The 57017-nt window shown below is 44.9% G+C and carries 61 protein-coding genes (1 of these 61 running past the window's edge); 24 read left to right on the forward strand and 37 right to left on the reverse strand.

Annotated elements, in window-relative coordinates:
* Positions 1-151: 151 nt before the first annotated feature.
* Positions 152-358 carry a gamma-type small acid-soluble spore protein gene (locus V8G47_RS16050; RefSeq protein ID WP_034762583.1) on the reverse strand — a complete coding sequence of 69 codons (207 nt, stop codon included), beginning with the start codon at positions 356-358 and terminating at the stop codon, positions 152-154.
* Positions 359-434: 76 nt separating this feature from the next.
* Positions 435-1178: an enoyl-[acyl-carrier-protein] reductase FabL gene (fabL, locus tag V8G47_RS16055; protein WP_336201009.1), complete on the reverse strand. Its 744-nt coding sequence runs from the start codon at positions 1176-1178 to the stop codon at positions 435-437.
* A gap of 105 nt (positions 1179-1283) precedes the next feature.
* On the opposite strand from fabL, the gene V8G47_RS16060 reads away from it, so the two are divergent.
* Positions 1284-1508 (forward strand): hypothetical protein, encoded by a 225-nt coding sequence (locus V8G47_RS16060; RefSeq protein ID WP_336201010.1) that lies wholly within the window; start codon positions 1284-1286, stop codon positions 1506-1508.
* A 32-nt stretch (positions 1509-1540) separates the two neighbouring features.
* On the opposite strand, the gene mutY is transcribed toward V8G47_RS16060, so the two are convergent.
* Positions 1541-2647, reverse strand: coding sequence for an A/G-specific adenine glycosylase (mutY, locus tag V8G47_RS16065; RefSeq protein ID WP_336201011.1), 1107 nt, complete (start codon positions 2645-2647; stop codon positions 1541-1543).
* A gap of 49 nt (positions 2648-2696) precedes the next feature.
* Positions 2697-3005, reverse strand: coding sequence for a hypothetical protein (locus V8G47_RS16070; protein ID WP_336201012.1), 309 nt, complete (start codon positions 3003-3005; stop codon positions 2697-2699).
* 87 nt (positions 3006-3092) lie between these two features.
* Between V8G47_RS16070 and V8G47_RS16075 the strand changes: the two genes are divergently transcribed.
* Positions 3093-4079 carry a metal-dependent hydrolase gene (locus V8G47_RS16075; protein ID WP_336201013.1) on the forward strand — a complete coding sequence of 329 codons (987 nt, stop codon included), beginning with the start codon at positions 3093-3095 and terminating at the stop codon, positions 4077-4079.
* A gap of 43 nt (positions 4080-4122) precedes the next feature.
* Here V8G47_RS16075 and V8G47_RS16080 read toward each other — a convergent pair whose 3' ends face one another.
* Positions 4123-4398, reverse strand: a complete 276-nt coding sequence (locus V8G47_RS16080; RefSeq protein ID WP_060673395.1) for a YfhJ family protein — start codon at positions 4396-4398, stop codon at positions 4123-4125.
* A 151-nt stretch (positions 4399-4549) separates the two neighbouring features.
* Here V8G47_RS16080 and V8G47_RS16085 point away from each other — a divergent pair, with 151 nt between their 5' ends.
* Positions 4550-4714 (forward strand): small, acid-soluble spore protein K, encoded by a 165-nt coding sequence (locus tag V8G47_RS16085; protein WP_034762570.1) that lies wholly within the window; start codon positions 4550-4552, stop codon positions 4712-4714.
* Between the two features lie 31 nt (positions 4715-4745).
* Entirely contained in the window at positions 4746-4904 is a 159-nt protein-coding gene (locus tag V8G47_RS16090) for a YpzG family protein (protein WP_079531087.1), read from the forward strand.
* 37 nt (positions 4905-4941) lie between these two features.
* On the opposite strand, the gene V8G47_RS16095 is transcribed toward V8G47_RS16090, so the two are convergent.
* Positions 4942-5268: a YfhH family protein gene (locus tag V8G47_RS16095; RefSeq protein WP_336201014.1), complete on the reverse strand. Its 327-nt coding sequence runs from the start codon at positions 5266-5268 to the stop codon at positions 4942-4944.
* A 476-nt stretch (positions 5269-5744) separates the two neighbouring features.
* On the opposite strand from V8G47_RS16095, the gene V8G47_RS16100 reads away from it, so the two are divergent.
* Positions 5745-6416, forward strand: coding sequence for an SDR family NAD(P)-dependent oxidoreductase (locus tag V8G47_RS16100; RefSeq protein ID WP_336201015.1), 672 nt, complete (start codon positions 5745-5747; stop codon positions 6414-6416).
* Between the two features lie 41 nt (positions 6417-6457).
* Here V8G47_RS16100 and V8G47_RS16105 read toward each other — a convergent pair whose 3' ends face one another.
* Positions 6458-6871, reverse strand: a complete 414-nt coding sequence (locus V8G47_RS16105) for a hypothetical protein (protein ID WP_336201016.1) — start codon at positions 6869-6871, stop codon at positions 6458-6460.
* Positions 6872-6911: 40 nt separating this feature from the next.
* Complete coding sequence (gene recX / locus V8G47_RS16110) at positions 6912-7718, reverse strand: recombination regulator RecX (protein WP_336201017.1); 807 nt, start codon at positions 7716-7718, stop codon at positions 6912-6914.
* A gap of 91 nt (positions 7719-7809) precedes the next feature.
* Here recX and V8G47_RS16115 point away from each other — a divergent pair, with 91 nt between their 5' ends.
* The 4 genes from V8G47_RS16115 to V8G47_RS16130 all read left to right on the forward strand — a co-directional run bounded on the left by V8G47_RS16115 (position 7810) and on the right by V8G47_RS16130 (position 11024).
* The gene (locus V8G47_RS16115) at positions 7810-8715 is read left to right on the forward strand and encodes a TIGR01777 family oxidoreductase (RefSeq protein ID WP_336201018.1); all 906 of its coding nucleotides are present in this window, start codon (positions 7810-7812) and stop codon (positions 8713-8715) included.
* Positions 8716-8786: 71 nt separating this feature from the next.
* The gene (locus V8G47_RS16120; protein WP_079531092.1) at positions 8787-8912 is read left to right on the forward strand and encodes a YfhE family protein; all 126 of its coding nucleotides are present in this window, start codon (positions 8787-8789) and stop codon (positions 8910-8912) included.
* Positions 8913-9015: 103 nt separating this feature from the next.
* The gene (locus V8G47_RS16125; RefSeq protein WP_336201019.1) at positions 9016-9201 is read left to right on the forward strand and encodes a YfhD family protein; all 186 of its coding nucleotides are present in this window, start codon (positions 9016-9018) and stop codon (positions 9199-9201) included.
* A gap of 200 nt (positions 9202-9401) precedes the next feature.
* Positions 9402-11024 (forward strand): ABC1 kinase family protein, encoded by a 1623-nt coding sequence (locus V8G47_RS16130; protein WP_336201020.1) that lies wholly within the window; start codon positions 9402-9404, stop codon positions 11022-11024.
* 109 nt (positions 11025-11133) lie between these two features.
* Here the strand turns inward: V8G47_RS16130 and V8G47_RS16135 are convergent, their stop codons facing one another.
* The 3 genes from V8G47_RS16135 to V8G47_RS16145 all read right to left on the reverse strand — a co-directional run bounded on the left by V8G47_RS16135 (position 11134) and on the right by V8G47_RS16145 (position 16333).
* The gene (locus tag V8G47_RS16135; protein ID WP_336201021.1) at positions 11134-12702 is read right to left on the reverse strand and encodes an IS1182 family transposase; all 1569 of its coding nucleotides are present in this window, start codon (positions 12700-12702) and stop codon (positions 11134-11136) included.
* A 193-nt stretch (positions 12703-12895) separates the two neighbouring features.
* The gene (gene cphA / locus V8G47_RS16140) at positions 12896-15523 is read right to left on the reverse strand and encodes a cyanophycin synthetase (protein ID WP_336201022.1); all 2628 of its coding nucleotides are present in this window, start codon (positions 15521-15523) and stop codon (positions 12896-12898) included.
* 15 nt (positions 15524-15538) lie between these two features.
* The gene (locus V8G47_RS16145) at positions 15539-16333 is read right to left on the reverse strand and encodes a cyanophycinase (protein ID WP_336201023.1); all 795 of its coding nucleotides are present in this window, start codon (positions 16331-16333) and stop codon (positions 15539-15541) included.
* Positions 16334-16564: 231 nt separating this feature from the next.
* Between V8G47_RS16145 and V8G47_RS16150 the strand changes: the two genes are divergently transcribed.
* Entirely contained in the window at positions 16565-16744 is a 180-nt protein-coding gene (locus tag V8G47_RS16150) for a hypothetical protein (protein ID WP_336201024.1), read from the forward strand.
* 16 nt (positions 16745-16760) lie between these two features.
* On the opposite strand, the gene V8G47_RS16155 is transcribed toward V8G47_RS16150, so the two are convergent.
* Complete coding sequence (locus V8G47_RS16155; protein WP_336201025.1) at positions 16761-17072, reverse strand: MGMT family protein; 312 nt, start codon at positions 17070-17072, stop codon at positions 16761-16763.
* Between the two features lie 159 nt (positions 17073-17231).
* On the opposite strand from V8G47_RS16155, the gene V8G47_RS16160 reads away from it, so the two are divergent.
* Both V8G47_RS16160 and V8G47_RS16165 read left to right on the forward strand, forming a co-directional pair.
* A complete protein-coding gene (locus tag V8G47_RS16160) occupies positions 17232-17975 on the forward strand; it encodes a Cof-type HAD-IIB family hydrolase (protein WP_442970868.1) in 744 nt (247 codons plus the stop codon).
* Positions 17976-18088: 113 nt separating this feature from the next.
* Positions 18089-18601 carry a CBO0543 family protein gene (locus tag V8G47_RS16165; RefSeq protein ID WP_336201027.1) on the forward strand — a complete coding sequence of 171 codons (513 nt, stop codon included), beginning with the start codon at positions 18089-18091 and terminating at the stop codon, positions 18599-18601.
* 146 nt (positions 18602-18747) lie between these two features.
* Here V8G47_RS16165 and V8G47_RS16170 read toward each other — a convergent pair whose 3' ends face one another.
* From V8G47_RS16170 to V8G47_RS16185, 4 genes are all read right to left on the reverse strand, one after another.
* On the reverse strand, positions 18748-20883 hold the full coding sequence (locus V8G47_RS16170) for an ATP-dependent Clp protease ATP-binding subunit (RefSeq protein ID WP_336201028.1): 2136 nt from the start codon (positions 20881-20883) through the stop codon (positions 18748-18750).
* Positions 20884-21180: 297 nt separating this feature from the next.
* Positions 21181-21609: a hypothetical protein gene (locus V8G47_RS16175; protein ID WP_336201029.1), complete on the reverse strand. Its 429-nt coding sequence runs from the start codon at positions 21607-21609 to the stop codon at positions 21181-21183.
* Positions 21610-21707: 98 nt separating this feature from the next.
* Positions 21708-21866, reverse strand: a complete 159-nt coding sequence (locus V8G47_RS16180; protein ID WP_336201030.1) for a hypothetical protein — start codon at positions 21864-21866, stop codon at positions 21708-21710.
* Between the two features lie 179 nt (positions 21867-22045).
* On the reverse strand, positions 22046-24097 hold the full coding sequence (locus V8G47_RS16185; protein WP_336201031.1) for a catalase: 2052 nt from the start codon (positions 24095-24097) through the stop codon (positions 22046-22048).
* A 213-nt stretch (positions 24098-24310) separates the two neighbouring features.
* On the opposite strand from V8G47_RS16185, the gene V8G47_RS16190 reads away from it, so the two are divergent.
* The 4 genes from V8G47_RS16190 to V8G47_RS16205 all read left to right on the forward strand — a co-directional run bounded on the left by V8G47_RS16190 (position 24311) and on the right by V8G47_RS16205 (position 28533).
* Entirely contained in the window at positions 24311-24946 is a 636-nt protein-coding gene (locus tag V8G47_RS16190) for a DUF4004 family protein (protein WP_336201032.1), read from the forward strand.
* 26 nt (positions 24947-24972) lie between these two features.
* Positions 24973-25764, forward strand: a complete 792-nt coding sequence (locus tag V8G47_RS16195) for a polymer-forming cytoskeletal protein (protein WP_336201033.1) — start codon at positions 24973-24975, stop codon at positions 25762-25764.
* A 167-nt stretch (positions 25765-25931) separates the two neighbouring features.
* Positions 25932-27227: an alkaline phosphatase family protein gene (locus tag V8G47_RS16200; protein WP_336201034.1), complete on the forward strand. Its 1296-nt coding sequence runs from the start codon at positions 25932-25934 to the stop codon at positions 27225-27227.
* A gap of 31 nt (positions 27228-27258) precedes the next feature.
* Positions 27259-28533: an MFS transporter gene (locus V8G47_RS16205; protein WP_336201035.1), complete on the forward strand. Its 1275-nt coding sequence runs from the start codon at positions 27259-27261 to the stop codon at positions 28531-28533.
* Positions 28534-28585: 52 nt separating this feature from the next.
* Here the strand turns inward: V8G47_RS16205 and V8G47_RS16210 are convergent, their stop codons facing one another.
* The 5 genes from V8G47_RS16210 to V8G47_RS16230 all read right to left on the reverse strand — a co-directional run bounded on the left by V8G47_RS16210 (position 28586) and on the right by V8G47_RS16230 (position 31776).
* Positions 28586-29221 (reverse strand): FMN-dependent NADH-azoreductase, encoded by a 636-nt coding sequence (locus V8G47_RS16210; RefSeq protein ID WP_336201036.1) that lies wholly within the window; start codon positions 29219-29221, stop codon positions 28586-28588.
* Positions 29222-29337: 116 nt separating this feature from the next.
* Positions 29338-29481, reverse strand: a complete 144-nt coding sequence (locus tag V8G47_RS16215) for a hypothetical protein (RefSeq protein WP_179886594.1) — start codon at positions 29479-29481, stop codon at positions 29338-29340.
* A gap of 97 nt (positions 29482-29578) precedes the next feature.
* Positions 29579-30115: a DUF3189 family protein gene (locus tag V8G47_RS16220; protein WP_336201037.1), complete on the reverse strand. Its 537-nt coding sequence runs from the start codon at positions 30113-30115 to the stop codon at positions 29579-29581.
* 123 nt (positions 30116-30238) lie between these two features.
* Positions 30239-30760 carry a ferritin gene (locus V8G47_RS16225; protein WP_336201038.1) on the reverse strand — a complete coding sequence of 174 codons (522 nt, stop codon included), beginning with the start codon at positions 30758-30760 and terminating at the stop codon, positions 30239-30241.
* A 77-nt stretch (positions 30761-30837) separates the two neighbouring features.
* The gene (locus V8G47_RS16230) at positions 30838-31776 is read right to left on the reverse strand and encodes a DMT family transporter (protein WP_336201039.1); all 939 of its coding nucleotides are present in this window, start codon (positions 31774-31776) and stop codon (positions 30838-30840) included.
* 183 nt (positions 31777-31959) lie between these two features.
* Here V8G47_RS16230 and V8G47_RS16235 point away from each other — a divergent pair, with 183 nt between their 5' ends.
* Entirely contained in the window at positions 31960-32298 is a 339-nt protein-coding gene (locus tag V8G47_RS16235; RefSeq protein WP_336201040.1) for an ASCH domain-containing protein, read from the forward strand.
* A 19-nt stretch (positions 32299-32317) separates the two neighbouring features.
* Complete coding sequence (locus tag V8G47_RS16240) at positions 32318-32755, forward strand: hypothetical protein (RefSeq protein ID WP_336201069.1); 438 nt, start codon at positions 32318-32320, stop codon at positions 32753-32755.
* 83 nt (positions 32756-32838) lie between these two features.
* On the opposite strand, the gene V8G47_RS16245 is transcribed toward V8G47_RS16240, so the two are convergent.
* Together V8G47_RS16245 and V8G47_RS16250 are read right to left on the reverse strand one after the other, a co-directional pair.
* Complete coding sequence (locus tag V8G47_RS16245; protein ID WP_336201041.1) at positions 32839-33246, reverse strand: potassium channel family protein; 408 nt, start codon at positions 33244-33246, stop codon at positions 32839-32841.
* 123 nt (positions 33247-33369) lie between these two features.
* A complete protein-coding gene (locus V8G47_RS16250) occupies positions 33370-33789 on the reverse strand; it encodes a hypothetical protein (RefSeq protein WP_336201042.1) in 420 nt (139 codons plus the stop codon).
* 142 nt (positions 33790-33931) lie between these two features.
* Here V8G47_RS16250 and V8G47_RS16255 point away from each other — a divergent pair, with 142 nt between their 5' ends.
* Positions 33932-34666 carry a TerC family protein gene (locus V8G47_RS16255; RefSeq protein WP_336201043.1) on the forward strand — a complete coding sequence of 245 codons (735 nt, stop codon included), beginning with the start codon at positions 33932-33934 and terminating at the stop codon, positions 34664-34666.
* Positions 34667-34784: 118 nt separating this feature from the next.
* On the opposite strand, the gene V8G47_RS16260 is transcribed toward V8G47_RS16255, so the two are convergent.
* Positions 34785-35831, reverse strand: a complete 1047-nt coding sequence (locus V8G47_RS16260; protein WP_336201044.1) for an NAD(P)/FAD-dependent oxidoreductase — start codon at positions 35829-35831, stop codon at positions 34785-34787.
* Between the two features lie 177 nt (positions 35832-36008).
* On the opposite strand from V8G47_RS16260, the gene V8G47_RS16265 reads away from it, so the two are divergent.
* The 4 genes from V8G47_RS16265 to V8G47_RS16280 all read left to right on the forward strand — a co-directional run bounded on the left by V8G47_RS16265 (position 36009) and on the right by V8G47_RS16280 (position 39833).
* Positions 36009-36854: an ABC transporter ATP-binding protein gene (locus V8G47_RS16265; RefSeq protein WP_336201070.1), complete on the forward strand. Its 846-nt coding sequence runs from the start codon at positions 36009-36011 to the stop codon at positions 36852-36854.
* Positions 36805-37731, forward strand: a complete 927-nt coding sequence (locus V8G47_RS16270) for an iron-hydroxamate ABC transporter substrate-binding protein (RefSeq protein ID WP_336201045.1) — start codon at positions 36805-36807, stop codon at positions 37729-37731. The genes V8G47_RS16265 and V8G47_RS16270 overlap by 50 nt, the downstream gene beginning before the upstream one ends.
* A gap of 69 nt (positions 37732-37800) precedes the next feature.
* Positions 37801-38808, forward strand: coding sequence for a FecCD family ABC transporter permease (locus V8G47_RS16275; protein WP_336201071.1), 1008 nt, complete (start codon positions 37801-37803; stop codon positions 38806-38808).
* A complete protein-coding gene (locus V8G47_RS16280) occupies positions 38805-39833 on the forward strand; it encodes a FecCD family ABC transporter permease (RefSeq protein ID WP_336201046.1) in 1029 nt (342 codons plus the stop codon). The genes V8G47_RS16275 and V8G47_RS16280 overlap by 4 nt, the downstream gene beginning before the upstream one ends.
* Positions 39834-40012: 179 nt before the next feature.
* Here the strand turns inward: V8G47_RS16280 and V8G47_RS16285 are convergent, their stop codons facing one another.
* The 13 genes from V8G47_RS16285 to V8G47_RS16345 form a co-directional block, all read right to left on the reverse strand.
* Positions 40013-40993: a bile acid:sodium symporter family protein gene (locus V8G47_RS16285; RefSeq protein WP_336201047.1), complete on the reverse strand. Its 981-nt coding sequence runs from the start codon at positions 40991-40993 to the stop codon at positions 40013-40015.
* Complete coding sequence (locus V8G47_RS16290; RefSeq protein WP_336201048.1) at positions 40990-42387, reverse strand: FAD-binding oxidoreductase; 1398 nt, start codon at positions 42385-42387, stop codon at positions 40990-40992. The genes V8G47_RS16285 and V8G47_RS16290 overlap by 4 nt, the downstream gene beginning before the upstream one ends.
* Positions 42388-42601: 214 nt before the next feature.
* Entirely contained in the window at positions 42602-43696 is a 1095-nt protein-coding gene (locus V8G47_RS16295; RefSeq protein WP_336201049.1) for a threonine aldolase family protein, read from the reverse strand.
* A gap of 14 nt (positions 43697-43710) precedes the next feature.
* A complete protein-coding gene (locus V8G47_RS16300) occupies positions 43711-44673 on the reverse strand; it encodes an alpha/beta hydrolase (RefSeq protein WP_336201050.1) in 963 nt (320 codons plus the stop codon).
* 149 nt (positions 44674-44822) lie between these two features.
* The gene (locus V8G47_RS16305; RefSeq protein WP_336201051.1) at positions 44823-46211 is read right to left on the reverse strand and encodes a bifunctional metallophosphatase/5'-nucleotidase; all 1389 of its coding nucleotides are present in this window, start codon (positions 46209-46211) and stop codon (positions 44823-44825) included.
* A gap of 128 nt (positions 46212-46339) precedes the next feature.
* The gene (locus V8G47_RS16310; protein WP_336201052.1) at positions 46340-46924 is read right to left on the reverse strand and encodes a class F sortase; all 585 of its coding nucleotides are present in this window, start codon (positions 46922-46924) and stop codon (positions 46340-46342) included.
* 29 nt (positions 46925-46953) lie between these two features.
* Positions 46954-47745, reverse strand: a complete 792-nt coding sequence (locus V8G47_RS16315; protein WP_336201053.1) for a DUF4397 domain-containing protein — start codon at positions 47743-47745, stop codon at positions 46954-46956.
* Between the two features lie 143 nt (positions 47746-47888).
* Complete coding sequence (locus V8G47_RS16320) at positions 47889-48359, reverse strand: DinB family protein (RefSeq protein ID WP_336201054.1); 471 nt, start codon at positions 48357-48359, stop codon at positions 47889-47891.
* A 311-nt stretch (positions 48360-48670) separates the two neighbouring features.
* On the reverse strand, positions 48671-50092 hold the full coding sequence (locus V8G47_RS16325) for a flotillin family protein (RefSeq protein WP_442970869.1): 1422 nt from the start codon (positions 50090-50092) through the stop codon (positions 48671-48673).
* A 268-nt stretch (positions 50093-50360) separates the two neighbouring features.
* A complete protein-coding gene (locus V8G47_RS16330; RefSeq protein ID WP_336201056.1) occupies positions 50361-51365 on the reverse strand; it encodes a hypothetical protein in 1005 nt (334 codons plus the stop codon).
* Entirely contained in the window at positions 51358-52242 is an 885-nt protein-coding gene (locus tag V8G47_RS16335) for an ABC transporter permease subunit (RefSeq protein ID WP_336201057.1), read from the reverse strand. The genes V8G47_RS16330 and V8G47_RS16335 overlap by 8 nt, the downstream gene beginning before the upstream one ends.
* 209 nt (positions 52243-52451) lie before the next feature.
* The gene (locus V8G47_RS16340) at positions 52452-54422 is read right to left on the reverse strand and encodes a beta-propeller fold lactonase family protein (protein WP_336201058.1); all 1971 of its coding nucleotides are present in this window, start codon (positions 54420-54422) and stop codon (positions 52452-52454) included.
* A 12-nt stretch (positions 54423-54434) separates the two neighbouring features.
* Positions 54435-56510, reverse strand: coding sequence for a hypothetical protein (locus V8G47_RS16345; protein ID WP_336201059.1), 2076 nt, complete (start codon positions 56508-56510; stop codon positions 54435-54437).
* Positions 56511-56721: 211 nt separating this feature from the next.
* Between V8G47_RS16345 and V8G47_RS16350 the strand changes: the two genes are divergently transcribed.
* A protein-coding gene (locus V8G47_RS16350; RefSeq protein WP_336201060.1) for a VC0807 family protein crosses the window boundary here: on the forward strand, positions 56722-57017 show its beginning. It continues 367 nt past the right edge of the window; the window shows 296 of its 663 coding nt (coding positions 1-296); the start codon lies at positions 56722-56724; its stop codon lies off the right edge, out of view.

Genomic DNA, 57017 nt, shown 5'->3' on the forward strand with positions numbered 1-57017 from the left:
GGACATGGCGAGGGCCATGTCCAGCCTAGAAACAGGAGAAAAATCTTTTAAAATATCAGAAAACCCCACCTTCGGTTAAAGTGAAGGTGGGGTTTGTCTACAGTCTGAGCACCCATCGAAATGGGTGCTTTCTCTGTCAAGAACAATGAAATTATTGTTGTTGACCGTATTTTCCAGAAGCTTTCGCTTTGTTAGCTTCTGCTTGTTGGTTTTGTTGCTTCACGTGTTGAGCTGCTGTCGTTTCTGAAGCGAACTCAGTACCGTATTGTTGTTGCTGAGCTTGACCAGCTTGAGCGTTTTGTTGTTTCACGTGTTGAACGCTTGTACCAGATTGAGTTTTGTTTGGTTGTTTTGCCATTGTAATCACCTCCACGCTTATTAAGATAACCAAGCGTGGATTTCACTATTCGATTAATTTCAGGAAAAAAATTCCATCAAACTAGCAGCGAACGACCTCCGTCAACGATGATCGTTTGTCCCCTGATCATTGAGGAATCGTCCGAAACGAGGAACATGACTGACTTCACAAGATCATCGATTTCGACCATGCGTCCTGCAGGCGTTTTGCTGCGGGCATCCTCAAGGAGCTCTTCACGATTAGGGAAGTGTTTGAGTGCATCTGTATCGATTGCACCACCGGAAACGGCATTCACGATGATGCCCCTAGGAGCAAGTTCAACCGCAAGATAACGCGTCAATGCTTCCACGGCAGCTTTCGAAACTCCCACCGTTGTGTAATTATCCAAATAACGGATGGATCCCAAAGAGCTGATGCTCACTATGCGTCCACCCTTATCCATTAATTTAGCTGCTTCCTGTGCACAGAATAATAGAGCTTTACTGTTGATATTCATCGTCCAGTCCCAATGAGACTCTTCAAGCTCCATGACAGGGCGCAATACCCCTGATGCCGCGTTGCTTACCAAAACATCCAACCGGCCGAACTCTTCTTTGATCTGTTCGAACATGGATTTGATTTTATCGACATCCCCGACATTCGCACGGACTACAAACGCTTTACGGCCAAGCTTTTCAACTTGTTCAGCCGTTTCAAGTGCACCTTTTTTACTTCGGGCATAATTGACGACGATATCGTACCCTTTTTCTGCAAGCTGGATGGCGATTTCCCTTCCAAGACCGCGGCTGCTTCCTGTTACTAATGCTACTTTTTGACTCATGATACTTCATCCTTTCAAATTTCATTTTCCAATTGGTCCAAAGCATAATGCAACCCTGAACACGCAAACTAATAAGAACATATCAGTAAATTGGAGGAATGAGTTATGTATGTAGGCAGAGATATGACCGAGCTTTCAATGATTCCAAAAGATGAATGGAAGAAAAGCGAACTTGCTTTCTTTCATCACTCACTACAACAAATAGTACCTTATTTGAATGCAGAAGGACAATCGATTCACCGGGAAATTGTCGAAGAAATCGAAAACCGCGGTGGATTGAATCGTGGCGAAGCCGATTATACCCATGGTACGAAGATAAGTTACGACTGAAATGAAGGAGCAGCGTAACCCGCTGCTCCTTTCTATTTCTGCAGTATCCCTGCTCCTGTTTCCTGCCAGATTTTCTGATGTGATACAGGGAAAGCATACTTTTCCATTTCAAATGGAGTGACGGCAATCAGTTCGCTTCCTTCTAAAGTGCTGCTGTCTACAGATCCGACATACACTTCTATATCCCAAACGATGTGAGAGAATATATGCTGTATCTTTGTCACAACTCCGGCCTTTAACGAGCAGTCCACTTTATACTCTTCTTCTATTAGATCAAGCAATTGAGTACGACCACTGCCCGAATTTCCTATTTCGAAATTAGGGAATTCCCATAAGTTAGCGAGCAATCCTTTACCAGGGCGTTTGTGAATCACGACCCGGTCATCTTCTGTAAAAAGAACGGCTGCCGCCATATTAAGCTTGCGGGCGGATTTTTTCTTCGATTTTATCGGGAGTTCAGTCTGAACACCTTCTTCAAAGGCCTGACAGTGCTCACGTACGGGACAAAGCAGACAGGATGGGGATGTCGGTGTACAGATCAGAGCACCAAGTTCCATCAATGCCTGGTTGAAAAAGGAGGGGTTTTCTTTTGAAATCAGCTCCCTTACTGCTTCTTCAAACACTTTTCTGGATGAAGGCTTGGCAATATCAAGCCATATGGACAATATACGTGAAAATACCCTCATCACATTTCCGTCTACTGCAGGCTCAGGTTTACTGTAAGCAATACTTAAAATTGCCCCAGCCGTGTATGGACCGACCCCTTTTAAAGACGAAATTTCTTTCGGCGTATCCGGAACGATTCCTTCATACTTTTCATTCACTTCTTTAACGGCTGTTTGCAGATTCCTGACTCTCGAATAATACCCGAGGCCTTCCCACGCTTTCAGGACATCCTCTTCATCCGCAGAAGCAAGGGCATCTATTGAAGGAAATTTCTCGATGAATCGGTTAAAATAAGGTATGACCGTATCCACCCTTGTTTGCTGAAGCATGATCTCTGACACCCATACTTTATATGGATCTTGATCCTTCCTCCACGGCAGATCGCGTTGCTCTCTTGAAAACCATGAGATCAAATCATTCTGAAATTCCTCACGGTTGATGGTTTGTATATGTTTCAGTGGCTCTTCTTTCAATTTTGTACCTCCAGGATGTTAATTGTTGCATTGAATAGGGAATAAATAACTAGTACTCTGTTTTTAGACAGACAAGGTTTATTTCTTGTAACCCGCCACAAATACATTCGTCCAATAATCCAAATAATAAATGACGACGGGACATCCGTAAACGTTTTAACGCATGAAAATGGGATTCTGTCGGAACTGCAAAGGTTTCGATATAGCGATTCGAATCATTTTCAGCCTTCTCCCAATGGAAGTTGAAAGCATCATATTGTGGTAATGTCTCTGCGATATTGGTCATAATTTGCTTATATCGAGGCTTTGAATTCTGCTTGATTTCATATTCCAAATGTATGTGCAAAGTGTTTTTCATTGAAATAATCTCCTTTTAACCATATCATGTTCACCAATGAAACGTCATAAACAAATCTTAGAAATGCGAGCCAAGGGAGGACTTTTTTTGGATACAGGCACTCATATCGTCATGGGCTTCGCTCTCGGCGGATTGGCTACTTTAGATCCCGTCGTAGCTGAAAGCGCAGTCACTTCTCAAAGTGTGTTGGTCGCAGCCGTGATCGGCTCTCAAATTCCTGACATCGATACCGTATTAAAATTGCGCAATAATGCGGTTTATATCCGTCACCACCGGGGGGCCACCCACAGTATTCCTGCGGTCGTTCTCTGGCCGCTCTTAATTGTTGCTTGTCTTTATCCGTTTTTTCCAGGTGCTGATTTGCTTCATCTATGGATTTGGACATTTGTGGCCGTATTCCTCCATGTATTTGTCGACATTTTCAACGCATATGGGACCCAGGCCATCAGGCCGATCTCGTCGAAATGGGTCGCTTTAGGGGTCATTAACACGTTTGATGCGATCATATTCGCCATACATGTAGTCGGCTTGATTTTGTGGGGTCTTGGTTTTCCACCGGGAAAAACCTTTTTGGTCATGTATATTGTCATTTTTGCTTACTATGTATTGAGATTCCAGGTTCAAAAAGCAGTGAAAAATGCGGTGAAGCGAAGAATCCCCCAGGCTGAAAAGATCATCGTTTCACCTACGATTCGATTTTTCCAGTGGAGGCTGGCAATCGTTACGAAGGAGCATTATTATGTGGCACGGGCATTCAGGCGGTCGATTACGATCTTTGATAAATTCGAGCGCGTAAAACTACCTGACAGTCCGATCATCGACGCTGCCAGGAAAGATAAGAATCTGGCAGCCTTCCTCTCCTTTTCCCCGGTTTACCGCTGGGAAGTGGATGAGTACGATGACCATTATGAAGTCCGCTTCATCGATCTGCGATATCGAAATAACGGACACTACCCATTCGTCGCCCTCGTGCAGCTAGATAAAGACCTGAACATCGTCAGCTCCTACACAGGATGGGTCTTCAGCGAAGAAAAACTCCGCTCAAAAGTGGACATCGACATTTTAATTGATTAAAGCAGTGAGGGACGGACCTTTTAAAGGTCCGTCCCTCATCACTTTAATGTACCAAACCGTCATCTTCTTTATCGTCGATCAGGTGTTTGTATTTCGGGTTTTGTGCGGCGAATTCATGGATTTGCTCACCATACGTATTGACCCATTGACGGACGACTTTCTCCGTCACTGCTTTTCCTTTGTAATCGTAACCTGCTTTCGCGTATGTTGCTTCGAAATCTTCCCATACGAGTTCAATCCAGGTCCTCGCTTTTTCATACGAAAGCTTATTATTTTTTTCAATTAGCAATTGTGTTAATTCGTGGAATGTTGACTCCATATCGTCTCCTCCTTTTCCATATATTTAGTTTGTACTTTTATGATAATGTCGACCGTTTCATCCATACTAAGGGTACGTGGTTAAGCTTAGTTGTGAATCTTTGCTTCTTCACGGTATAAGTCAGTAAATTTCACCTTTTAGGAGGCACATTATGCGAAATAAATCGACAGGGTTCCCCAACATGAACAACAATAAATTTGAAGGTGAACCGAGAGCAAAGGCGGAATATGCATCTAAAAGGGCTAACGGCACCATCAACACCCATCCTCAAGAACGCATGAAATCTTCTGGACAAAGAGATCACGACTCACTTTAATACAGTGAAATTTGATTAGGGGGTAGTCACGATGGGAAACATGAAAAACAACTTCTACCGAAATAAGTACAGCAGTCCATTTAACAAGGCATTCTACAATCCGAAGCATGCCCATTCCCAGGCAAATGGACAAACCACACAAACTCAAGACTTAATCATTCTGGAGAACCAGACACGTAAGCGTTCCTAGATCTTCCGAGGTCCGTCCCTCTTGACGGACCTCTTCCTTATTTCTTTTCCCCGGCTAGAAGGGAAATAGGTAAAGCTTCTTCTTTCCCGTCTCCGCCCAATCGGTACCCCCAGGCGAAGACTCCATTGAGATAGTCCACTTTGAAATAAGTGCCCGGATCTCCTTCGATCCCATAAATCCCACCAGGCTTATAAGCACTTGGATCCATCAGATAAGCCTGCGCCATAAGGGCCTTTCGCTCCAATACGGCAAACTCATTCACAACCCCAAGCTGTTCAGCCTTTCTAGCCTTCTCCTTCAACGAAGCAATCTCCTGCCGTAACTCATGCTCCGTCATCTCACTATATCTTCTCTCTTGTTCCATTCCTCATCACCTCTACTAATAGTAGTATAGAGAAAATGATACAATAAGAAAAGCGGAGACGACTGGTCAGGCCCGACTAGCATTTCCGAGCAAGCAGATGAGGGCGACCTTTGCCCTCTACTGCTTGATTGGAAATGACCTCGAGGGACTAGGAGTCGGAGCTGGACAATAAGAAAAGCGCAAGCGGCTTGGTCAGCCCCGACAAGCATAAGACGGGATGGCTGAAAAGGCGTTCTTTGCCATTTTGGCCATCACGGCTTATGACCTCGAGGGGCTAGCCGCTCGAGCTGGACAATAAGAAAAGCGGAGGGGCTTTGCCCAGAGGCGACAAGCATAAGGCAAATCCACCGGAAAGGCGCTCTTTGCCTTTTTGGTGGACTTGCCTTATGACCTCGAGCCTATAAGCCCCGGAGCTGGACAAAGAAAAGCGGAGACGACTGGTCAGCCCCGATAAGCATAAGAAAGGATGATTAAACATGAAGACAGCCATCATCACAGGTGGAGGCTCGGGCCTCGGGAAAGAAATGGGGAAGCTCCTTAGCCAGCAAGGATATCATATCTTCCTGCTTGGTCGAACAGAAGACCGTTTAAAGGAAACTGGAACAGAAATCGAAAACATAGGCGGGCAGGTTTCATTTGCAACGTTGGATATACGCTCCCCTCATGACATTCAACAATTCTGCAGGAATCACCTTAATGATCGTAAGGTTGAATTACTCATACATAACGCAGGCGTGGGCCATTTCGGTCCTTTCGAGGAGTCCAGTGACGATGAGTTAATCAGTATGTTTGAAACCAATGCCCTTGGGCCAATACGGTTAACGAAGGCACTGCTGCCTCAACTGGAGCAGGAGAGCACCATCATCAATATCATTTCCACAGCCGGACTCAGAGGAAAGAAAAACGAGTCCCTGTATGTAGCAAGCAAGTTCGCCCTAAGAGGGTTCGGGGAAAGCCTCCAAAAGGAATACGAAGGCACGGACCTGCGCATCGTGAATGCATATATGGGTGGAATGGATACTCCATTCTGGGAAAACAGTGATCATATCAGTGACACGTCAAGACTCCGCTCTCCGAAAGAGGTAGCGGATACGATCGTAAATGAATATCAGGAAAAAGATGAAATCGTCATCGAATCAAAAAAATAAACAACAAAAGGCAGCCTTCGATCATCGAAGGCTGCCTTGATTTAAGGAGCAAACGGGAAAAACATAAAGGCCACAAAAAATAATAGCATAGGGACTAAGAATAATGCGAATACATCAATGACCACAACAAAGGCGATCCAAACCCAGCGGATGCCATCCTTCCGTTTTAAAAACTGCTGAATCATCCTGATATTGACCAGGATCAAGAAGATTGCCACTCCGAGAAGGAAGAAGGGCACGACCCATTTTCCCATATCCTCAGCAAATCCCTGGTTGTACCACTCCTGCCTGCCTAATGAAAAGAAGTCCGTTTGCGCTTTTATAATCAATTCACCTATGAGAAATAGGAGGGCAGTACCAATCACTATCCCTCCAGCGTAGAGCTTGAATTTTCTCCCTGTCCCAATGATAAGCGGAAGGGTGACAACAACAAACAGGATCGCAACTATCTCCACTGAACTCTCCCTTTCCCCATCTCGTTAATAATGAAAAAAATCACTCTTCATTTTCTTTTAATTCTTCCAACAGCCTTTCAATGTCTTCCATTGAAAATCCTTTTCGATACAACGTTTGTTTCATTTTCTGTACATACTCATATCCATCATATTTTGAACTGAGTTTTCTGTGAGCCTTCAACCCCTGATGATAAACCGCATCCCATCTCTCATCATCATCCCGTTCGGATTCGACCGTTTCCCATACGATTTTCATGACTGAGCCAGGATACCCTTTCCTCATCATGTTTTGTTCAATCTTTTGCTTGGCAATCATCTTGGAATCTTTTCGATATTTATGAAGGAGCTTTTCTGTCAAGGCGACCGCTTTGTCTACCTGCTTTTCTTGGGTGAAAGCGGTCAGGGCTTCTTCAATATGGGAATCCCCTACGCCCTTTCTTCTTAATTCCCCGCGGATCCAAGTCGGCCCCTTGTCAGACGTGTTCATCTGGGTACCTACAAACGCGTGGGCGAATTCTAAATCATTGATGTATTTAATCTCATTTAATTTATGAATGACTTCTTGGATGACCCCTTCCTCAGGGTCCCCTTCCTCCAGGTGATCACGGATTTCCTTTTCCGTTCTCATCCTGTAGGCCAGATACTGAATGGCTTTATTGAATGCTTTTTTTACATCGTCTTCATATTGAAGCTCCGAAATCTCGAGCTCATCCACCTCCAGCCCTTTTCTGAGCTGAAACTTGGCAAGAACCGCTTCATCGACACTGAAAGAATATTTTCCATCTATAAATAAATTGTAACGCTCATCGTTCTTCACTTGCTTCGTTATTTTCGTAATCTTACCCATATTTTCCACCTCATCTTAATCCTAACACATTCAACATATGTTTTTTATTCTGAAGATAGGTAAAATAATAAGTATAACTGGAGGGATGATGATGAAGATTGCCATAACAGGTGGAACAGGTTTTGTCGGCCAGGCTCTGACTGAGGAACTGCTCAAACACCAACATGAAGTGATGATCCTGACCCGAAATCCGGATAAATACGATGCGCGACCAGGTGTGACGTTTGTGAAATGGCTATCCGATGGGGCAAGACCCGAAGAGGAGATCGAAGGAATTCACACCTTCATTAATCTTGCGGGAGAGTCCATCAATAGCGGAAGATGGACCGAAGAACGCAAGAAACGGATCATCAACAGCCGGATCAACTCAACCGGGGAAGTCATCAATATCATAAAAGCACTGAAAGAGAAACCCGCCTGCCTTATCAACGCAAGCGCAATCGGCTATTACCCTTCTTCCAAGACGAATACCTATACGGAAGCCTCAACTGAGACTGCAGACAATTTCCTCGGGGAAACCGTTCAAATATGGGAAAAGGAAGCAGCCAAAGCTACACAAATCGGCATACGGGTAGCCTATACGCGATTCGGTATCATTCTCGGCAAGGAGGAAGGTGCCCTTCCAAGGATTGCCCTCCCCTATAAAATGTTTGTCGGGGGTACTGTCGGTTCTGGTGAGCAGTGGATGTCCTGGGTACACATCAAAGATATCGCGAGAGCCGTGCATTTTGTAGCCGAAACGGAGGAGATTGCAGGACCTGTTAATGTCACCGCACCTTCCCCTGTCACCATGAAAGAATTCGGAAAAACACTCGGGACGGTCCTTGGCAGGCCCCACTGGATACCGGTCCCTTCCCTTGCTTTAAAAGTGACAATGGGCGAAATGAGCGCACTCGTACTGGAAGGACAAAAAGTCCTTCCGAGTGTCCTCTCAGAACACGGTTTTCAATTCCAATATCCCGAATTGAAAAGTGCCCTCATTGATATTTATCAGTAAGTCAGGGGTATGTCCCTTCCTTTTCACGGCAAAAATAGAATTAATCTTGAAAAGAAGGGATGTACATAGGAATGGATAATAAGAAAAAGAAAGACAAAAACAAATCGGTTCTATCAAGCGCTCAGGAAGTAACATACTCAAGGGAGTTCAAAGCAGCTGATCGTGCAGGCGGTTTCAGTTCCAAAGCCCACAGATAGACAATTATTACCTAACTAAAAGCCCTTACTTTGAAGAAAGATAAAGGTACAGGTTTCAAAGGATCCTGTACCTTTATTTTTTAACCAAAAGGGGATGTTTATATTGGGAAGATCACGCGGCCATAGCAAAAGAGGAAATAAAAACAGCCTGCCACAAACACCCGCTCAGCTCAAATCTGACGGTGTTGACGAAGAGTTCTCAGCTGAACTTGCCGACCAGGCAGATATGGAAGCCCAAGCCCGGGCGAACGCTGCAAACCAGCGTGCACGAGTGAAGAAAAACCAATAGTGAATCCCGTTTGTTAAAAAGTCGGGTTTGAGGAATTCAGCTTTTAAAAAGCCCCACGCTGTGACAGCATGGGGCTTTTTCAACTCTTAATCCATAGACCTTCACCCCCTCACTGTCTGAAAATACGAAAACAGAAACTTTCTAATTTCCCACACGTATTACATAATACAGATAGATATCCGTTTACGGGGGATGAAATGATGAAGTCAGAGAACAAGCTTTGGAGAATGTGGAAGGTATTATCACTCGCCTTATCAATAGTGGTCAGGGTCTACTGGTACCGGCTGCGGGGTAAGTCCCAATGGGAAAAAGAAAAGCTTTGGGAACAAATCGGGAAAGAGTTCAAAGAAACCCTTTTTGAACTGAATGGCGTGTTGATCAAAGTTGGACAACTGTTGAGTATACGAGAGGATCTGCTTCCGAAAGGGTTCATCAATCAAATTCAGGACTTGGTTGACCATGTACCTCCTTCACCATGGGAAAAGATTGAATCAGTTCTTGAAGGGGCATGGGGTGGCCCCGTTTCTTCCAAGGTACTGAGCATCAATCAAGAAGCCATCGCCTCGGCTTCCATCGGGGAAGTGTACAAAGCGACATTGCTTGATGGCAAAGAAGCGGCCATCAAGGTGCAGCGACCGGAAATCCCTTCACTTGTGAAGACTGATTTCCGGACATTGTCCATCATCATATGGTTTGCCAGGCATTTTGCTCCCATGCCAAAGGGGTTCATTAATTTTAAAATGCTATATAGAGAATTGAAGCAGGTCATTGAGCAGGAGCTCGACTTTTCCAAAGAAATGAGTACCGCCATGACCTTTAAACGGAGGTTTAAAGATCATGCCAATGTGAAGATCCCGACTATGTACCCTGAACTCTGTACAGATAAAGTATTGGTGATGGAATGGGTCGACGGGGTTCGATTGAATGATAGAGAAGCGATTGAGTTGTATGGACTGAATGGCCAGAAGCTTGCACAGGAACTATTCCGACTCTTCCTCCCTCAGTGGCTCGAGCCCGGAATCTTCCATGCAGATCCCCATGCCGGGAACATTCTGCTTCAGCCGGATGGTACTTTCGTTTTATTGGATTACGGGATGATCGGGGAAATTTCTAAAAGGGATTCAGCTCATTTCCAAGATCTTCTCGAAGGGGTTCTTCTAAAGAATTTCCGGAAAGCTTCAGAAGCTCTTGCCGAATTGGGATTCCTGCTTCCAGACGCAAGTCCGAAGACGATTGAGCCTGTGCTAAAGGAATTTGTCACGCTGGATATGGAGCAGTTTAAACAGATGGACCTGATATCAGTAAAAAAGGAAATCAACGATATGGTGAAATCACTTCCTGTGCAGGTTCCGACCCGCTTTATCTTTTTAGGGCGATCCTTTGCCACCATTGAAGGACTTGTCCACACATTGAATCCGAATGAGGAGACCCTTGAGATCGTTACACCAGCCTTTATGGATTGGGTGAAGGATGGGAACACGAACAAATGGGAGCTTCTTATGAAATGGGTCAGCGCCCAACCTCTTTTTCAGACCGTTCAAAAAGTACGGCAGTTGTTGGATATACCGGAAAAAGCACTGGAACAAAAGGATCATCATCAGTTAAACGGGTTTCAATTCAAACTATTCGAGAGTCAAAAAAAGCAGGCATTTGTCCTTATACTTGCAGGCTGCCTCGGGGGATTCTCAGGACTGGCGTTCGGTATGGAGGTTATCTGGCAAGGTAGCTTTGCCCTGGCCGGATTTGGTGTCGCAGTGTATTGGGTGAATGCCACAAGGCAAAGAAACTGGTTAAAGAAATTGAAAAATGGGCAAATGTATTAAGGTAAAACAAAAGAGGCTGGGACAAAACTAGTTTCTAACTGAAAAAAAGGTGAATTTGAGCGTGCTCAAATTCACCTTTTTTATTTTCTCGTGTAAATTCATCTGAAGATTAGTTGTTGGCAATGAATTTTCTCAAATTCACTGCCATTAACGCGATTCCCATTTCATTTTCAACCTTCGATTTTCCTCGTACGGAAAATCGAGTGAAACGCAAATTAGCCTTCAAGAATCCAAAAACTGGCTCCACATCGATTTTACGTTTTCGATAGATGGCTCCTGTTTTCTCCTCTGAAAGCTTCGATCTTACATATTCTTTTTGCTGCTCCCACTTTTCATTCACCATCAGTTTTCGATTATTGCCTTCTTTTGCTTTGGTACATGATGAACGAAAAGGGCACCCCAAGCAGTCTTCGCACTCATAGATCTTGAACTTCCGTTCAAAGCCTGTACGGTCATGGCGAGTAGAATAATGCTGAAATTCAAGACGTTTTTGATTAGGGCAAATATATGTATCCGTTTCTTTTTCATACTCCCAGTTGTCAGGGTTAAATAAGTTTTGTTTATATTTTTTCTTTTGTTCCTTTAGATACAAGTTATACGTAATAAGTGCTTCTCGTTTTCTATTTGAAAGGATATCGTTATAATTTTGTTCACTTCCATAACCCGCATCTGCGACGATGTGCTTTGGCAATTCGAAATAATCTTGCTCAATTCTATCTAGAAATGGAATTAAGGTTCGGGTATCTGTTGGGTTTGAAAACAAGCTATAGGCTAAGGTGTATTGACCTTCCGTGGCGATTTGTACATTATAACCAGCTTTCAATTGTCCGTTCTTCATATAATCATCTTTCATTCGCATGAACGTCGCATCGGTATCTGTTTTAGAATAACTATTACGTGTTCCAAAGGTCTCTAAGTCTTGTTGGTATTTCTGTTTGCGCAAGATAAAATCAATCAGTTTTTTACGGACTTGTTTTGGATGTTTGCGTTCAGCTCTTAAAGCTTTTCGTTTCGGAATGTCCGAGGTAGCTTCAATTTGTTTATCAAATTTGGTTACGACTTCGTCTACTTTTTGAACCATTTGAGCGAGTTCTTCCACAGACAATTGTTCAGAGGTTTCCCGTTCTATTTCAGGTATGATTTCACTTTTTAGAAGCTCAGTGTATAGCTCATTTGATTTTTCAATTAAACTTGCATGGTATCTTTCAATGGATTTCTTCCATACAAAAGTGAATTTATTGGCATTCGCTTCAATCTTTGTGCCATCAATAAATATCGCTTCTTGATCAATCAGTTTTTCTTCCACCAATTGGCACCGGAATTGGACGAAACATTCGCGAATGACTTCTTTCACTTCGGGTTGAACACGGAATCGGTTAATGGTTCGATAACTTGGTTCATATCCTTGTGCTAGCCACATCATACGAATACTATCTTTTAAAAGGGCTTCAATTTTGCGTCCTGAAAAGACCGATTGTGAATAGGCACATAAGATAATCTTAAGCATCATGCGAGGATGGTAGGCGGGACACCCTTCATTTCGAAGAAATGGTTCGAACACTTTATGAGGGATACTTTCAACTAAATGATGGACATGGATGGCAATATCGTTTTCTTGTAATTTCATTTCTAAATCTAAAGGCAAAACGATCTGATTCATGGTATAATCTTTAAACATAAGGACCCTTCTTTCCGATGAGATTTTGTGTGGTAACTTTATTTTATCAGAAGAGGTCCTTATTTTAATTTAAAAATAATCAAAGCCGGTGAAATTTTACTTGTTGTAAAATTTCACCGGCTTTTTCATTTCAGAGGAGGGTTTTGTCCCAACCTCTTTCTCTATACTATACGCGTGGTGTCGAATTTCGGTTCTATTCAGCCCTCTGAAATTTCCTTGATACTGAGCTCTTCATTACAGAATCCATAAAGGTTTGAATCGATGCATAGTCATCATACAGAAACAGTAAGGTGTCACCCGGCTTTGACATCTCCCACGCCATGAACAAAGCATGGATTTCCTCAGGTTGTACATGAACCGTTGGATGTGCTTTGGATTCATTCACCCCTCTGGTAAGCAAATGGATGGTTTCTCCCGGTGTCCTGCCCCTTAAATTAAGATCTTCCTTGATAATGAAGATATCAGAGTGCTTTCCAAAAATCCTTCCCATTTCCTGAATCGTTTCATCTTTCCGATCTCCCGCAGCTGAGCCAACCGTGATGACCCTTCCATCCTTCAGATGGGCAATGGTATCGTATAATGCCCTTAAGCCTGCTGGATTATGGGCATAGTCAACAATGATGGTTCTTCCTTGTACGATTTGAACATTGAACCGTCCACGATTTTGATTTTCAGTCGGCAGAAAACTGATCACCTTGCTCCGAAGTTCGGAGAGTGGGCGCCCTAAGGAGTGGGCGGCAGCAAGAGAACCAAGCACATTCAAGACATTATACCTGGCAGCTCCATTGATGGTGATGGGAATATGGGAGACCGGCAAAAACCGTTCCGTTTTCCCCTCACAGGTATGCATGATCCATCCTTCATCCATGTACCAAGCCTCATTCCCATTTTCAATATGCTCATGTATCACTGGATTTGAAAGAAATAATGAGAAATAGACAACCTTTCCATACGTTTGAGTGGCCATTTCGACACATCTCGGGTCATCCGCATTCAATACGCACGATCCTCCTGGTAAAACCACTTCGGCCACTGTCTGCTTCAGCTTTTGTAAATCCTCTAGCGTATCTATGCCATTCAATCCCAGATGATCTTCACTGATATTGGTGATGATGGACACATTACAGTGCCTGAAAGCCAGACCTTCCCTCAGCATGCCGCCTCTGGCCGTTTCAAGTACGGCAACGTCCACACCAGGGTGGGAGAGGACTTTCCTGGCGCTTTTCGGACCGCTGCAATCGCCTTCATCGATCTGTTGTTCGGCGATCCAAACCCCGTCAGAGCAAGTATAGCCTACGGTTACATCCTCCTTTTGTAATAAGTGGGAGACCAACCGGCAAGTCGTTGTCTTACCGTTCGTTCCTGTCACAGCGACTATCGGGATGGCCGCTTCCTCACGATTTGCGAATAAATAGTCCACGATCGCCCCCCCGACGTCCCGGCTTTTTCCTTCTGAAGGATAATGGTGCATCCGGATCCCAGGCGCAGCATTCACTTCAAGGATGGCTGCAGCTCCCTTTTCGAATGGGACGGTTACATCCGTTGAAAGGATATCGATTCCGGCAATGTCAAGACCAATGGCAACCGCAGCTCCTTCTGCCATCTTGCGGTAATGAGGATGAACATCATCTGTCACGTCAATGGCTGAACCACCGGTTGAAAGGTTCGCATTCCCCAATACTTCAAGACTTTGTCCCATTTTAAGGACCGTATCCAGGGAGTGTCCTTCCTTTTCCAGATGAACAACGGTTCGTTCATCCAGGGGAATTCTGCTCATGGCTTTCTCATGTCCTTCTCCACGCAAAGGATTTTTGTTTTCGCTTTCAATTAATTCCTTAATTGTTTGTCTCCCGTCACCTATCACCGTTGGAGGCTGGCGAAGACTGGCTGCAATGAGTTCATTATTCACGACAAGAAATCGGTAATCCTTTCCTTTATAATAACGTTCAATGATATATTCAGTCCCTTCACTGTATACACAGCGGAAGGCCGTTAACAGATCAAGTTCATTCTGGATATCCGTCACGATATTTTGTCCCTGGCGCCCATTGACAGGTTTGATTACGAGTGGGAAACCGATTTTTCCCGCAGACTGAAGAAGCTCGTACTCGTTTGAAATCACATCCCCCTCAGGAACCGGCAGACCCGCACTCTTCAATAACATTTTCGTCGCATCTTTATCACAGGAATCCTCTACAGCGAGATAAGAGGATTGACTTGAAATTGTCGCCTGTACGAATTTTTGTTTCTTACCGGTCCCGAGCCTTAAATGGCTGTTTGTTCCCGTTCTTTCGACTGGTATCTTCCGGGCTTTTGCAGCTTGAAAGATGGCCTCTGTACTCGGCCCCATTTTATGCAGATGATATAGATCAGACGTTTCTGATATGTAAGGCTCGGCACTGACCTCTTTATGCTCGAGAATGGCCTCTACGATTTCCATCGCTGCTGTAAACGCATAATATCCGGACTTCTTTTCCACGTAATCGTATGTCACGAAATAAATCCCTTTCCGTTCGCTCGTGATCGTTTTGCCGCGTTTTACAGTGATTCCCGCCAGATGCTGGATTTCCAGTGCGATATGTTCAAGGATGTGACCCATCCACGTCCCTTCATTCAAGCGTTCCACAAATCCCCCTGCATATCCCCGTGAACAGGTGTGTGTGAACAGGGATGGCATGACCTTCAGCAATGTGTCGGTAAACCCTTCCAATCGATTGGAGGGCTTCTCTTCGAATTCCTCTATATCGAGTTCAATGCAGATCGTTGGCTTGAAGCTGTATAAGTTAGGACCGGATAAGTAGTTGACGCGATTGATTTTCATTTAAATGTTCTCTCCTTAAGATATAATTAATTCCCTTTTGGTTAAATCAAAGATCGCGCCCTCACCCAATGTGTGAAAACGAATATCTGATATGGTCATGTTCTCTTTATTTTCAGCAACATCTATATAGGAAGACGTTTTCCCATCGAAAATGCTCACATTGAATTCACCGATCACTTCAAATTGATTCTGTTCACTGTTGACCCAAATCGCTGTATTTTCATCGATCCCCACCCCGATGATTTGAGGGTTCAATGCAATCGCCCTCATCAGCCTTGAAAATCTGTCACGCTGGGAAAAGTGCTGATCTATGATAACGTCTTCGAGAAATCCGAAGCCAGAGCCCATTTCGAGGATTGAGACATCCTGTTTTTTTGAGATTTTGGAAGATATGATCATCAACCTGCTCATGACGGCAGCCCCGGCACTGGTCCCGCCTATGACCAGACCTTCCTTCCATTCCTTGATACAGTGTTTATAGAAGGTTGTCCCTCCCAGCAGGCTCGTGAGTCTGAGTTGATCTCCGCCTGTCATGAATAACCCCGATAGGGAGGAAAGCTGCTCAATCAATTCAGGATCATCCGCTTTCTCGCGTGAATCCAGATGGAGCAATAGTGGTTTTGTTCCATGAAGCGCGTGAAACAAGCTTGCGTATTCATTTCCCACTTCTTCCGGATAAGCTGTAGCAGTCGTAACGATCCCAATCGGACCTTGTCTATTTTGACATAATGAAGCGAACTTCGATAAGATGACCTTCTCATCCGTTTTATCCTCGTTGCCCCCAATGATCAGCAAATCACCTTTTGCCATCCTCCATCAACCTCTTCGCTCTCATTTAATTTCCAAAAATATTTCAGAAAATTAAAAATATATTTTGTGTTCAACAAAGCTTCTATACCCTTGTTTACCAAAGATTAAACCTATATAAAAACAGAAAATGACTTAGTCCATTCCTTGTTAAGGTGAAAACCTGGTCTTCTTGCTATAAGGTCGCTTTCTTCGATCTCAAATATATAGTAAAATATTTACAGGAGGGATATCATGACAAATCGTAAAGTACCGTTTAATGATGTGACCGACCATATGTCTAAAATCGAAGGGGCACCCGTGGATCCCGAAAAGGGCAGTCTTCCACTCGGGATCCGGATCATCGGTTATGTGATTATCGGTTTCACAGTGCTTATGACTTTATTTGCCCTTATTTTCGGCTTGGTTGATTGAAACTTCAATAAGTGTTCTATGATTCAGGCTGATGCTGATATTTCCCCAGATCTATCCGGTTATTCCCTATAAAGTGGACTCCTTCCGCTTCCAGGGACAGCCTTTGGGTCATCATTTGTTCCTCATCACGAAACCCGACTTCCCCTTTGCTGTTTAGAACCCTGTGCCAGGGGAGTGTATGCTTTTCACTCATGGAGTGGAGAATCCTCACGACCTGCCTTGCCGCCCTCGGACTGCCCGCAAGCTTCGCAATTTGTCCGTATGTCATGACCTTTCCCGGAGGAATGTTGGCTATGATGTTCACCGCTCGTTCGGTAAACGGCTTCATGCATGTTCACCTCCCCTTTTCCCTCTCAATTATGAATCACCCTTATGTAAATGGGAAGTCCGGAATATATGAAATCTTGTCTTCATCAAGTCACGTTCCTAGAAGATTCCCTCCCTTTATATTAAACTGTATATGAATGAAAAGAAGGACGTGATAAGAATGGATATTAAACTGATTGCACTGGATATGGATGGGACACTCGTCAACCATGAGGGCGAGGTATCCCCTGAAAACGAACAAGCCATTCAGCGGGCAAAGGATAAGGGAATCCACGTTGTCCTGAGTACCGGACGCTCCCTTTTTACATGCAGGGACATTTCAGATGAGCTGGGTCGCTCATCATACCTTGTCACCGTGAATGGCGGGGAAATCTACGATCATGAGTACAATCTTGTAGACCGCATTCCCCTTGATGTTGATCTTGTAAAGCAGCTATGGGCGCTTAAAGAAGAGCATGATGTGTATTTCTGGTCTTCCACTTCCCAAGGCTTATTCAATAGCAGGAAACCTTTTGAGCAGGATATCGAATCTTATAATTGGCTGAAATTTGGCTTTGATATCCAGGATGATGATGTCCGCAAAGTCATGCTGGACGAACTGGTGAAGAATGAGGCACTTGAAATTACGAATTCCTCACCCACCAACATCGAAATCAATCCTGCAGGGGTCAATAAGGCGGCTGCCCTGGTGAAGGTGTGTAAATGGCTGGACCTTTCGATGGATCAAGTCATGGCAGTCGGGGACAGTATGAATGACATCGCGATGATCCGTGAAGCAGGATTCGGTGTGGCCATGGGCAACGCTCAGGAAGCAGTGAAAGAAGCAGCGGACTGGGTGACAGGGATCAATACCGATCACGGTGTCGCTCAGGCAATCGATAAAGTACTGAAGGAAATGAACTGACTAATGTAGAAGTGCCTGATTCTCTATTGAATCAGGCACTTTCTCTTTCAACCGGGTCTATTCCTTTCCCGTTACGTCTATACTAATGGAAAAAACAAGGATTGTACCCTATTATGTATCTAATACTGATCGTTGTCGTTTATTTACTTTTTGCAAAGTTCTTTATTGATTGGAAACGCTGGAAGGACTATTATCCGACGGTGCAATTTTATATGATCTGCAACCTCACCTATAACGTGATTTTTTATAACCACACCCTATGGAAGTATAAGGCCGTGACGGTAGACTGGCTGAATCATACGTTGATCGATTTTGTTTTTACCTTCTTCATCATTCCAGTGGTGATCATGATCTATCTCCGTTATTTCCCCTACCGGAAAAAGAAGATCATTTACGTCTCAAGCTGGATCGCTTACTTTACATTTCTAGAGTATTTATTTCATAAAAAAGGCCTTTTCCTTTACGAAAATGGCTGGAATTTAGGATGGTCTGCTGTATTTAATATCATCATGTTTACCATTTTGGGGTTACATCACAAAAAACCGCTGCTTGCACTCATCATTTCTGTTCCCATCATCGGCATCCTATTGTTGATTTTCCATCCATCTTTTCATGAATTAAAGTGAGGGTGTTTTCATGACTTCCTTTTCCACACCTGTATTTATAATCTCGATTCTAGGGGTATATATAATGATGGCCATTTATATCGCCATTTTGAAACGAAAAGAATAAAGAGAAAGGAACACCCGATTCCGGATGTTCCTTCCTCTTTTTATTTTACGATAATCTCATCATTTTCAACTGATACGGTCAGTTCCGTTACGCCTTCTTCATCAAGAAGGAAGTCGGCAATCTTATCTTCCACTCTTTCCTGGATCACCCGGCGCAATGGTCTTGCACCAAATGCAGGGTGATATCCGAGTTCCACGAGTTTGTGCTTCGCTTCCCCGTCAATTTTCACGTTAATCCCCTGCTCCTTGAGCTCGTCCTGCAATTCATTCAGCATCAAATCAAGAATTTGCAGCAGCTCAGCCTTTTCCAGAGATTCGAATTCAATGATACTATCAAATCGGTTCAGGAATTCCGGCTTAAAGTAGGCACCCAGCGATTGAAGGATATTCGTTTCTTTGATGGCATCTGTGCCTCCGGTATTGAAACCGACCACGGCTTCCTTCTTATCCGTCACACCGGCGTTACTTGTCATGATGATCACAGTCTCTTTGAAGCTTACCGTTCTGCCCTGACTATCCGTAAGACGGCCGTCTTCAAGAATTTGCAGGAACATATGCTGCACATCCGGGTGTGCTTTTTCAATTTCATCCAGAAGTATGATGGAGTACGGATTTCTTCTTACTTTCTCCGTCAGTTGACCGGATTCTTCGTGACCCACATAACCAGGAGGAGATCCGATCAGTTTAGACACAGAGTGTTTCTCCATATACTCACTCATATCCAAACGGAGCATGGAATCTTTAGATCCAAACAACTCTTCTGCCAATGTCTTCGTTAATTCTGTTTTCCCTACACCCGTCGGTCCGACAAATAGGAATGTTCCGATCGGACGGTGCTTCGCTTTCAAGCCTGCCCGGCTGCGTCGGATGGCTTTCGCCACTTTTTTCACCGCTTCATCCTGTCCGATCACTTTATGAGCAAGGTTTTCTTCAAGCGATTTCATCCGCTTGCGATCATCACTTTGAAGCTTTCCTACAGGGATGCCTGTTTTGGTTTCAATGATGGCCTGGATCAAGTCCTTTTCTACAAGTGCCTTTGAATCAGAGGATTCCTGGCCAAGCTGTTTCTCCAAGGACGCTTCCTCATCCCTTAGGATTGCTGCCTGCTCATAGTTTTCTTCTTTCGTAGCCTGCTCTTTCTTCACTCTTACTTCATGTAATTTTTTGTGAATGGCCGTTTTATCCTTGCCTTCAGATAGAAGGTTCACTTTTGAACCTGCCTCATCCATCAGATCAATCGCCTTATCAGGCAGGAATCGGTCCTGTATATAACGGTGTGACAATTTCACACAAGCCTCGATGCTCTCGTCTGTAAATTCCACCCCATGATAGTCTTCATAGCGGGTTTTTAAACCCTTGAGAATTTCAATTGCCTCTTCCGGTGTAGGCTCATTGACCAAGACAGGCTGGAAACGACGTTCGAGTGCCGCATCTTTTTCGATTTGACGATACTCTTTAAGGGTTGTCGCCCCAATCACCTGCAGTTCACCGCGTGCAAGCGCCGGTTTTAGGATATTCCCTGCATCCATGGATCCTTCTGCAGAACCTGCTCCCACTAATTGATGGATCTCATCGATGAACAGCATGACGTTCTCACGATCTTGCAATTCACTGATGATGGCTTTCAATCGTTCCTCGAATGATCCCCGTACACCTGTACCAGCTGTCAAGGAAGCAACATCCATCACATATACTTCTTTGTTTAATAATTTTGACGGCACATCACCTGCTACGATTTTACGTGCCAATCCCTCCGCAATGGCTGTTTTCCCGACACCGGGCTCACCGATCAGTACCGGATTGTTTTTATTGCGGCGGTTCAGAATTTCAATCACACGATCCACTTCTTTGTCACGCCCGATAACCGGATCGATCAAGCCGGCTTTAGCTGCTCCAGTGACATTACGCCCGAACTGATCTAGGATGCCGTTTCCTCCATTCCCACCTTTCGCTTGGGCTGATGAAGATGGCTGCTGGCTTTGGAATCCATGGTCGGGACTGCCACCCATGCTCATACCTTTGAACAACTCATCAAACGGGAAACCTCCGTGAATACCAGAAGGGGCCTGCTGCTTTTGAAAGCAAGCAGAACACATTTTCATACTGGATTTCTTACCATTCAGTTGCGTATACACTTCAACTGTTGCTTGATTATGATGACATACTTGGCATTTCATGAAACATGACCTCCTGTTGTCTTCTTATATATAAAATGGTTTGTTAATTGGGGTATGTTTAAGGTCTAATTAAAATTTGACTATCTTTGACTTTGACTTTATTTGACCTTATAAATACAGTATACTTTGACCTTTTTTGACTTTCAATATTTTTGCTTATGGAAATTTTTGCTTAGATTCAAGTTTCCCGTTGATTGAAGAGTATAGTAGGGTGGAATAGAAAAATCAAATAATTGATTTATTGATATTCCACTCCCTAAATACGCAAAAAAAAAGCCGGCATATTCGCCGACTCTATTAATACCAATGCTCCCATTTGTCTTTGTAGCACTCATGCTTCTTCTTATGGCAAGTGCATTTTTTAATCTTTTTCAGTTCGTCCAGAATTTCTTTTAGAAGATCTTTGATATCTTGATGCTTGTCTTTTTTACAATCATCATGCTTGTAGGATTCACATGGTTTTTTATACATACGTTGATTCACCACCTTTTCAACCATTGGGATCATATTCATCACGTTTGCCATTCTTCCTAAGTTTCCTAATGAACCAAGTGCATCGAGAGAACCTTTTTCTTGAGAATCTAACAGTCCTTTGAGGTGATCCACATTCAACAGTGAACTTAATTTTTCTTTTGTAGATTCCAGATCCAGCTTACTCGCATCTTCTTTTGTATACTGATTGATTAAATCCATAAGTCCTTCTAGTGGATTGTTTTTTTCACTCATCGATTTCCCCTCCATCTTTTTGCATACTTCAATGTAATGGTATTCCTTGAAACCGAGAATCCTTTTCTCGTCTTCAAGGAATGATCAATCTTTAAATCTTAGCTAATTGCACCAACGGCAAGTAGAACCAGAATTGCGATTCCAACAATCAATGCTGCTAGAGGGTTAATTGCAAGTAGAACTAGAAAAGCTACAATTAACAGAACTAAAAGCAAGCTGTAAAAATCAAATTCGTCATGAGAATGACCGGCACCCATCCATAATCACCTCACTTATTCAGTACTTGTAACTCACCTTACATGGCTATCATATGTATGTACTGCTAGTTTCGAATGATATAAACGTCTATTTTCTAGTAAAAAGGGCTATTTTAACCAAAAAAAATGCTAGACCTGGAAGCAGGTCTAGCATTTCCCCGTTCATATATCTACTATCCTTATACTAATTCACGATCCCAATGACGATGTGCTGCGATGGCTGCGGTGAATTCCTGGGCAAATGACTTCATGTCTTCCCCGGTTACAACACCTGAACCCTTGACACCTGCTTCTTCCAGCCAGTGTAAACCTTCATGGGTGGCACCGATCGGTTTAAAGTGAGAATACGCTTCTTTTACAAAGTAGGTGGTATCTTGAGAGAATTTTTTATCTACGTTTTCTCCACCTACAACGTACAGGCTGTCGAATAAGACTGATTCTCCCGTTAAGAATGTATGGTCCACTTCAAGCTCTGTACCGTCATCACCTTTGCGGGTCCCCAGTTTGTCACTGATGATTTCAGGCTGAACCCCTTCTTCTTTAAGGGCAGAGAGGACACTGTTCACTTCTTCTCCTTTGAAGCCATTTCCTACGATGACACCGACTTTACGGGTAGCCGGCTTCTTCTTCGTATTTTCCTGACTTAAAGCCGGTGAAGATTTCGTTACCTTCGATCCTTCTCCTTCAGGAACTTCTATATTGATCGCTTCTGCAAAACCTTTTGCCAGATCGCGACTGACGTTCGCAAACATATCGACGATTTGTTTCTGAACCGATTTACTTTTCACTTTTCCCAGTTCAAAACTGAAGGCTTGAATGATATGCTCCTTCTCCGGTTTACTCATGCTGTTCCAGAATAGCGTCGCCTGTGAGAAGTGGTCCTTGAAGCTTTCACTTCTTGTACGTACTTTCCTGCCCTCCATCTTTTCCTGATAGTGGGTGTACCCGCCTTCTTCCTCCGAAGCAGGGGCAGGAGTATTCTGAGCCAGTGAATTGTTATGATAGCTGACCTGTCCTTTATTGATCGTATGGCGGCCGTATCCATCACGCTGGTTATTATGGAATGGGCACACAGGTCTATTGATCGGAAGCTCGTGGAAGTTCGGTCCCCCAAGACGGATCAATTGTGTATCCGTGTAGGAGAATAAGCGTCCCTGCAACAACGGATCATTGGAGAAATCGATTCCAGGCACGACTGATCCAGGATGGAATGCCGCCTGCTCCGTTTCGGCAAACACATTGTCCACATTGCGGTTCAAGGTCATTTTCCCGACGATCTTCACAGGGATTTCCTCTTCCGGCCATAACTTCGTAGGATCGAGGACGTCAAAGTCAAAGTTAAACTCATCTTCCTCTTTGATGAGCTGAACACCCAGCTCATACTCCGGAAAGTCCCCTCCCTCGATGGATTCGTATAGATCACGGCGGTGGAAATCAGGGTCTTTCCCGTTAATCTTCTGTGCTTCATCCCAAACGAGTGAGTGTGTTCCGAGTACCGGTTTCCAGTGGAATTTAACGAAATGGGCTTTCCCTTCCTCGTTCACCAGGCGGAATGTATGGACACCGAAACCTTCCATCATCCGGAAGCTGCGGGGAATCGCCCGATCGGACATGGCCCACATGACCATATGAGCGGACTCCTGATTGTTTGCAATAAAGTCCCAGAATGTGTCGTGGGCAGATGCAGCCTGAGGCATTTCATTATGTGGCTCAGGTTTAACCGCATGAACAAGATCCGGGAATTTGATCGCATCCTGAATGAAGAATACGGGAATATTGTTCCCCACCAGATCATAATTCCCCTCTTCTGTATAAAATTTAGTGGCAAATCCCCGTGCATCGCGTACAGCCTCCGCAGAACCCCTGGATCCCGCCACTGTGGAAAAGCGGACAAATACAGGTGTCTTCGTCGACGTGTCCTGAAGAAATTTAGCCCTCGTATATTCTTTCATGGAGTCATAGAGTTCGAACTCCCCATGTGCCGCAAATCCGCGAGCATGGACAATCCGTTCAGGGATCCGTTCATGGTCGAAGTGGGTCATCTTCTCACGGAAGTGGAAATCCTCCATTAAAGTAGGTCCACGCTCTCCGGCTTTCAGAGAAAACTCATCCTCCGATACCTTCAGTCCTTGATTGGTTGTAAGATGCTTTCCTTCGTCCTCGACTCTATACTGTTCAAGCTGTTCATCTTTACTTTTACCATTCACCTTCGTACGACGATCGTCTCCCATTCTTTCATCCCTCTCATACTTATTAATGTTTACTATGTAAAACATTCTGATTAACTAGTACCCTTCATGTGTTTGGCTAAACATTTTTTGGAAAGTTCGGGACCTATGATTTTTTAAATTTTACCATTCTCCCCTTTACTGCGTAACATTGTTCTGTTAAACTGAATCTAAAGTAACGTAACAATGTTTTGTTGCGAAAAGAGGTGAACCCTCATGGAAACAGATCTTATTTCTAAAAAGGAAGTACTGGAACTGACCGGAATATCTTACGGCCAGCTTTACCGCTGGAAACGTAAGAATATCATCCCTGAAGGCTGGTTCATTAAGAAATCCAGCTACACCGGTCAGGAAACGTTCTTCCCGAGGGAGAAGATGCTTTCCCGGATCGATACAATCAAAGAAATGAAAGATGATTACTCCCTGGATGAGCTCTCGGATTTCTTTTCACCCAATCCCGCAAGGATCGAAGTCAGTGAAGAAGAATTATTGTCGCACAACATCCTTTCAGCACACACCATGGCTTTCTGTACATCGGTATTACCAGTAAAGAAAGCTTACGAATTCCAGGACATCTTGCATATGGTGATTATCGAAAAGTGCCATAGGCTGGAGATTCCTAAAGAAGCTCAGCAAACCCTTTATCTTTTTCTTCATGAGAAGTTTACACCACTGAAAGAATCTTCCCTTGAGCTGATCGGTATCCGAAAAGGTGAGGCGCATATGTGGATGCTGCTGCCCCTCCCTTCAGACTTCCTGTTGGACCATACGGCTCAAATCGTATTGAGATTCGATTTACAACAAATGATGGAAGAATTGAAAATCACGTTAACGAATACGAAGGGGATCTGACGTCCCTTTAATTGGAGGAGAAATGCATGAATACAGTGGAAAAGAAAAAGCTTCATGATTTGAAGATCAGCGGGTCCGGAACATCCGGCGGCGGCCAATTTGATGACGTGAAGATCAGTGGAAGCGGGAAAATCGCAGGGGATATTGACTGCCATGAAATGAGAATATCGGGTTCCGGTACCGTTGCAGGTGATGTAAGGGCTGGCCTGATCAAAACAAGCGGCTCTTCCTCCATCGAAGGAGATACGAAAGCCGAAACGATTACAACGAGCGGCAGTTCCAAATATGAAGGCTCCGTGATGGCATCGGAAATGACGATAAGTGGATCCGGTAAAGTGAACCGGGATCTTATCATGGAAAAGTTGAAGGTAAGCGGTTCATGCAAGGTAGGCGGAAAACTTCAAGGCGGATTGATACGGGCGAGCGGATCTTTAACGGTGGGAGAGGATTGTGAAGTCGAAACCTTCAAATCTTCAGGCTCTGTACACATCGATGGATTGCTGAACGCAGACAATGTCCAGATTGAAATAAGCCATGAATCTTCCATTAAAGAAATCGGCGGCGAAAAGATTTCAGTGACTCACCACCATTCAAGCAAACTACTCAAGCAGGTCGTCAACTTCTTCCTGCAAAAGGAAGATTACTTATCTTCCGAACTAATCGAAGGTGACGAAGTCTATCTTGAAAACACGAAGGCCAAACTCGTTCGCGGAAAAAACGTCGTAATCAGGGAGAATTGTGAAATCGATACGGTAGAATACTCCGGCACCATCGAGATACACAAGGACAGCTCTATCAGAAACAAAGTGAAAATCTGACGGATCAGTGACAGGGTGTGGCCCGGCCACCTCTGTTTTTTCAATTATTCCCGCACTCTTTACATACCCTTCATCTCCACATAATCGAAATTTCATATTTTTATTCTGAATGTTCTGCTATATTAATAGGTATATAGTACAATCCTGCGAGGATAATGGAGGACTTTATGGAACGTTTGACGGATCACCTCATCATCATCTCTTTCGATTGTTTATCTGCACTGGATTTCCCCATTCTAAAAGGACTTCCCCACTTCGGGGAGCTGCTTGCACATGGATCTTACTGCAAAAGGGTAGAAACCATCTATCCTTCTGTCACGTATCCCTGTCATGCCACGATTGTAACCGGAAAGTACCCCAATCGTCACAGTGTGGTGAATAATACTCTCCTCCAGCCTGGCATGGAGTCGCCGGACTGGCATTGGCACCGGAAATCCATTAAGGGTACCACCCTCTATGACGAGGCAAAAAAGGCGGGGATGACCACGGCGGCCCTCCTTTGGCCTGTGACAGCCAAAGCAGATATTGATTATAATATGCCGGAAATCTTCGCCAATCGTCCCTGGCATAATCAAATCCTTGTCTCGCTCATGAATGGCAGTCCACTTTATCAACTTCAGATGAATCGTCTTTTTGGTCATTTACGCAATGGCCTGAGTCAACCTGAGCTGGATGATTTCGTCCTGGAATCGACGCTGGAAACAATCAAAAGGAAACCGGATTTATTGCTTGTGCACTTTACGGACCTTGATACCCAGCGGCATTACCACGGTTTTTCTTCTGACGAAGCACATGCAGCCCTCCGCCGCCATGATGACAGATTGGGAAGAATCATAGGAGCGTTAAGGGAAAACGGCATATATGATAAGTCGACGATTGTCGCCCTTGGAGATCATAGTGCCCTTGATGAATCGAAGGCCGTTCAACTTAACATCGTTCTTAAGGAAAATGGTTTCATCACCGTAAACCGGCGCGGGAAGGTCACTGACTGGAAAGCGTATTGCAAAGGGTGTGATGGTTCTGCCTATGTGTACACAAAGGATCCCGATTCGAAACTGAAAGTGAAGGTGCTTTTGGAGCAACTACAACGGGATCCAGCCAATGGCATCGAATCCATACTCACTGGAGAGGAAGCTGCCGGGAGAGGAGCCGATGAACACTGTTCGTTTATGCTCGAGGCCAGACTCAGGTTTTATTTTAAAGATGCACTTGAGGGCTCCTTCATCCATACGATCACTCCGGAAGATGTGAAGGATAAGCGTTACACGTATGGCTCCCACGGCTATTCTCCGGAAAAGGAGAACTACTCCACGATCTTCATGGCGGCGGGAAAAGGAATTCGTCCTCACCTTGAGATTCCTTCTATGGGTCTCATTGATGAAGGACCAACCTTCGCCAGATTGCTCGGACTCAGCTTAGAAGATATTGACGGAAAAACGATTGAAGAATTATTGGATATCTAAAGAAGATTCTGTTTCCTTAGGGGGAAAAACCATGAAACGTTTTTCAAAAGAAGAAAGCAGCTGGATTTTTTATGATTGGGCCAATTCAGCGTATTCCATTATCATTTCTACCGCCGTCTTTCCGCTCTTTTACAAAGCGGCCGCTACAAATGCAGGTGTCAGTGCCGCTAATTCAACGGCCTATTTGGGATACACCATTGCCATTGCGACCTTCATCCTGGCCATGATCGGACCCATACTAGGTACCATCGCCGATTATGAGGGATATAAGAAAAAGTTCTTTTCCTTCTTCTTTGCACTGGGTGTGACATTCACCCTTTTCCTCGCTTTCGTCCCTAGCGATCAATGGTTGCTTCTTTTAGTCTTTTATACTGTGGCAGCAGTCGGATCAGCCGGTTCGAACGTCTTCTATGATGCCTTTCTGACAGACGTTACGACGGAAGAACGGATGAACCGTGTATCGTCACGGGGATTTGGATTCGGGTATATCGGGAGCACGATACCGTTCATTCTAAGCATCGCCATCATCATCTTATCCCAGAACGGGACCCTTCCCATCTCCGTCACCGTCGCCAGTAAGATTGCCTTTGTGATCACCGCTTTATGGTGGGGTCTCTTCTCCATTCCATTGTTGAAAAATGTGCACCAGCGTTATTTCATTCAACGCGAAAAAAGCCCGGTCGCGAACAGCTTCAAACGTCTTGGCAAAACGATGAAAGAAGTCAGGAAATACCGGGCACTCTTTTTATTCCTGCTTGCTTACTTCTTTTATATTGACGGTGTCGGCACCATCATCACCATGTCCACGGCGTACGGGTCGGATCTTGGTATCACCTCCACCAACCTTTTGATCATCCTTTTTGTGACCCAGGTGGTGGCTGGACCATTCGCCATTCTCTATGGAAGGCTGGCTGAAAGATTCACGGGTAAAAAGATGCTGTATGTGGGCATTTCAGTGTATATCATCGTTTGCATTTACGCGTATTTCTTAGAGACAACCATGGATTTCTGGATCCTCGCCATGCTCGTCGCTTCTTCACAAGGAGGCATCCAGGCACTGAGCAGGGCTTATTTTGCAAAGCTGATCCCGAAGAAAAATGCCAACGAATTCTTTGGCTTTTATAATATTTTCGGTAAGTTTGCATCGATTCTCGGCCCCTTATTAGTGGCAGTCACCGCACAAATGACCGGCGCTTCCAACAGTGGAGTATTCAGTCTTGTCATCCTCTTTATCATAGGGATTATAATCCTTGCTTTCGTACCCGAACCGACAGAGGCTGATGTCGAGAAGTCAGCCATCGTATAAAGAAAAAAGAGAGCCTGAACGCTTATGTTCAGGCTCTTTCTTAAGCATCTTATTAGAAAGTATGTGCTGCATCTTTCGCACGGGCAATCGCATCTTCCTTGATCTCCTGTGCTTTATCCGGCATAGCCGCATGTCCCTCCACAAATACACCCTCAAAGGAAGGTACCCCGAAAAATTGCATGATAAGGCTTAAATAACGATGCCCCATTTCCATGCCTGCTGCCGGTCCTTCAGAGTAAATACCACCACGGGCCTGGATATGTATCGCTTTCTTGTCCGTCAATAATCCAACCGGCCCCTGTTCCGTATACTTGAATGACTTCCCTGCCACTGCCACGGAATCGATATATGCTTTCATCACAGGTGGAAAAGAAAAATTCCAGAAAGGCGTGACAAATACGTATTTATCAGCCCTGATGAACTGATCGGATAATTCATTCAAGCGGTTTACTTTCTTCTGCTCCTCCATGGAAAGCTCCTCAAATCCTTTACCTGATTGAAGCTTCCCCCATCCGCTGAAGACATCCGCATCGATATGGGGAATATGCTCCTTGTACAAATCGAGGTGAATCACCTCATCATCCCCGTTCACTTCCTTGTACGTGTCCATAAACTCTTTCGCAACCGCCATGCTGTACGATTGGGTATCGTCATGGGGATGCGCGGTAATGTATAATACTTTTGCCATTCTTCATCCAACCTTTCTTCTACTAACTCACCATCGTATTTTGTGGAGATTTGAATGGAATTATCCTTTTAAACGGTTAAAAAAAGAATGCTGCCCTTTGGGACAGCACTCGATGCTCACTCTTCTTCACCTGGTACTTCAAACGGGTTTCCCCCGATATTTTTTCTCATTTCGTCTGTTAGTTCAAATGGAGTGTTTTCTTGTGTTTCCCCTGCTGCGAAATGGTGACTGCCATCAAAGTGAAATGGTTTACCTTCCAATGTCGACACCTCCGTTTTACTGTAGTATGACCATTATGTACAGGTCCATACAACACAGACCTTTTACCCGGTAGTATTTACTTAATTATAATATGCTTCACTTCCAGAAGATATCCTTTTTTCCCATTTTATATTGATATTTTTTATTTTCTAATACAACGACCTGTTCAGAGGATGCTATTGCCTCACGCTTTGTTTCCTCCACGAGATGCTGAATGAGACCATGGCACTGCTCTGCCCCTTTTACAAGCAGGGGCACACCGATCCAATCGATCCCCATCTCCCTGGAGAAGAACCCTCCCGCCGTCATAGTTGGAGGAACGGTGGGCGATGTGTTGGAAATGATGATTTTCTCCTCTTGCCCGTATCGGTGAAGTAAAATGCCACTTAGATCGGTTAAGGCAGGGACCACATACTTGGAATTCCTTCGTCCGATCGTATAGACGGGATTACCTTCTTCATCCGTACCGTGATACAGAATATGTCCCGTGTCTTTTTTTGTTAGCTGGTTAAAATATGGAACAGAAAGGATTTCTTTCTTCGTTAACTTCCCCGGTTTCAATATGTGTAAATGATAGGCTGCAGCCATGGACGTGGTATGGGTACCACCGAAATCGTTGTAAATATATATCATTTGATCACCTAAAAGAGATTCGTTTTCTTCAGTATGAACGGTTGGGGTGGAGAGTATCCCTTTTCCTTTTAATTCAATAAAAAAACCCGCCTCCGTTGGGGAAGCAGGAATTCACTGCCTGAATCAACCACCCGCAGGAGCGGGACCGGCTGCAGGTGCTGCTGTACGCTGACCAAGTTCCTGGTCCAGCACCAATAGAGCGGCGGGATTATCTCCGGCAAGTTTCAACCGATCGACAATCGTCATCGCCTGAGCTTCTTCATCAATCTGTTCTCTCAGAAACTCCTGAATGATGACAGCCGTTTGTTGATCATTTTGAGCGGCATAATTGTAGGCTTGTTGATAGGAGCTTGTAACGAACTGCTCATGCTCCAGCACCTTTTGAAACGTTTGAAGAGGGGTTCCATACTCCTTCGGCTGAGCAGGGAGCTGCTGAAGATCGACTAGCCCTCCCCTGTCTGTCACATAGTCGATGAGCTTCAGCAAATGTGATCGCTCTTCTTCCGACTGTAGTCTCAGCCAGCTCGCCATCCCTGTATAATTCTGATTCGCCATATAGGCGGACATGGCAAGATATAGAGTAGTAGACACGTGCTCGATCCCGATTAAATTATTTAAGAGCTTTTGAATTTGTTCGTTAAGCATACCTTTCCTCCTTTATAAAATGTATTGACCATTTATTTTATTGAAGGAAAGCAATAATTATGATTATTTCATGAACCTTACATATGCTGGTGTTGTTTCCCCTTCAGGAATCGTTTTTGTTTTCTTCTGATCACAAATTCTTCCAAGGTCCCGGAACCACACACGACACCAAGGACGATGAACACCAGTCCGAACAGATGATAGATTGTCACGGTTTCACCAAGAAAAATCGCCGCTCCAATAAGTGAGAAAAAGGTATTGAGATTCAGGAAGATCGATGTTTCGGCAGCCCCTATTTTTCCAATGGAATGATTGTAGATCATATGTCCGACTGCTGTGGCCAATATGGCCGAGGCAAAAAACAGCACCCATATGGAAACCGGTGCATCGCCTAATTGCTTCAGCCCTCCCGGCTCAGTGATCAGGCTGATGACAAACAGAACGACAGAACCGAACACAAGCATATACCCCGTCAATAAGCGGGGATCCAACGTCTTGGCGGCACGGCTTATGATGATGAAGCTCAATGCTTGAGAGAATATGGAGATGAAAATGAACAAATCCCCCATCTTCAGTCCTCCGATTCCTTCCCCTCCTGACAAAACAATGATCGTCACACCGACACTGCCTGAAAGAAACCCGATGATCTTAATCACGGTCGGACGGTTCCTGAGGATGATCGTCGCCATTAGAGCCGTTAATAATGGCCCCGTTCCAAGGATCAGTCCACCGTTTGTAGACGACGTTCCGGTTAACCCGACGGATAAGAAATAATGGTGACTGACCACATTCAACAGACCACCAGTAATGATGAACAGGAATTCCTTCCTTGTCGGCTTCCTGATTTTCCCCATAAGACCTAGGAGAATGAATACTGTAACACCTGCTGTGAAGATGCGAAGCGAGGTGATCGTAACAGGTGTAAATTCGCTTACAAGCGTTTTTAATGCCGGCACATTAAAGCCCCATATGAGCATGATGAACACAAGGATGATATACGTTTGCCATTTTTTCAATACGTCGGAGCCTTCTTTCTATACAAATATTTCATCCAATCATAGCATCCGAAAGCATTTCCGACTAGAGATAGAAATCCTTTTTTGGAAACAAAAGGACATTTCAGCTCTTAAATAGATAACACCTATATTCTCCCCGACCCAAGACTATGCTATAGTATAGGTCGAAAGGGGTTTTTAAACATGACAAATCAAGAACTGCCACCAAAAACGTGTACCATCGAGCGTTTAGTCACAAATGCGGAAGACGTTGAGAAAGTGCTTCAAGGAACGAAAACGGCGACCCGCCGAAATGGAAGATACGCCGATGTCGGGGAAATCATGGAGCTTCAAGGAAAGAAATACATAGTGAACAGCGTCTATTCCCAGACACTTGGCGAACTGACAGACGATCACGCAAAGCAAGAAGGATATCAATCAGTAGAGGATTATAAAAATGCCATCCTCTCTTTTCATCCAGGAATGCCGTGGCACCCCGGCATGAAAGTATGGGTCCACGAATTTAGTTTAGTGACAGAATAGAGCACTTCACATGGAGCAACTGCTATATCGATCATTGATCTATCTTCATGTCATAAGTGTGGTGGCTTCCATCGGGCCTTTTTTCTTACTTCTCTTGACGATGAAAAAGTTACGGACCGCTTCCCGGTCCATCCTGCCTTCGTACCTGGATACATTCCGGTACACCGTGCAGCTTTCCAAGCATTCAGGGCACGTCCTTGTCGGAACGGGGATCCTCCTCGTACTTCTTGGACCATGGACATGGACGACGCCGTGGATCATCATGACCCTCGTCATCATGTTCTGTTCTCTCTTCTTTCTGGCACGGGCATTTTCGCCGACTTTAAGGAAATTCGCAGAAGAAGATGCAGACAGGGAAAGGCTTGTTGGGAAGTTACATCGGACCGTTTGGATTTATCTCATTCTCCTCCTAACCATGCTGTGGTTTATGGTGGTGAAACCGGGGATGTGGGTGTAAAGTACGTGTACCAGGCACAAAGAGTGACTGTGCCTGGTACACGCTTTTTTTATTTCATGAAACTGCTTCAATAAAAATATGCCCTACTCATTTTCCTTATCCCCCTTCGAATCCAATACCTTCATAAAGTAGGCCGTCGGAAGTAACAGTCCGATCGCCGCTTCAAGCAGCGCAAAGAATCTGAGATGCCCCGTCGGGATATAATCCCCGTAGCCGACTGACAAAATCGTCACCCCGCTATAGTAGAGGTAGTTAAGGAATGTGTGCTCCACCGGCTTCCCACTCGGCGAGCTTACCCTGAGCATCGGATTGTCAAACGACAGGGCATAATAGAGTACAGAAAACGCGATCATGATACTAAAAAGCACAAAGAATAACTTCAAAAAAAGCGCTGTGCTGAAATAACTGTATTTAAAATGCTTATCCTTAAAAAAATAAATTAAGTTGGCCAAAATAAATAGAATGGCTCCTACTATAACGATGGTTGCCAAAACGTATGAATCCTCCTCTTGTCAATGTGGTATGTTTCATTTACCACGTTCGGTTTGTTTAAAACTTAAGACTTCAAATTCTTATTCCTCATCCCTAAAACCCACATATGATGTACCAATCCTCTAATTTGAGAAAGGTGAGAATGACATTGACTCTGCCATACAGTATGTATAGACCAACTCACGGCGGTGGAGGGCATGCAAGTTGGGGAAACGGGCACGGCCACGCGACATGGGGACACGGAACAAGCTGGAACCAGGGAGGGAATTGGAATCACGGGGGAAACTGGGGATATCACGGTTGGGGCTACCCGGGATTTGCAGCCGGTACAGTGACAGGTTTAGCCGTTGGGGCTGCTGCATCACCCGGACCTTACCCGGTGCCGGTTCCTGCTTATCCATATCCATATCCATATCCATACCCTTATCCCTATCCACCACCTTATCCCCAATCATAAGGAAACCAAAATCCCCGATCCTGGATGGAGTCGGGGATTTCCTGGTGATTGGCTTCTTTTGTTCGCATAGAAGCTGAATATTCATTCTCAATTAACCATGAAATTCCTCCCATGGAATAGAGTTAACGGCTCACGTGAATGCTGGAAGTTTTTCTATTGAAAAAATGTGGTATAATAGATTAGTTAGCAAATTATTCATAGATTCATATACACAAGGAGGAAGCAATATGGATTTCTTATTTCCACTTGGACTAGCCATATCTACCGGTGCAATCATTGCCCTTTTAAAAATCATAGCCATTGATATCATTTTATCTGGAGATAATGCCATTGTCATTGCAATGGCAACGAGGAGATTACCGAAAGACCTTCAGAACAAGGCGATTTTCTGGGGAACGGCGGGTGCCGTGATCCTGCGTATTTTCTTTGCTGCCATCATCGTCTATTTACTTCAGATCCCTTATGTACATCTCATAGGAGGAATCCTGTTACTATGGATTGCGTATCAGGTGCTCGTTGAAGATGAAGAAGAAGCCAATATCAAATCACACACCGGACTTAGACAGGCCATCATGACCATCATTGTCGCAGATGCTGCCATGAGTCTTGATAATGTCGTTGCAGTTGCAGGTGCCGCTCATGGACATATCGGTATGATCGCCCTTGGCGTCTTCATCTCGATCCCGATCATGATTTTTGGCTCGAAAGCCATTGTGAAGATCCTAGAAAAATACCGTTGGATCGCTTACCTCGGGGCTGGAATCCTAGCTTACACAGCAGGGGAAATGATCGTGTCGGATAAGAAGTTCCTGGATCTGATCAACCTACATCACGGTACCATTACCACCATTATTACAATCGGCTTAATGATCCTGGTCCTGCTCTTAGGCTACCTTGCCAACAAGCGTACCCAATCAAAATCAAACAGCCAAAGAAAAAACGTCCAACAATACAACGCATAACACATCCCAAGAAGCTTACCTAGGTAAGCTTCTTTTTTTGTGAGGGACGGACCTCACTTTCAGGCACCAAAACCCTGATAAATAAGGAGTTCCCCCTGCTGAAAGTAGGTCCGTCCCTCTATTTCATCATCTGCTTAACCAGCTCTTTATTTCTTTTTTTGAATACTTCGTTATGGGATGATACCATGGCGAATTCATTGGCTTCGGGTTGAATGAATTGCTTGGCTTTGTTGACCGCATTTGCTGCATCCTGGAAAGCCCCGGCAATCAAGTTCACTTTTCCGTCATGTTTCAGGATATCGCCTGCTGCATATAGCCCTTCTATTGATGATTCGCTCGTTGTCGTACCTGCTATATAATATTGATCGATCATGTCGATATTAAGTGAACTATTCTTAAGCAAGGAGGTATCGATTTCATATCCATGATTGATGATCACTTCATCGATTGACAGGTAGGAAACTTCATTTGTCTCGTGATTCTTCAACTCTACCCTTTCAATCGAATCATGGTCGTCACCTGCAATCAATTTAGAAATGGACGTATTTAGTAAGCAAGTAGCCGAGCTGTTCATGAGCTGTGCGCATTGTGCTTCGTGTCCTTTGAGGGCGTCTTTACGATAGGCAATGTATACCTTCTCCGCCACCGGCTCCAGTTCATTTGCCCAGTCAATCGCAGAGTTGCCTCCACCCGAGATGATGACGGTCTTTCCTATGAATCGTTTCAGTGATTTCACCGTATAGTTTAAATTGGTAACTTCAAAACGTTCGGCCCCTTCGATGTCAAGCTTTTGTGGATTGATGATCCCGCTTCCCACTGCGACGATAACCGTTTTTGAAAAATGTTTTTCACCGGAAGAACCCTCCAGAATAAAGATTCCCTCTTCGCTGCGGGTAATACATTCAACTCTTTCATTCAGGACGACCGTCGGATCGAATGTTAATCCTTGTTGAACAAGCTGCTCGATCAGTTTTGCCCCTGGCACGGGAGTGAGTCCTCCCACATCCCAGATCACCTTTTCGGGATATACATGTATCTTTCCGCCTAAGCTCGGCTGAAATTCAATGATCTTTGTTTTCATTTCCCTGAGACCGCTATAAAAAGCTGAGTAAAGGCCGGCCGGTCCTCCCCCGATGACCGTTACATCAAATAGTTCCTTCTCCATTTCCGCTCACTCCTTGAGTAACCAAACTGTAATTGATTATCATTCTCAATTACACCCTATCTCTTTTTCGTTCACTTGACAACCAAATTTTCTGTTGACATTGGGAAAAAAGGATTATAGTATTGGAGTTGTTCGAGAATGAGAATCATTATCAACTTTATAAATGGAGGTCATAAAATGGTACGCCTCTGTACAGACGAATTAAACATCGGTTACGGGGAACGCCTGATTGTGAAAAATCTCAGCGTTGACATCCCTGATAAAAAGATCACCACCATCATCGGATCCAATGGTTGTGGAAAGTCCACCCTCTTGAAAGCGATTACCCGTATCATCCCTCACCACTCCGGGAATGTTCTGTTGGATGGTGAAAACATTTCAAAAGGAAACACAAAGGAATTGGCAAAAAAGATGGCGATCCTCCCTCAAACACCTGAAAGTGCAAGTGGTTTGACGGTTGGTGAATTGGTGTCGTATGGACGTTTCCCCCACCAAAAAGGAATGGGACGGCTGACGAAAAAAGATTATGATGTGATCAATTGGGCACTTGAAGTGACTGGGACCCTTGAATTTAAGTACAGAGAAGTCGATGCCTTATCAGGCGGTCAGCGTCAACGCGTGTGGATCGCCATGGCTCTTGCCCAGGAAACAGACATCATTTTCCTCGATGAACCTACTACATATTTAGACATGGCCCACCAGCTCGAAGTACTTGAACTGTTACAAAAGCTCAACCTGGAACAGGAACGCACCATTGTCATGGTCCTGCATGATCTGAACCAGGCAGCCCGGTTTGCCGATTATATCGTAGCGTTAAAAGAAGGTGAAATCGTCAAATCCGGAAGTTGCGAACAAGTCATCACCCACGACGTATTGAAGAAGGTATTCCACATTGATGCCGAAATTGGAAGAGATCCCCGAACAAATAAGCCAATGTGTATCACATACAATTTACTCAAAGGAGAAGATCAACTTGAAAAAATGGCTCATTCCGTTTACTCTGCTGTTGGTGTTACTGGTTAGTGCCTGCAGCAACGGTTCAACGAAAGAAGAAGGCGCAGAATCAAAGGAAAAGGATAGTAAATCCGATACCATCACCTATCAATCTGAAAATGGTCCCGTAGAAGTACCCGCTGACCCACAGCGTGTCGTCGTTCTATCCTCATTTGCCGGTAACGTGGTGGCACTTGATGTGAACCTGGTCGGCGTCGACTCCTGGTCCAAATTGAATCCACGATGGGACAAAGAACTCGAAGGCGTAGAGGAAGTAACGGATGAAAGTCTTGAAAAGATCATCGAACTGGATCCGGATCTGATCATCGGTTTATCCAATATCAAGAATGTGGATAAATTAAAGGAAATCGCTCCTACGGTTACCTACACATATGGAAAAGTGGACTACTTAACCCAGCATATTGAAATTGGGAAACTATTAAACAAGGAAGAAGAAGCTCAGAAATGGGTGGATGATTTCAAAAAGCGTGCTCAAGCTGCCGGAGATGATATAAAAGCAGAAATCGGTGAAGATGCGACCGTTTCTGTCATTGAAAGCTTCAATAAGCAATTATACGTATACGGCAACAACTGGGGACGGGGTACAGAAATCCTTTATCAGGAGATGGATTTGAAGATGCCTGAAAAAGTAAAAGAACAGGCCTTGGAACCGGGATATTTTGCCCTTTCGACTGAGGTGATGCCTGAGTTTGCCGGAGACTACCTGATTGTAAGTAAAGATCCTAAAGCGGATAACTCCTTTATGGAAACCGAAACATATAAAAACATTCCTGCCGTGAAGAACAACCAGGTATTTGAAGTGAATATGATGGAATTTTACTTTAATGATCCTCTTACACTGGATTACCAGTTGGACTTCTTCAAAGACAAATTTCTAGGTAATTAATGCTTAAAGGGGGATTCTTATGATGAGAATTCCCCTTTTCCATACTTTAAAAAGAAAAGATGATGGATGATGCTAACTCAAAATCAACGAATTCCATTTATACTTAAATTGATCGGTGCAGCCTTTCTTTTTGCAGCTGCCTTCTTGGTGTCTGTTACATTCGGAGCTGCTGAAACAACGGTGAGGGATGTCTTTCATGCCCTGACTTTTTCAGCTGAAGGCGATAAAATAAACATCCTTCAAGAGATCCGCTTCCCCCGGGAAGTTGCCGCCATTGTGGTCGGGGCGGCCCTGGCCGTGTCTGGTGCCATCATGCAAGGAATGACACGGAATCCACTTGCCGATCCCGGTTTACTCGGCTTGACAGCCGGAGCGAATGCTTCATTGGCAGTCGCCCTCGCATTCCTCCCCTCCATCAGTTATGTCGGGATCATGATTGCCTGCTTCATAGGTTCTGCCGCAGGGGCCATTATGGTATTCGGGATCAGCTCCATAAAAAGGGGCGGTTTCTCCCCCTTTAGGATCGTACTGGCGGGAGCTGCAGTGTCTGCCTTTTTATTTGCCATTGCAGAAGGGATCGGCTTGTATTTCAAGCTATCGAAAGATGTCTCCATGTGGACGGCAGGTGGAATGATCGGCACTACCTGGTCTCAGCTGCAGGTGATCGTTCCGTTCATCATGATCGGTATAGTGGTCTCCTTACTTTTATCCAGACAGCTGACGATCTTGAGCTTGAATGAAGAAGTGGCGGTAGGCTTGGGACAGCGGACGGCGGTTGTCAAAAGTATCCTGTTCATCGTGATCGTCCTGCTTGCAGGTGCCGCCGTTGCACTGGTCGGGAATATGGTATTCATAGGGTTGATGATTCCTCATATGGTCCGGGCGGTTGTCGGGACAGATTACCGTTTCATCATTCCGATCTCCTCCCTGTTTGGAGCTTCATTCATGCTAATGGCAGACACACTTGGACGCACGATCAATGCTCCATACGAAACACCCGTGGCAGCGATCGTCGCGATGATGGGACTTCCTTTCTTCCTGTTCATCGTACATAAAGGAGGGAAAGGATTCTCATGATACATCCTGATTTGATAAAAAAACAACGATGGCTAGTTTTAGCTTTTTTCATACTAATTGTCACAACAGCCTTTATCAGCATCGGACTGGGCTATTCTTCTGTTTCGTATGGCAGACTCCTCCCCACTCTGTCGGGTGATGGGTCATTCAAAGAAGAATTCATCCTCTTTTCCATCCGTTTACCGAGGATCATCATTACGATTCTCGCAGGGATGGCCCTTGCCTTATCCGGTTCCATCCTTCAGGGGATGACCCGGAACGACCTTGCCGACCCCGGGATCATTGGAATCAATTCAGGTGCAGGTGTTGCCATTGCCATCTTCTTTTTATTTTTTCCAATCGATGCGGGGTCATTTGCTTATCTGCTTCCGGTTGTGGCTTTCTGTGGGGCGCTCCTTACAGCCTGCTTGATTTACTTATTTTCATATAGTAAGAGAAACGGGATACAGCCTGCCCGGCTCGTCTTAGTGGGAGTTGGATTCTCCATGGCCTTGTCGGGGCTCATGATCATTCTGATTTCGAGTGCTGAACGGGCAAAGGTGGATTTCATTGCCAAATGGCTGGCGGGGAATATCTGGGGTGCCGACTGGCCGTTCATATGGGCGATTCTTCCTTGGCTTGTAATCCTCATCCCATTTGCACTTTATAAATCTCAGATGCTTAACCTGCTGGGATTAAGTGAACCCGTTTCTGTGGGGGTTGGTGTCTCAATCAACCGTGAGCGGTTCCTGATGCTGATCGTAGCAGTCGCCCTGGCAGCCTCTGCCGTTTCGGTTACAGGCGGGATCGCCTTTATCGGTCTGATGGCCCCTCATATGGCAAAAGCGATGGTCGGGCCGCGCAATCAACTGTTCATCCCCATCGCCATACTACTCGGAGGCTGGCTCCTGCTCCTCGCCGATACCATCGGCCGGAACATCCTCCAACCCGACGGAATCCCCGCCGGCATCATGATCGCCCTCATCGGCGCTCCCTACTTTATGTACCTGTTACTTAAGAGGGACGGACCTCACTTTTCAAGGTGAAATGTGATAAAGACGGGCTTTGTTCTGAAAAAAGGAGGTCCGTCCCTCCATAAAAAGGCCGATCCCCACTTTCATGTGGGGGTCGGCCTTTTTTAAATAGGATAGGAGTGGCAATCCATCGATCGAGTTTTCGGATGCCCACTTTTTTGTCGAGGCTTAGTTTCAGCTTTCCGCATTCCCTACCTCAATGTCGGACTGACTGCATTTTCGCTATATTCCTCCTCTGCCTCGACCTCTACAGGCTTCTTACTCCAAAACGTTGCAAGGATCGGTCCTGAAATATTATGCCATACAGCCGCTATGACACTCGGCAGGGCAGCGAGAGGGCCAAAGTGGGCAGTGGCGAGGGCCACACCGAGTCCGGAGTTCTGCATTCCCACTTCAATGGAGATAGCGCGTCTCGTCCCTTCATCAAGCTTCATCAGGACACCGGTGCCGTATCCCAAGCCAAGGCCAAATAGATTATGCAGGATCACAGCCGTGAAGATGATCGCCCCGGAAGATGCGATATTTTCAACATTTGCAGAAACGACGGCTGAAACGATGATGATGATCGCGAGAACTGAAATAAGCGGAATGACGTTCAGGCTTTTTTCCACAGTACCCGGGAATAGCTTTCGTATCACTAACCCAAATGTGATTGGCAGGATGATTACCTGCACGATTGAAAGAAACATGGCGACGGGGTCGACGGGCAGCCATTGACCGGCAAGACCGAGAAGGATCAGTGGCGTGGCAATGGGCGCCAAAAGCGTCGACAGTGAAGTCATGGCGACGGATAACGCCAGATTTCCTTTAGCCAGATACACCATGACGTTGGATGCCGTCCCACCTGGAACAGACCCTAATAATACCAATCCGGCAGCCAATTCAGCCGGGAGACCAAGTATGTAAGCAATTAAAAATGCACCCAGTGGCATGATGAGAAATTGTGCCAGGACCCCTGTGATGACAGGAAGAGGTTTTTTTAGTACCAGTTGAAAATCAACGGGCTTCAAAGTGAGTCCCATGCCAAACATCACGACACCCAATAGAATCGTAATATATGCTCCTAAAGATAGAAATGGAGCAGGAATAAAATAAGCGACAGCCGCTACCAGGATGACCCATACCGCAAAGTACTTCCCTGCCAGGTTACTGATGGTTTCAAGTAGTTTCATTTGGATTCCTCCTTCTTTTTATGTACCAGTTTATGAGGGTTGAAGATTCCACCGGGATCAAGTGCCAGTTTGATTTTCTCCATGACCTTCAGGGCTCCCCCGTGTTCCCGCTCTTGATATTTCATCTTCCCTACACCCACTCCGTGTTCCCCTGTGCATGTTCCATTCCGTTCAAGGGCGTATTCCACAATCATTTCATTATAGATGCCGGCTCTCTTCACCTCATCCGGATCATTCAAGTCAATCATGAGTGAGGTATGATAATTCCCATCTCCCACATGTCCGAGAATTCCTCCGATGAGCTCTAATTCTTCTAGCTTTTTCCTGGCGTGCTGAACGGCACCGGATAATTCAGAAATGGGTAAGCAGACATCCGTCACCATGAGTTTCCTTCCCGGGTGACCATGCACATAAGCATAGGCGAGATTATGCCTCGCTTCCCACAATTTGATCCTTGCTGCCGTATCCTCTTCAAAGACAATCTCTTCACACTGATGATCGGCCACTATTTCTTTCGTGAATTCAACGTCTTGATTCAGACCCGCTTCATTTCCATGAAACTCAAGGAACAGAGTCGGGTTTTCCTTATAGTCCGTATCACTGAACCGGTTCACTTGAATCATGGACGGCTCATCTACAAGCTCACACCTGGCAATCGGGATTCCAGCCTGCAGGATTGAAACAACGGCTTCTACTGCATCATCCACATGTTTGAAAGAAGCACGTGCTGCCACGATGTGTTCAGGGATGCCGTATACGCGGAGGGTCAATTCCGTGATGCATCCCAGCGTCCCTTCAGACCCTACGAATAAGCTATTCAAGTGATAACCCGAGGAGGATTTCTGTGCCATATTCCCGGTGTGGATCACTTCTCCATCTGGGAGTACCACTTCGAGATCACGTACCTGATCACGCATGACTCCATATTTAACCGACGTCGTCCCACTCGCATTCGTCGCAGCCATCCCGCCGAGAGTCGCATCTGCACCTGGATCCACTGAGAAGAAGAGGCCATATTTCTTTAATTCTTTATTCAGCTGGGTGCGCGTCACACCGGGTTGAACCTTTACAAGGAAATCCTTTTCCCTTACCTCAAGAATCTTATTCATCTCGGAAAAATCGATCGTGATCCCTTTGTCATACGGGATGACGTGCCCTTCAAGACTGGTGCCAAGTCCAAAAGGAATGATGGGGATTTGATGATCGGATGCCACTTTCACGACAGCCCTCACGTCTTCACTGCTACGGGGAAACACCACCACATCTGGCGGGCTTGGGGAGTGATAAGACTCATCTTTCCCATGCTGATCGAGAACCGTTTCATTCGTCGTCACCTGCCCATTGCCCACAACCTCCCTTAATTTATCCAACAAACGACTATCCTTCACACTCATAAGCCCTCTCTCCTTCAAAATGTATAATGTATCGAATTATACCCAATAATCAGAATATTTCAATAGTCAATTGGGATTCTTTTAAGATATCATTTGAGGGACGGACCTCCAAAAGCGGCCATTTTACAAAGAAATCCTTATCATAACGGGATTTCGACAAGGTCCGTCCCTCCAAAAAAAGTGGTATCGGAAGAGTTCCGATACCACTTTTTCGTCATTTATGGTCTTTTTTTAGTTTTTCATTTAAGAGGGTGAACATTTTTTCCAGGTTTTCTTTGGTTACGGTTTTGTATTGATCCCCGATGTTTGCTTCAAATACACATTCATTTTCGCTTACTTCTTTCACGTAGCCGGTTAAGCCGATCCCCGTTTCTTCATACACTTCAATCAGAATGGCTTCGATCTGCTTTTGAGGGTAGTGGAAGAAGACGTGAAACATATTCGAAACAGGCGTTTCTGGCAGGGTCCTGATCCCCTCACAACCTTTCAAATAAGCAGCCAGTTCTTTCGCTCCTTCATAATACTGTTCCATCTTATCGACACGTTGATCGAAATAGTAGTCGGCACTGATAATGTATGGATAAAGACTGATCAGATCACCACCATGGCGCCTTTTCCAGACCTTGGATTCGTCAGTGAATGCCTCGTCGCCTGCAAGGATCGCTCCAGCGATTCCTCCGAACCCCTTATAGAACGAAATATAGACGCTGTCAAATAACTCACAGATTTCTGCAGCACTCTTCCCGTAATAAGGGAGCACTTCATAGAGTCGTGCCCCGTCCAGATGGACCTTGATCCCCTTTTCGCGGCAATATTGAGAAATGGCTACAAGGGTTTCATACTCAGGCAGCTGTCCTCCTATTTCCCGTTGAGGCAGCTCCAATAATAAGCATGCAATCTCTTCTTTCAAACCGACAACATCTTCAAGAGTAATCACCCGGTCCTTATCCGCCAATAATATGGGCTCGATCCCGTGTAATTTCTTCAAGCCATCCTCTTCATGTATTTCCAGGTGGCATAAAGGATGGTACGCCACTCTCTGCACCTCTTTTTGATCACACCAAATGCGGAGGGCAATCTGCTGGGCCATCGTCCCGCTCGGAAAGAACACGGCCTGTTCTTTCCCCAGGCTCTCCGCCATCTTTTGTTGAAAATCTTCGATGATCTTTCCTGATCCGTAAATATCGCTATCCAAATCACCATCGAATCCCTCAAGTGCCTCTTTCAGGACATTAAGATCCCTTTTCCCATGACCCTGTAAAGGATGTTCCGCATTTTTATACGCTTCAAATAACTTTTTTTCCCCCATCAAGATTCCCCCTTCTATGATTTCATCGCCTCAGCAATGAACCCCTTGATCCGTTTCTTATATTCTTCACCTTGAACTGTGAACCCTTCTGTATGTCCCGCCCCCGGTACGATCCATAATTCTTTCAGACCGTTCGCAGCCTCATACAAGCGATGGGCCATCTCCGTCGGAACCAGTTCATCCTTATCTCCGTGAATGATGAATAGGGGCAAATGGTTCTTCTTCACCTGTTCCAATGCGGATGCTTCCTTGAATGAATAACCTGCTCTCACCTTTGTCACCACACCTGTGATGTCCATAATCGGAAACGCAGGTAAACGATAAAGGTATTTCAACTGATGGGCAAGCTCCTCGTCCACTGAAGTATATCCACTGTCCGCAATAATTCCCTTCACCTCTTCCGGAAGGTCTTCACCACTCGTCATCAACACGGTTGCGGCCCCCATTGAAAAGCCATGAAGAAAAATGGTGTCCTGCCCTTTTTCATGGATCAACAGATCGATCCACTTTTTCACATCCAGTCGATCGTCCCAGCCATAGCCGATATAGTCCCCTTCACTCTTACCATGCCCCCGTGCATCAGGCTTCAGGATATTGTATCCCTCTTCATAATAGAATCTGGTGATCTCCGGCATTTGCTCACTGTTTCCCTTATATCCATGAGCGAGGATCACCGTCTTCCCATTTGGCGACTCGTTCTCGAGGTATTGGGCTCTGAGGGTCAATCCATCCTCCGATTCAACCTCCTCCGTTCGAAAATCCCGCTTACTTGTCCAGTTTCTTAATTCTTCCAACCTCTCCTGTTCTTCCTCCAATGCACTGACCGCTTCAACCGCTTCTTCCGTGCCGCCGTACAGCTCCACTGCTTCATTGCTGCGATTGATGGCTACATCATAAAAGTAGTTGCCGGCGACAGTCAGACCAAGGAGTAGAAACAACAACAAACTGCTGACAATCCACAGAATTTTCTTTTTCATGGCCCGTTCTCCTTCATACAAGTAGTTATCTCTATTTTACTTGAAGGCTGCCTAAGTTTCACAGAAAAAAGACCTGCTCAAATGTTCTCTCCATACCTGATTCGTTTCGAAAAAAAACACCCAGGTTCACTGAGCGTCTCTGTTAAAGTCTAAGCCATGACATTACTGCTTTCACACCATCTGTTCATCTGCGCTTTTTCAATGAACTCTGCGCGTTCAGCGTATATCCGGATCACATCACGAATCTCTTCAGGCAAGTATTTTTCATTTCGGCCGTGACCGAGGGATTCATAACCGGATCCCCGCAGTAAATAATCAGAAGAGGCAACGGAATACCATTTCTCATCCTCCAAGGGCGCACCTTTGATGAGGATTTCAGAAATTCGCCGTCCTTCTTGGATAATTTCTGCACCTGACACATGAAGTCTGCCTACGAATTTCCCCCTGAAGCCCGGACCTCTTCCATCAGCCAAACATACCTGGGCATCCAGGGATTCCTCGATCGCCTTCCGGATATGCTTTCCCTGGATTTCGAATGAGGTCGGATTCAATGGGGATGGACAAATTTCGATGAGTTTCTTATGACTGATATCCTGAAAAGCCCCGGCGTTCACGATGCCACTATTGATCAAACCGAAATCGCATTTCAGCATATCCTGCAGTCCGTCAGCAATCAAATTCGTCATCGGATTCTCCTCCATCACATCATGCCAAAGGGGCCGGTGGAGTGTGTAAAGCGGCCTGCTTAACACCTCGATCGCTTTTTCTTTATTTTTCTTCAGAATACCGATTACCTCATGATCAGGTGCAAAGGGCTGTGTCGAAATCGTTTCACCGCTTATCAATTCGACTCCCTCATTTGTTACATCCACTTCAACCAGACCCACGTACTCCCCATAGCAGCCTGCACTGTTCAACACAGTACCATTCACACTCTTTGCCCGTGCATAGAGCTGATGATCATGAGCTGAAAGAATAATATCCACCTCATCGAGCTCATTCGCAAGTTCCTCGTCGGCTTCTGTACCCACATGATTCAGAAGAATACAGACGTCGTATGTTCCATCGTGGCGAACGAGTTCCTCCTTGATGGCATTCTTATAATCCGTAATATGTACCCCAAGACCGTCATTGAAACCCTGCAGGTCAGGGGATGCACCCGTTATGAAAATTCGCAGGCCGTTTTTCTCCAGAATGACGCTTGACTTCACTCCGCTGATGGGTGACTTGTCTTTTCTATACAGATTATTGCTGATAAAAGGGATCGGACTATTACCGGCCATATGTTCAAGAGTATCGAAGCCGTTGAACATCTCATTGTTCCCGATGGTCAATGCATCATAGCCGACACTACTAAGCAGTTCAATCGCAGCCATTCCCTTTGTTCCCTGAAGCTCGATGCTTTTGAAATCGGCAAAATCTCCCCCGTCCAGCACAATCGTATTCTCATCTTTATACTCTTTGATCAGTGTAGCCGCCCTGCCAAATGCCTCAAAGTGGCTGTGTACATCATTTGTATGTAATATTTTCAGTTTCATCTTAACCCCCACATATGTTTGTCAGAAAAATCTCTCTATTTAATAGTATAGGAGTTTATGATTGTGTAAAGGCCTTTTATGGAAAAAAAAGAGCTTATCAACCATGGCATGGGAGGTAGGCTCTACACTTAAGATTCTTCAGTTTGATCATCTACCAGCTCTGTATAGACAACAAGTCGTTCCACGTAGTTATGAATGTCATGATCGAAATAACCTGTGCATGTGATCAGATTCAGCATTCTTTTCTCACTCGGTCCAAAAATCTTTCGAAGTGGTGCATCATCTTTATCGTAGGCGACCTTTTCCCTCACCACGAATGTAAGGGTTTCTCCAGTTTCTCCCTGCACATGGATCTCATCACCGGGCTCAAGTGTCTTTAGCTCAAAAAAAACAGCCGGTTTCTTCTCATCATCTACATGTCCTGCAAGAACGGCATTCCCTTTTTCGCCCGGTTGAAAGCCCGGTTCAAACCAAGCTACATCCTTTCCGTTCTTCGGAAGCTCCATATTCCCGTTCTTATCCAGCCCGAACTCCTTAATCGGCGCCTCAAGTTCAAGCTTAGGGATCGATAGGACAGATGGTTTGATCTTGTTCTCTTCTTCTACTGATTCAGGCGTTTTGGCTTGAACAGGTTGTTCAACGGTGGATGATTGAACGCCGGTATCCGGAACGGTTTGAGGCTCTTCGGCGGCACAAGCCGCCAGAAGAGCCATAAGAGGAATAGTCAGTAATCGTTTTTTCATTATTTTTGCAGTTGTCTGCGTGTGACAAATAGTAGAGCTGCTCCACCTAACACCACTGCTGCAAGTACAATTGGAAGATTGGAAGATTGTTCAGTCGCCGCTCCGCCCATTCCTGTTTCAGGCATGCTTCCAGGCATCATAGTATAATCCTTCAATACAAGCACTTCTAATTGATCGGCCGTGTTTATGGCAAATACGCTGTATACCGTGTTTTCTTCAAGCATCGTACCGGACAGATCCAACACTTGATCTCCTTCAGGTGTTCTGATCTCTAAATCATATGTTCCCGGATCGAGTTCCTTGTAATCTGTGATCGCTTTGAATTCTGCCCCGCTGAAAAGTGCATCTCCACCTACAGGACCTACATCAACGGTCGGTGCATCCGGTGAAAGATGTCCAACGCGTACCTTCGTCATCCCTTCCGTTACATCCATCGAGTCTTGTGCCACGACTAGTTCCAGGTTTTCCAATGTATTGGCCGCTGCTACAGTGTAAGCCATACCTGCTTCAACCGTCAGGTCTTGAGAAATGACCGGATCTTCGCTTCCCATTGTCCCCGCAGCGTAAATTTCCACTTTATGGTCGCCGGCAGGAAGATTCATGTAATCCGTCGCTGCTTTAAATTCTGCACCTTCCACCACGGCATTTCCGTCAACATATACATCGACAGCCGGGGCATCTGGAGAAGCATGTACGATACGAACCATCGCATCATTTTCTGCTGCAAACGCACCTCCTGCCAGTGATAGGAAAAGCATAGCTGTTACAAAAATCGAAAAAAACTTTTTCATTTCATCCACTCCTTTAATTTTGTACAAGTTTTGTAGTTCACTTGTACATAAAATGTATAATTAAATGAAAAAGATTTCAACTTTGAACTGTACTGCTCAGCACATTCACTCTTCCACTTACAAATTTACAAATGGGAGGCTCGTCATTCAAACATCGGTACCTGGGGATCCTTAGCATAACAGTGGACAAGCATACTATGAAGCTGTCCACGATGGTGATAAAGATGAGCTGCGATCTCCACCAGCCACTCGAATCTCGTATACGTCACTCCCCAATAGGACGTGGTCTCTTCCATCAGCATTGCTTCCGTCCATGCCGCCACCCGCTCTTTCAGATAGTGAAAATTCTCCCGCAGTTCCTTTCTTATTTCATCGAGGGTATCCATAGATTTACTATAATAAAAAGAATCCATTTCTTCTTGACTTGCTCCCCCGGCGATGAGGTCATCTGCCATGCATATGAGAGAAATATGCGAAAGCAGCTCCCCTATGGAATGCTTGGAAGGAGTGGGTCTCATGAGTAGGTCTTCCTCTTTAAGCTCCTCCACCATTTCAATGATTGACTTTACGGCTACTTCGATTTGATGCAGGGTGCTTCGGCAATATACATTCATATTCATTCTCCTCATGACCTTTTAGCTTTTATTATACAAGGAGATATCGATGCATAAGAGTTTTGCCTGTTAAATTCAGTAGATATTTTGCCTGGTGAATTCGGATCGGATTTTGTCTGTTAAATTTGATTGATAGTTTGACAGTTGAATTCCCTCAGTTTTCAGCGGCTGATTTTCGCCATTATTTCAGCAGCTGAAATCCACTTCCAACACTAAAAGGTGCCAGGCACAGAATATTCATTCAGTGCCTGGCACCCTATCTAAAGAAAAAAGAGATGCTCCCTCCTTGGAGACATCTCTTTTCTAATTGCTTATTTACTTCCCTGACCCGCTTCTTCAAACTCTTTCTCTTCCACTTCGTTTGAAGCTGCTGCTTCCTTGTCTCCTGACTCGGAAATAACAGGCTGGTAATGCGTCGGTTGTGTCCTGTTTGCATACGACTTCAGTAATTCCCCAACATCGATGCCTGTCATTTCACGCAATGGCTCCTGCATGTCGAGCATCGTTCTTGTGATGCTTTTACCAAAGGATGGAACCCCCTGGCCATTACCGGAATCGATGATTTTGACTGAATCGATGTTATTGAGAGGCTGAGCGATTTTCTCGGCGAACACCGGCAGCATTTCGATTAGTTTCTCTGTGATGATGACATCTCCGTGTTTTTCCATGGCTTCAGCCAGGAGTTTACGGGATTCAGCTTCAGCTTTACCGCGTTCACGGATGACATCGGCTTCGGCGGACCCTTCTTCCCGGCGGATCTTCGCTTTTGCTTCCCCGTCGATTTCGGATTTCCGGGCTTCCGCTTCTGCTCTACGGGTCGTTTCGTAATAATCTGCATCCGCTTTCGTTTTACGGACTTTGGATTCTTCCGCTTCAAGCTTAACCGCACGTTCACGCTCAAGGAATTGAAGGGTCAGCTCTTCTTCTTTCACTTCCTTGGCAAGTTTGGCTTTTTCAAGCTCATATGACTGCTCCGATTTCGCTCTTGCCCGCTCGGTTTCTTCTTTGAATGCAGCATCTTTAATATCTTTTTCCTTCTTGGATTGGGCGATTGAAATTTGACGCTTGTACTCTTCTTCTTTCGCTTCCTGGTCGGTTTGCGCCCGGTGAATCCGCGTTTCACGTTCTGTATTCGCTTCTGCGATTTCCGCTTGCTTACGAACCTCTGCGATACGAGGACGGCCAAGATTTTTCAAATAGCCGTTTTCTTCATCAGCATCGCGGATATCCGTCAAACCGAGTGAAGTGATTTTAAAGCCCATCAAATCAAGCTGTTTCTGGGCGATTTCCGACACATCGGCATTGAATTTCTCGCGGTTGCTGTTGATGTCTTCAACGGTCATTTTGGAAAGAATCGCGCGGAGGTTACTTCCCAGCACCTCGATGATTTCATCTTCAATTTCTTTTTGATCCTTACCGAGGAACTGCTCGGCATAGTTTGCGATCCCGTTCAAGGTATCGGCAACCTTCACCATGGCCACGGCATCGGCCACGATCGGGACTCCTCCGTTTGTGTACACTCTTGGTGTCGATAGTTTCAATTGGAATGATGTCAGGTTAACAGGAGTGGACGTCTGGAAACGTCTTAATCTGTAACCTCCACCACGGATGATTTTCATGGAACGGCCTTCCTGGTCGGTGAAAATATTCGATTCCTTCTCGGGATCCCCCAGTTTCGGTCCGGTAATAATCAGTGCCTGGTTGGATTTCGCGGTACGATAGCGGAACCTCATCCAGAAGTAATATGCGATCCCCACAATTGCTGCTATAACCAGAACAGGAATCAGGAAAACGAAAAATCCAATTACACTCAATGATCCTAGCATTCTGACAACCCCTCTCAACAATTTTTAAATCAGCTATCTGATTTAATTTACATAAAAGTGCCGGCTACACTACTATATACGGATCTGAAGACGAAAAAGTTTCAATAAATTAGGCGAATCTCCTATTTTATATAAGAAATCTTGTGCACCCTTTTTTTCTTCACCCCATTTCCTTCTACTGTTTCAACGTAAAAAGATCTTTCGTCAAGGAAATCTTCTTCTCCAACATTTCTTCTTTCACCTTTTTCTTCACCCTGCTCCCTTCCCCCTCAATCAGCGATCTCCGTAAAGTGGCACTGATCGAGTTCACACATAGGATCAAAATTGCGAATAAGGTCAATGGAACGACCACAAGCATGGGACGCAGGAAGATCTGCTGAATATTGATGGCTATCGTCGCGGCCCATTCATTCGTTTCAGAGAAATAAACCGGAATGGTTTCCATGATACCGAAGTTTGCGATCTTCAAGCCACCTAAGCACATATGAAGGATGCCGAGCTGGATGAAGAGGGCAAGCGTCTGGGAAACCTGTTCTGAAAATAATACAATCGAATGCCTTCTGAACTGTGGCAGCAGATGCTGTTTGAACAGGTGGAACCTTCCTGCACCAATCGAACGTGACACCTGGATGAATTCATTTCCCATAAAAAGCTTCATCTCCTCCCCTAAGTAGATTCCGAGAGACGGGACTGTCACAGCCGCAATCGCAATCACTTGAATGAAGAAGTACCGGTTGGAAGGGAGGATCCCTGAATGAAAGGCACCTTCTAGTGGGACCAGAAGTGCAAATACGATGATGACAAGGGGGATATATTGAAAGGACTCCCCCAGCCCTTTAATGAATCTCCCCACAAATGCGGGGAGGAATGTGTACAATACTGCAAAGAAAAAGCCCAGTACCATCCGCAATAACGCAATGGCCAGCGCAGCAAAAATGGTATATTTCGCTCCGACTAATAAGAGCAGCAGAAAGTTTCTCCCGAGTTTATCACTCCCAAGAGGAGGCATTTCTCCAGGGGTGAACGGCGGGGCCGCTATCACTCTTCCATTCTCATCCGAGAGATAATCCACTACCTCGTCATAACCAGGGTCCATCACCGGAACCAGGAAGCTGATGACAATGAAGCCAACCAGTATAAGGATCGGCAGTGCCAAACGTTTGGCCATCCATCTATTCATACTGTTCCCCTCCTTCCAGCCATTTTGATAGAATCATGGACCCGATCGTGAACACAATAAAAAACGGAACAAAAATCAGAAGCATCCCGAGAAAAAATGCAGCAGGTGAACTGGTTGCCGTTCGCAGCAACGTCTGCATGAAGCCATTGATGTTAAATAGAAGTTCAATGATCAATAGATTTGAAAGCATCAGTAAAAAAATCGGCTTCAAATGAAAAAAGAAGTGAACCCAGACATTCCGGAAAAGATGGTGCCAAACCGTATAAGCCCTTCTGAAGCCTTTTGAATACGAAAACTCCACATATGGTTTACTTTCTTCTTCCTTGAGCTGAAACAAAAACTGTTTCAGCAAAAACACAACAGGCAGAACCGATAAACAAAGAATCGGCAAAAAGTAAATGCGATCTTCACCGAGGGCATAAATATCGAACACTAAGAGATTCGTTTTTTTAAATAACCAGATGATGAAAAGCTGAAATAGAACGACGATGAATACATCCGGCAGGGCATCCAGGACATTGACGATTTTAATAGAGAAACGATATGCTTTCCGTGGCAATAACATAAAGGCATAACTCACGAGGACGGCCAGGCAAATCGCTAAAAAGAATGAACTGAAAAGTATGAGAAAAGAGTAAAAATACGTTTGTGAAAAAACTTCCGTGATACTGTATTGCTTATTCCCATCCCCCCAATAAATATAAATCGACGATGGATGCATGATGTCAATCCAGGTCTGTTCCAGTCTGTCCCCATATGCTGCCAGGTTAATCAATAGCTCTGTATCATATGCGAGCAGAGAACCGATCCCGCTAAGTAAATACAACCCCAACACGACAACCAAAAAATGAAAGGGAATCTCAAACACCCTTTTCATATTATCCCTCCAAATAATTTCCAAATTGATACATTTTTTCTATATTTATGTTACAATACTGTAATATAATTGTAAACACTATTCTGAAAACACATAGTAGTAGGTGACTCTATCATGAAGGTAAATTTCTCCTCCAATAGATTCACCCATAATAAAAAGCTTGAGGAGATCTCCTCAAGCTTTTTAACAATATTGTTTTCTAACAACCATTAATCAAGGGACCGCACATAATCGGCAATCTTGGACATTTCGATCTGACTCAGCTCCGATTTCTCTTCGTATTGGTGGCGCTGGATGGATTCCTCAATGGTCTCGGCACTTCCATCATGAAGATATGGGCCAGTCGCCCACACTCCCACCAAACTAGGTGTATCAAAGCTTTTTCCATCACGTGGATTCGTGAAGTCCGCCCGGGCGTCACCTTTCGTTGACACGTCAAACCGGTTGGATGTTCCGATATCATGTAGATAGTCTGTCACATCCGTTGTCAGCTCCCCGTCCTCACCGGTTGCTTTCACACTATCCGTAAACTGACTGCCGCTATGACAAGAGATGCAGGAGGCTTTTCCTTCAAAGAGAGCCTTCCCCTCTTTCGCCGAGCTTGTTAATTCCCCATTTTCCTTATAAGGACTCTGTGGAACGGGGAAAGATGACGGCTCCTTCAGAAAGGCGAATAAATCATCATACATCTTCTCAACATCCGCCGGCAGTTCTTTACCCGGCTCATATTCCATCATGCCGCCCATTTCACCCTGGACCGTCAGGAGATAATCCGTAAAGTCATCCCGGCTGCCGTCCCAGGTAAAGAGCCCGGTTTCCGCAGTCCTCGTGTTCGTCGGGACATTTCGCTGACCTCTTCCAGTCATCAAGGTCAACCCGTTGATCTCTCCATCGCTGTGACAGGACACACAACTCATCCAGTTGTTACCGGTGATATCCGCTTCAAACTCATCGCTGTTGGCACTATAAAAAATAGTTTTCCCTTTACGAACCTGTGGATCGAGTGGATCTTTTTCGATCAGGGAGATGTTATCTTGAAGTTTTTTCGCCCTCGAGTGAGTAGAGCTGCCTCCCGAATCAATGGTCGCAAGGTCGTGACTCATGGCATTATGGACGTAAAGAGTTTCCCCGTTGTTACTTAATATGATTCCACGGGGATTATCCCCCTCGATCCTTCGTAGAATTTGAGTGGCATTCCCACCGCGCTTCAGATCAAAAACAACTAAGTCTTCACTTCCTGACATCACCACATATGCTTTCGATCCGTCTTTTTGGAAGGCCACATCATAAGGATTTGATACGATCATCGTCTCATTTTTCGAATCCAGCACATTGATTTCTTCGAACAATTCTTTTCTTTTATCCACCAATTCTTCATCTTTTTCCAGATCGATGATAGAAATGGCAGGGAAGATTGTTTCCTCAAATTGAATGGGCGTATCGACATTGGTTACCAAGTGAGGGATCCATGCCGTTTTCCCATCGGGTGCAATCACAAATTGCTCAAGGGTATTCGGGATTCCCTGGCTTTTTTTTCGGTCAGAAACATCAGGCGAGTCTGCCAGTTTAATTGTTTTTGCAACCTTTTTCTTTTCTGTATCCAGCACCGATATTTCGCCGGACAAATAATGAGGGATGTATAACTTTTTCCCATCCGCTGTTTCAGCCATCGTTCTTGGTCGATCGTCCACTGGGATCGTCTCAGTTACGTCCCCACTCTTCACGTCAACCGTCATGATCGTGCTTTCCCGGTAATTGGCTACATACAGGGTCTTACCATTTTGGCTTGTCAGAAGTCCAAAAGGCTCCTTTCCCACTTCATAGGAATCTACTACTTTCCCGTCTTCCAGTGAGATGACATCAATCTTATTATCATACCTGCACGAAACATACAGGCGATCTTCATCCGGTGATAAAGCCAATTGAACCGGTTCTTTCCCGACAGGAATTTCTTCTTCAACCTTCTGTGTTTTCTCATTCACAATGGAAACCGTATTTGCGTCAAGATTGGCAATGTATAGCTCGGTTCCTTCTTTGTTCTGAAGGATATTATCGCTATTGATCGCTTCTTTCCGAACTGACTCGAAGCTCGGGTCATCTTTGGTTGCGGTTTGAACCGAACATGCAACAAGCGTTCCTGCTATGAGAAACGCTGCTGCATATCCTATCATTTTCTTCATAGGATCCCTTCTTTATCGTTTTTCGACTGTCACAGGAAGCAGTACGGGCGCTATCCCGTTTTTACCATGTCCGGCTTGAACTTGTGGAACATTGTCCCCATCTGTATTCCCAGATGAGTCCTTGCTGTCATAGTAATCCCCTGTGTCCCAGAATTCACTTGCCTGCATTCCCTCTTCAATGGATGGCCCATCGATGACCGTATCATAGAAATCACTGTAGCGGGCGGTGATCGTATCGATTTCCAGGCTTTCAGGTGTTTCTGAATCTGATTCCCTGTTGCTTAAGTTTTGCAGGGCAACCCGGAATGTGGCAGACAATGCGCCTGCTGTATATGGGGTATACTCCATTTTCCCTTCTGATGTTTCATATGCCTTCAATTCATCATCCCAAAGCTCGGAATCCATCGCATCATAAATGGATCGGGCTGCTTCGCGATATTTCTCATCATCCGTTGCTAAATAAGCTGCTGTCAATCCTCTGAGCGCACCTAGTTGAGCAGCCAACGTCACGTCATTATCCGCACCGTCTTTAAGATCGAACCCTTTTGCAACTAGGCCTGAATCCAGTATCAGGTTGTCTATCAAAAAGTCTGCCTGCTTACGGATCATTTCAAGTGCACGCTTACCTTCAGGTGTCTTCAATCCTTCAGCTGACTCCCCAGATGCGTATCCGACAGGAAGCCCATCGATCGCACGCTGGAAGATCCTCATCGATTCCATCGTGTATCCTGCCTGGAATGTATCCATATACGTCCCTTGTTCTTTTCCATCATTTTCTGTTACGAACATTCCTTTATCATCATTGAAATGCATGGCATCAATATTTTTGAATACATGTAGCATCACGTTTTGATTGGCTGTGAACGGATCTGTTCCTTTCACATCGTTATCAGATGAGTCATCCGTATTCTCTTTAGGTGCAGAAGGATACGGTGCACCGTCAAACATCGCCTGGAATGATGGTGTCTTGTTCGGATTGCTTTCTCTTTGATCCGTCATTCCAAAGAATTCTGAACTTGGCCAAAGCATCATCCACTGGTCTTGAAGAACACTGCTGGAATCTTTGACAGAAAGTGACTTGGCGTTTGGTGCCTCTTTACCGTCTTCTGTCACCTCTACACTGTGTGGTAAATAAACATATCCTTTCGAAGGATCATACTGGCTTCCGATTCCCGATTCCGTCAAGTCCCCTGTCGAAGCATCAACAAACAGTTCATTTCCGATGTAGTTCACCTTATTCCATATTTCTTCTGTCAGGACCGCCCCCTGGAATCCATCTGCTGAGCTTACTCCCAGCGCAACATTCTCATCATCGTCATCCTTTGACGTTTCACCTGCGAGCTCCTCGTCCCCATCAATCGTGTGGAAGCCGCCCATGAAATCACCGGCCCATAGCGCCTGCTTTAAGAACGTTGCCCCGTACGCTGAAGGGATAAGGGTCTTCTCCATTTTGTCACGATCCCAGCGGAGTGATTCGAAGTTTACTTGATACATAGGTACATAGCTTCCATCATCATTTGCTGCATACTCACTTGTATCTACTTTGCCCTTATAATGGGGATCACCGGCAGAGTATTCAATGAAAGTCGGATACATATTCCTGAAAATTTCATCTTCCGGATATCCGACAGCACCCGCCAATTCATAAAAGCGGCTTCCCAATTTTTCATCTGCTGTTTTTCCATTTTGAAGGGTTTTAACTGCAGGACCATTGATCAAATGTAATCCGAGACCCGATTTTTCCACGACTTCATACATGGCTTCCTCAGAGTATTCATAGGATTCAACGCCGGCTGTATAATCAAATACTGTCGGTTGATCCAGTTTATTGATCTCCAATATATCCAAATCCAGTCCAAGGCTTTCTGCCAACGGTTCACCGGATAATTCAAATTCTGCATAAGCAAACATATTGCCGGCAGTATCAAACGCATAATCAGATACATTCACCTTGCTTGCTCCCTTTGTCGCTTCTTCAGATTGATTTCCGTCTGTTTTCGATGCTTCATCCTTCTCGCTTACACATCCAGCAAGTAGGAGTGAAGATGCCAAAACGGACGCAGATAAAACTTTCCATGGTCTATTCATTCTATGTAGCCCCTCTCAACGTTCACGAACCATTCGAGAATGATTCTCATTACTGTTTATTAGTATAGTTTAATTGAGAAGGAATCTCAATAAGAATTTTCATAAAAAAGAAATCGATTTCACTTTTTTCAAATCATTATCCATTAATTTGAAACTTTGTCCTTTTGAGAACCGTACTATTTGTAAATGAGAAAAAGGAAGAGTGATAGAAATGAAGAAAAATATTGTCCTATTGGATCTGATGATTTATGTCGCCCTCCCTCTATTTGTGTGGAATATCATGAGGGATTACACCGGAGATTATTACGCAATGCTCCTTTCTTCTGTTCCCGGGATCATTTATTCCGTCTACCGATTCATCGAGATGAAGAAAGTGAATACATTCGGCCTGTTCATTTTGTTCACCTTGATTGTCGGTACCCTGATAGACGTACTGGCCGGTTCGTCTTTACAGCTTCTTTGGAATAATGTCTTTTACGTTGCTGGGATTAGTTTGTTTTTCTTGGT

Origin of the sequence: Rossellomorea sp. LJF3 (assembly GCF_037046045.1) — a bacterium.
Taxonomy (GTDB): domain Bacteria; phylum Bacillota; class Bacilli; order Bacillales; family Bacillaceae_B; genus Rossellomorea.

Coding starts and splice junctions, on each gene's coding strand:
- V8G47_RS16050 (WP_034762583.1), bottom strand. CDS start 358: ATGGCAAAACAACCAAACAAAACTCAATCTGGTACAAGCGTTCAACAC.
- fabL (WP_336201009.1), bottom strand. CDS start 1,178: ATGAGTCAAAAAGTAGCATTAGTAACAGGAAGCAGCCGCGGTCTTGGA.
- V8G47_RS16060 (WP_336201010.1), top strand. CDS start 1,284: ATGTATGTAGGCAGAGATATGACCGAGCTTTCAATGATTCCAAAAGAT.
- V8G47_RS16070 (WP_336201012.1), bottom strand. CDS start 3,005: ATGAAAAACACTTTGCACATACATTTGGAATATGAAATCAAGCAGAAT.
- V8G47_RS16080 (WP_060673395.1), bottom strand. CDS start 4,398: ATGGAGTCAACATTCCACGAATTAACACAATTGCTAATTGAAAAAAAT.
- V8G47_RS16085 (WP_034762570.1), top strand. CDS start 4,550: ATGCGAAATAAATCGACAGGGTTCCCCAACATGAACAACAATAAATTT.
- V8G47_RS16090 (WP_079531087.1), top strand. CDS start 4,746: ATGGGAAACATGAAAAACAACTTCTACCGAAATAAGTACAGCAGTCCA.
- V8G47_RS16095 (WP_336201014.1), bottom strand. CDS start 5,268: ATGGAACAAGAGAGAAGATATAGTGAGATGACGGAGCATGAGTTACGG.
- V8G47_RS16100 (WP_336201015.1), top strand. CDS start 5,745: ATGAAGACAGCCATCATCACAGGTGGAGGCTCGGGCCTCGGGAAAGAA.
- recX (WP_336201017.1), bottom strand. CDS start 7,718: ATGGGTAAGATTACGAAAATAACGAAGCAAGTGAAGAACGATGAGCGT.
- V8G47_RS16115 (WP_336201018.1), top strand. CDS start 7,810: ATGAAGATTGCCATAACAGGTGGAACAGGTTTTGTCGGCCAGGCTCTG.
- V8G47_RS16120 (WP_079531092.1), top strand. CDS start 8,787: ATGGATAATAAGAAAAAGAAAGACAAAAACAAATCGGTTCTATCAAGC.
- V8G47_RS16130 (WP_336201020.1), top strand. CDS start 9,402: ATGAAGTCAGAGAACAAGCTTTGGAGAATGTGGAAGGTATTATCACTC.
- V8G47_RS16135 (WP_336201021.1), bottom strand. CDS start 12,702: ATGTTTAAAGATTATACCATGAATCAGATCGTTTTGCCTTTAGATTTA.
- cphA (WP_336201022.1), bottom strand. CDS start 15,523: ATGAAAATCAATCGCGTCAACTACTTATCCGGTCCTAACTTATACAGC.
- V8G47_RS16145 (WP_336201023.1), bottom strand. CDS start 16,333: ATGGCAAAAGGTGATTTGCTGATCATTGGGGGCAACGAGGATAAAACG.
- V8G47_RS16150 (WP_336201024.1), top strand. CDS start 16,565: ATGACAAATCGTAAAGTACCGTTTAATGATGTGACCGACCATATGTCT.
- V8G47_RS16155 (WP_336201025.1), bottom strand. CDS start 17,072: ATGAAGCCGTTTACCGAACGAGCGGTGAACATCATAGCCAACATTCCT.
- V8G47_RS16160 (WP_442970868.1), top strand. CDS start 17,232: ATGGATATTAAACTGATTGCACTGGATATGGATGGGACACTCGTCAAC.
- V8G47_RS16165 (WP_336201027.1), top strand. CDS start 18,089: ATGTATCTAATACTGATCGTTGTCGTTTATTTACTTTTTGCAAAGTTC.
- V8G47_RS16170 (WP_336201028.1), bottom strand. CDS start 20,883: ATGAAATGCCAAGTATGTCATCATAATCAAGCAACAGTTGAAGTGTAT.
- V8G47_RS16175 (WP_336201029.1), bottom strand. CDS start 21,609: ATGAGTGAAAAAAACAATCCACTAGAAGGACTTATGGATTTAATCAAT.
- V8G47_RS16180 (WP_336201030.1), bottom strand. CDS start 21,866: ATGGGTGCCGGTCATTCTCATGACGAATTTGATTTTTACAGCTTGCTT.
- V8G47_RS16185 (WP_336201031.1), bottom strand. CDS start 24,097: ATGGGAGACGATCGTCGTACGAAGGTGAATGGTAAAAGTAAAGATGAA.
- V8G47_RS16190 (WP_336201032.1), top strand. CDS start 24,311: ATGGAAACAGATCTTATTTCTAAAAAGGAAGTACTGGAACTGACCGGA.
- V8G47_RS16195 (WP_336201033.1), top strand. CDS start 24,973: ATGAATACAGTGGAAAAGAAAAAGCTTCATGATTTGAAGATCAGCGGG.
- V8G47_RS16200 (WP_336201034.1), top strand. CDS start 25,932: ATGGAACGTTTGACGGATCACCTCATCATCATCTCTTTCGATTGTTTA.
- V8G47_RS16205 (WP_336201035.1), top strand. CDS start 27,259: ATGAAACGTTTTTCAAAAGAAGAAAGCAGCTGGATTTTTTATGATTGG.
- V8G47_RS16210 (WP_336201036.1), bottom strand. CDS start 29,221: ATGGCAAAAGTATTATACATTACCGCGCATCCCCATGACGATACCCAA.
- V8G47_RS16220 (WP_336201037.1), bottom strand. CDS start 30,115: ATGATATATATTTACAACGATTTCGGTGGTACCCATACCACGTCCATG.
- V8G47_RS16225 (WP_336201038.1), bottom strand. CDS start 30,760: ATGCTTAACGAACAAATTCAAAAGCTCTTAAATAATTTAATCGGGATC.
- V8G47_RS16235 (WP_336201040.1), top strand. CDS start 31,960: ATGACAAATCAAGAACTGCCACCAAAAACGTGTACCATCGAGCGTTTA.
- V8G47_RS16250 (WP_336201042.1), bottom strand. CDS start 33,789: ATGAATATTCAGCTTCTATGCGAACAAAAGAAGCCAATCACCAGGAAA.
- V8G47_RS16255 (WP_336201043.1), top strand. CDS start 33,932: ATGGATTTCTTATTTCCACTTGGACTAGCCATATCTACCGGTGCAATC.
- V8G47_RS16260 (WP_336201044.1), bottom strand. CDS start 35,831: ATGGAGAAGGAACTATTTGATGTAACGGTCATCGGGGGAGGACCGGCC.
- V8G47_RS16265 (WP_336201070.1), top strand. CDS start 36,009: ATGGTACGCCTCTGTACAGACGAATTAAACATCGGTTACGGGGAACGC.
- V8G47_RS16275 (WP_336201071.1), top strand. CDS start 37,801: ATGCTAACTCAAAATCAACGAATTCCATTTATACTTAAATTGATCGGT.
- V8G47_RS16280 (WP_336201046.1), top strand. CDS start 38,805: ATGATACATCCTGATTTGATAAAAAAACAACGATGGCTAGTTTTAGCT.
- V8G47_RS16285 (WP_336201047.1), bottom strand. CDS start 40,993: ATGAAACTACTTGAAACCATCAGTAACCTGGCAGGGAAGTACTTTGCG.
- V8G47_RS16290 (WP_336201048.1), bottom strand. CDS start 42,387: ATGAGTGTGAAGGATAGTCGTTTGTTGGATAAATTAAGGGAGGTTGTG.
- V8G47_RS16295 (WP_336201049.1), bottom strand. CDS start 43,696: ATGGGGGAAAAAAAGTTATTTGAAGCGTATAAAAATGCGGAACATCCT.
- V8G47_RS16300 (WP_336201050.1), bottom strand. CDS start 44,673: ATGAAAAAGAAAATTCTGTGGATTGTCAGCAGTTTGTTGTTGTTTCTA.
- V8G47_RS16305 (WP_336201051.1), bottom strand. CDS start 46,211: ATGAAACTGAAAATATTACATACAAATGATGTACACAGCCACTTTGAG.
- V8G47_RS16310 (WP_336201052.1), bottom strand. CDS start 46,924: ATGGCTCTTCTGGCGGCTTGTGCCGCCGAAGAGCCTCAAACCGTTCCG.
- V8G47_RS16315 (WP_336201053.1), bottom strand. CDS start 47,745: ATGAAAAAGTTTTTTTCGATTTTTGTAACAGCTATGCTTTTCCTATCA.
- V8G47_RS16320 (WP_336201054.1), bottom strand. CDS start 48,359: ATGAATGTATATTGCCGAAGCACCCTGCATCAAATCGAAGTAGCCGTA.
- V8G47_RS16325 (WP_442970869.1), bottom strand. CDS start 50,092: ATGAGGTTCCGCTATCGTACCGCGAAATCCAACCAGGCACTGATTATT.
- V8G47_RS16330 (WP_336201056.1), bottom strand. CDS start 51,365: ATGAATAGATGGATGGCCAAACGTTTGGCACTGCCGATCCTTATACTG.
- V8G47_RS16335 (WP_336201057.1), bottom strand. CDS start 52,242: ATGAAAAGGGTGTTTGAGATTCCCTTTCATTTTTTGGTTGTCGTGTTG.
- V8G47_RS16340 (WP_336201058.1), bottom strand. CDS start 54,422: ATGAAGAAAATGATAGGATATGCAGCAGCGTTTCTCATAGCAGGAACG.
- V8G47_RS16345 (WP_336201059.1), bottom strand. CDS start 56,510: ATGAATAGACCATGGAAAGTTTTATCTGCGTCCGTTTTGGCATCTTCA.